50 protein-coding genes, 1 tRNA gene and 1 riboswitch (1 of these 52 only partly in view) are annotated in these 57671 nt (G+C 58.3%); of the genes, 34 read left to right on the top strand and 17 right to left on the bottom strand.

Translation table 11 applies throughout. The features are described from left to right. From proW to GZ092_RS12885, 9 genes are all read right to left on the bottom strand, one after another. Positions 1 to 559 carry the 5' portion of a glycine betaine/L-proline ABC transporter permease ProW gene (gene proW / locus GZ092_RS12925; protein ID WP_293636963.1) on the bottom strand. It extends 725 nt beyond the left edge of the window, so the window shows 559 of its 1284 coding nt (coding positions 1-559); the start codon lies at positions 557 to 559; its stop codon lies beyond the left edge, outside the window. Between the two features lie 16 nt (positions 560 to 575). After that, positions 576 to 1790, bottom strand: a complete 1215-nt coding sequence (gene proV, locus GZ092_RS12920) for a glycine betaine/L-proline ABC transporter ATP-binding protein ProV (RefSeq protein WP_293636962.1) — start codon at positions 1788 to 1790, stop codon at positions 576 to 578. A gap of 617 nt (positions 1791 to 2407) precedes the next feature. Next, positions 2408 to 2755: a Na+/H+ antiporter subunit G gene (locus GZ092_RS12915; protein ID WP_293636960.1), complete on the bottom strand. Its 348-nt coding sequence runs from the start codon at positions 2753 to 2755 to the stop codon at positions 2408 to 2410. Between the two features lie 16 nt (positions 2756 to 2771). Beyond that, positions 2772 to 3047 carry a K+/H+ antiporter subunit F gene (locus GZ092_RS12910; RefSeq protein ID WP_363254496.1) on the bottom strand — a complete coding sequence of 92 codons (276 nt, stop codon included), beginning with the start codon at positions 3045 to 3047 and terminating at the stop codon, positions 2772 to 2774. Between the two features lie 2 nt (positions 3048 to 3049). After that, on the bottom strand, positions 3050 to 3583 hold the full coding sequence (locus GZ092_RS12905) for a Na+/H+ antiporter subunit E (RefSeq protein WP_293636956.1): 534 nt from the start codon (positions 3581 to 3583) through the stop codon (positions 3050 to 3052). After that, positions 3580 to 5229 (bottom strand): monovalent cation/H+ antiporter subunit D, encoded by a 1650-nt coding sequence (locus GZ092_RS12900; protein ID WP_293636954.1) that lies wholly within the window; start codon positions 5227 to 5229, stop codon positions 3580 to 3582. Before GZ092_RS12900 ends, GZ092_RS12905 begins: the two co-directional genes overlap by 4 nt. Continuing rightward, positions 5226 to 5591: a Na+/H+ antiporter subunit C gene (locus GZ092_RS12895; protein WP_293636953.1), complete on the bottom strand. Its 366-nt coding sequence runs from the start codon at positions 5589 to 5591 to the stop codon at positions 5226 to 5228. The genes GZ092_RS12900 and GZ092_RS12895 overlap by 4 nt, the downstream gene beginning before the upstream one ends. Beyond that, positions 5588 to 8446: a monovalent cation/H+ antiporter subunit A gene (locus tag GZ092_RS12890; protein ID WP_293636951.1), complete on the bottom strand. Its 2859-nt coding sequence runs from the start codon at positions 8444 to 8446 to the stop codon at positions 5588 to 5590. The genes GZ092_RS12895 and GZ092_RS12890 overlap by 4 nt, the downstream gene beginning before the upstream one ends. 133 nt (positions 8447 to 8579) lie before the next feature. Next, entirely contained in the window at positions 8580 to 9668 is a 1089-nt protein-coding gene (locus tag GZ092_RS12885; RefSeq protein WP_293636949.1) for a calcium/sodium antiporter, read from the bottom strand. 268 nt (positions 9669 to 9936) lie between these two features. On the opposite strand from GZ092_RS12885, the gene acs reads away from it, so the two are divergent. Continuing rightward, the gene (gene acs / locus GZ092_RS12880) at positions 9937 to 11931 is read left to right on the top strand and encodes an acetate--CoA ligase (protein ID WP_293636947.1); all 1995 of its coding nucleotides are present in this window, start codon (positions 9937 to 9939) and stop codon (positions 11929 to 11931) included. A gap of 96 nt (positions 11932 to 12027) precedes the next feature. Here acs and GZ092_RS12875 read toward each other — a convergent pair whose 3' ends face one another. Then, on the bottom strand, positions 12028 to 12342 hold the full coding sequence (locus tag GZ092_RS12875; RefSeq protein WP_293636987.1) for a c-type cytochrome: 315 nt from the start codon (positions 12340 to 12342) through the stop codon (positions 12028 to 12030). 133 nt (positions 12343 to 12475) lie between these two features. Between GZ092_RS12875 and GZ092_RS12870 the strand changes: the two genes are divergently transcribed. Continuing rightward, positions 12476 to 12718 (top strand): TIGR04438 family Trp-rich protein, encoded by a 243-nt coding sequence (locus GZ092_RS12870; RefSeq protein ID WP_293636945.1) that lies wholly within the window; start codon positions 12476 to 12478, stop codon positions 12716 to 12718. A gap of 104 nt (positions 12719 to 12822) precedes the next feature. On the opposite strand, the gene ilvD is transcribed toward GZ092_RS12870, so the two are convergent. Then, the gene (gene ilvD / locus GZ092_RS12865) at positions 12823 to 14517 is read right to left on the bottom strand and encodes a dihydroxy-acid dehydratase (protein WP_293636943.1); all 1695 of its coding nucleotides are present in this window, start codon (positions 14515 to 14517) and stop codon (positions 12823 to 12825) included. A gap of 106 nt (positions 14518 to 14623) precedes the next feature. Here ilvD and GZ092_RS12860 point away from each other — a divergent pair, with 106 nt between their 5' ends. From GZ092_RS12860 to GZ092_RS12830, 7 genes are all read left to right on the top strand, one after another. Continuing rightward, on the top strand, positions 14624 to 15556 hold the full coding sequence (locus GZ092_RS12860) for a LysR family transcriptional regulator (protein WP_293636941.1): 933 nt from the start codon (positions 14624 to 14626) through the stop codon (positions 15554 to 15556). A 204-nt stretch (positions 15557 to 15760) separates the two neighbouring features. Continuing rightward, positions 15761 to 19225: a CHASE3 domain-containing protein gene (locus GZ092_RS12855; RefSeq protein WP_293636939.1), complete on the top strand. Its 3465-nt coding sequence runs from the start codon at positions 15761 to 15763 to the stop codon at positions 19223 to 19225. A gap of 49 nt (positions 19226 to 19274) precedes the next feature. Further along, a complete protein-coding gene (lgt, locus tag GZ092_RS12850; RefSeq protein WP_293636937.1) occupies positions 19275 to 20090 on the top strand; it encodes a prolipoprotein diacylglyceryl transferase in 816 nt (271 codons plus the stop codon). Between the two features lie 185 nt (positions 20091 to 20275). Next, a complete protein-coding gene (locus tag GZ092_RS12845; protein WP_293636935.1) occupies positions 20276 to 21745 on the top strand; it encodes a malonyl-CoA decarboxylase in 1470 nt (489 codons plus the stop codon). Positions 21746 to 21791: 46 nt separating this feature from the next. Next, entirely contained in the window at positions 21792 to 22787 is a 996-nt protein-coding gene (locus GZ092_RS12840) for a tripartite tricarboxylate transporter substrate binding protein (RefSeq protein ID WP_293636933.1), read from the top strand. Positions 22788 to 22933: 146 nt separating this feature from the next. Next, complete coding sequence (locus GZ092_RS12835; RefSeq protein WP_293636931.1) at positions 22934 to 23716, top strand: enoyl-CoA hydratase/isomerase family protein; 783 nt, start codon at positions 22934 to 22936, stop codon at positions 23714 to 23716. A gap of 36 nt (positions 23717 to 23752) precedes the next feature. Beyond that, positions 23753 to 25285, top strand: coding sequence for a malonyl-CoA synthase (locus GZ092_RS12830; RefSeq protein WP_293636929.1), 1533 nt, complete (start codon positions 23753 to 23755; stop codon positions 25283 to 25285). Positions 25286 to 25425: 140 nt separating this feature from the next. Here the strand turns inward: GZ092_RS12830 and GZ092_RS12825 are convergent, their stop codons facing one another. From GZ092_RS12825 to GZ092_RS12800, 6 genes are all read right to left on the bottom strand, one after another. After that, entirely contained in the window at positions 25426 to 26388 is a 963-nt protein-coding gene (locus GZ092_RS12825; protein ID WP_293636927.1) for a DMT family transporter, read from the bottom strand. A gap of 123 nt (positions 26389 to 26511) precedes the next feature. Then, a complete protein-coding gene (locus tag GZ092_RS12820) occupies positions 26512 to 27012 on the bottom strand; it encodes a GNAT family N-acetyltransferase (RefSeq protein ID WP_293636925.1) in 501 nt (166 codons plus the stop codon). A 199-nt stretch (positions 27013 to 27211) separates the two neighbouring features. Then, a complete protein-coding gene (locus GZ092_RS12815) occupies positions 27212 to 28786 on the bottom strand; it encodes a polysaccharide biosynthesis protein (RefSeq protein WP_293636923.1) in 1575 nt (524 codons plus the stop codon). Between the two features lie 112 nt (positions 28787 to 28898). Continuing rightward, positions 28899 to 30056 carry a molybdopterin-synthase adenylyltransferase MoeB gene (gene moeB, locus GZ092_RS12810; RefSeq protein ID WP_293636921.1) on the bottom strand — a complete coding sequence of 386 codons (1158 nt, stop codon included), beginning with the start codon at positions 30054 to 30056 and terminating at the stop codon, positions 28899 to 28901. Next, positions 30053 to 30322 (bottom strand): MoaD/ThiS family protein, encoded by a 270-nt coding sequence (locus tag GZ092_RS12805; RefSeq protein ID WP_293636920.1) that lies wholly within the window; start codon positions 30320 to 30322, stop codon positions 30053 to 30055. Before GZ092_RS12805 ends, moeB begins: the two co-directional genes overlap by 4 nt. A 149-nt stretch (positions 30323 to 30471) precedes the next feature. After that, positions 30472 to 30897 carry a hypothetical protein gene (locus tag GZ092_RS12800; protein ID WP_293636919.1) on the bottom strand — a complete coding sequence of 142 codons (426 nt, stop codon included), beginning with the start codon at positions 30895 to 30897 and terminating at the stop codon, positions 30472 to 30474. Between the two features lie 124 nt (positions 30898 to 31021). Here GZ092_RS12800 and GZ092_RS12795 point away from each other — a divergent pair, with 124 nt between their 5' ends. From GZ092_RS12795 to GZ092_RS12675, 25 genes are all read left to right on the top strand, one after another. Continuing rightward, positions 31022 to 31840, top strand: coding sequence for a gamma-glutamyl-gamma-aminobutyrate hydrolase family protein (locus GZ092_RS12795; RefSeq protein ID WP_293636918.1), 819 nt, complete (start codon positions 31022 to 31024; stop codon positions 31838 to 31840). A 53-nt stretch (positions 31841 to 31893) separates the two neighbouring features. Further along, positions 31894 to 33273 carry a glutamine synthetase family protein gene (locus tag GZ092_RS12790; RefSeq protein WP_293636917.1) on the top strand — a complete coding sequence of 460 codons (1380 nt, stop codon included), beginning with the start codon at positions 31894 to 31896 and terminating at the stop codon, positions 33271 to 33273. 51 nt (positions 33274 to 33324) lie between these two features. Beyond that, positions 33325 to 34722, top strand: a complete 1398-nt coding sequence (locus GZ092_RS12785) for an aspartate aminotransferase family protein (protein WP_293636915.1) — start codon at positions 33325 to 33327, stop codon at positions 34720 to 34722. Positions 34723 to 34852: 130 nt separating this feature from the next. Next, entirely contained in the window at positions 34853 to 36013 is a 1161-nt protein-coding gene (locus tag GZ092_RS12780) for an extracellular solute-binding protein (protein WP_293636913.1), read from the top strand. A 242-nt stretch (positions 36014 to 36255) separates the two neighbouring features. Beyond that, entirely contained in the window at positions 36256 to 37356 is a 1101-nt protein-coding gene (potA, locus tag GZ092_RS12775) for a polyamine ABC transporter ATP-binding protein (protein ID WP_293636912.1), read from the top strand. A gap of 16 nt (positions 37357 to 37372) precedes the next feature. Continuing rightward, entirely contained in the window at positions 37373 to 38290 is a 918-nt protein-coding gene (locus GZ092_RS12770; protein ID WP_293636910.1) for an ABC transporter permease, read from the top strand. Between the two features lie 7 nt (positions 38291 to 38297). Then, positions 38298 to 39158, top strand: coding sequence for an ABC transporter permease subunit (locus tag GZ092_RS12765; RefSeq protein ID WP_293636909.1), 861 nt, complete (start codon positions 38298 to 38300; stop codon positions 39156 to 39158). 285 nt (positions 39159 to 39443) lie between these two features. Continuing rightward, complete coding sequence (gene aceA, locus GZ092_RS12760) at positions 39444 to 40763, top strand: isocitrate lyase (RefSeq protein WP_293636907.1); 1320 nt, start codon at positions 39444 to 39446, stop codon at positions 40761 to 40763. Between the two features lie 98 nt (positions 40764 to 40861). After that, on the top strand, positions 40862 to 42769 hold the full coding sequence (thrS, locus tag GZ092_RS12755; protein ID WP_293636906.1) for a threonine--tRNA ligase: 1908 nt from the start codon (positions 40862 to 40864) through the stop codon (positions 42767 to 42769). 85 nt (positions 42770 to 42854) lie between these two features. After that, the gene (gene infC, locus GZ092_RS12750) at positions 42855 to 43442 is read left to right on the top strand and encodes a translation initiation factor IF-3 (RefSeq protein WP_293636986.1); all 588 of its coding nucleotides are present in this window, start codon (positions 42855 to 42857) and stop codon (positions 43440 to 43442) included. Positions 43443 to 43694: 252 nt separating this feature from the next. Continuing rightward, positions 43695 to 43898 carry a 50S ribosomal protein L35 gene (gene rpmI, locus GZ092_RS12745; RefSeq protein ID WP_011802230.1) on the top strand — a complete coding sequence of 68 codons (204 nt, stop codon included), beginning with the start codon at positions 43695 to 43697 and terminating at the stop codon, positions 43896 to 43898. Between the two features lie 25 nt (positions 43899 to 43923). Beyond that, complete coding sequence (gene rplT / locus GZ092_RS12740; protein WP_293636901.1) at positions 43924 to 44280, top strand: 50S ribosomal protein L20; 357 nt, start codon at positions 43924 to 43926, stop codon at positions 44278 to 44280. Between the two features lie 173 nt (positions 44281 to 44453). After that, a complete protein-coding gene (gene pheS, locus GZ092_RS12735; RefSeq protein ID WP_293636899.1) occupies positions 44454 to 45518 on the top strand; it encodes a phenylalanine--tRNA ligase subunit alpha in 1065 nt (354 codons plus the stop codon). 36 nt (positions 45519 to 45554) lie between these two features. Continuing rightward, positions 45555 to 47981: a phenylalanine--tRNA ligase subunit beta gene (gene pheT / locus GZ092_RS12730; protein WP_293636897.1), complete on the top strand. Its 2427-nt coding sequence runs from the start codon at positions 45555 to 45557 to the stop codon at positions 47979 to 47981. A 50-nt stretch (positions 47982 to 48031) separates the two neighbouring features. Next, positions 48032 to 48376, top strand: coding sequence for an integration host factor subunit alpha (locus GZ092_RS12725; protein WP_293636895.1), 345 nt, complete (start codon positions 48032 to 48034; stop codon positions 48374 to 48376). Between the two features lie 91 nt (positions 48377 to 48467). Beyond that, positions 48468 to 48965, top strand: a complete 498-nt coding sequence (locus GZ092_RS12720; RefSeq protein WP_293636893.1) for a MerR family transcriptional regulator — start codon at positions 48468 to 48470, stop codon at positions 48963 to 48965. 28 nt (positions 48966 to 48993) lie between these two features. After that, positions 48994 to 49070 (top strand) — tRNA-Pro (locus tag GZ092_RS12715). Between the two features lie 209 nt (positions 49071 to 49279). Then, the gene (locus tag GZ092_RS12710) at positions 49280 to 49597 is read left to right on the top strand and encodes a hypothetical protein (RefSeq protein WP_293636891.1); all 318 of its coding nucleotides are present in this window, start codon (positions 49280 to 49282) and stop codon (positions 49595 to 49597) included. Positions 49598 to 49762: 165 nt separating this feature from the next. Continuing rightward, positions 49763 to 51217 (top strand): N-6 DNA methylase, encoded by a 1455-nt coding sequence (locus tag GZ092_RS12705; RefSeq protein ID WP_293636889.1) that lies wholly within the window; start codon positions 49763 to 49765, stop codon positions 51215 to 51217. Further along, positions 51214 to 52359 carry a restriction endonuclease subunit S gene (locus GZ092_RS12700; protein WP_293636887.1) on the top strand — a complete coding sequence of 382 codons (1146 nt, stop codon included), beginning with the start codon at positions 51214 to 51216 and terminating at the stop codon, positions 52357 to 52359. Before GZ092_RS12705 ends, GZ092_RS12700 begins: the two co-directional genes overlap by 4 nt. A gap of 20 nt (positions 52360 to 52379) precedes the next feature. Further along, on the top strand, positions 52380 to 54767 hold the full coding sequence (gene hsdR / locus GZ092_RS12695) for an EcoAI/FtnUII family type I restriction enzme subunit R (RefSeq protein ID WP_293636886.1): 2388 nt from the start codon (positions 52380 to 52382) through the stop codon (positions 54765 to 54767). A gap of 48 nt (positions 54768 to 54815) precedes the next feature. Beyond that, the gene (locus GZ092_RS12690; protein ID WP_293636885.1) at positions 54816 to 55487 is read left to right on the top strand and encodes a hypothetical protein; all 672 of its coding nucleotides are present in this window, start codon (positions 54816 to 54818) and stop codon (positions 55485 to 55487) included. A 211-nt stretch (positions 55488 to 55698) separates the two neighbouring features. Continuing rightward, a complete protein-coding gene (locus GZ092_RS12685; RefSeq protein ID WP_293636884.1) occupies positions 55699 to 56163 on the top strand; it encodes a hypothetical protein in 465 nt (154 codons plus the stop codon). Between the two features lie 52 nt (positions 56164 to 56215). Continuing rightward, complete coding sequence (locus GZ092_RS12680) at positions 56216 to 56596, top strand: hypothetical protein (RefSeq protein ID WP_293636882.1); 381 nt, start codon at positions 56216 to 56218, stop codon at positions 56594 to 56596. A 12-nt stretch (positions 56597 to 56608) separates the two neighbouring features. Next, positions 56609 to 57373, top strand: a complete 765-nt coding sequence (locus GZ092_RS12675; RefSeq protein ID WP_293636881.1) for a lysozyme inhibitor LprI family protein — start codon at positions 56609 to 56611, stop codon at positions 57371 to 57373. 133 nt (positions 57374 to 57506) lie between these two features. After that, positions 57507 to 57613, top strand: a riboswitch (SAM-I-IV-variant riboswitch). Positions 57614 to 57671: the final 58 nt, after the last annotated feature.

Raw genomic sequence — 57671 nt, 5'->3', positions numbered from 1 at the left:
CCAGCATCGCCACCAGCAGCAGCGACACGACGGCGCCAATGGCCAGCGCGCGGCCGGTGAACTGCCAGGCCACCAGGCCGATGAAGGCAATCATCGCCAGCGACGGCACGCTTTGCAGCAAGCCTTCAACGCCGGTCAGGGTGCTGTCGATCGGCACGCGCACGGCCTGGAAAAAGGGACGGAAGTTGTCGACCACCCAGGCCAGGCCACTGTTGATCCAGCTCTCGACGGGCAGCGAGCCGTCCCACAGTTGCTGGATCTGAAAGCCGGTGACGGCGTCGGTGTCTATGGTCGGCGCATCAAGCCAGTCGGTGGCGCCGCTGACAGCGTCTGTCGGTTGCGTGGCGGTTTGCCACGCGTCTGCTGGGGGGCTAGCCGGGGCGCCTTCGATGGGCATGCCCCAGGCGTCAAGCTGGGCCGACGCGGCATTGGCGCTGTCAATGGCCGGAGCGGACTCTATCGGCATGCCCCAAGGATCGAGTTGCGGTGGTGCGGTTGCCGTCGCAGGCGTTGCACCATCGACGACGGCCAGGATGCTGGAGGTGTTGGTTTCGTTCATAAGCGTTCTTTCAGGATCACTGTGCCGGCACGGAAGGGGTGTCGCGGTCAAGGAATTTCAGCAGGGTGGTCTTGCTGATGGAGCCATAGAATTTGCCGTTACCGTCTGTCACTGGCACCGGGTAAGGGCACTGCGCCACCTGGCCATACAAGTCGTTGACTGAATCGTCAGCGGCAATTGGCAGCACATCCGGCAGGAATGCATGCGCCAGGCCCAGCGGTCCGACATGGCCGTGCAACGCCTTGCGCAGTGATTCCGCCGATACCACGCCAAGGTACTGCTCTTTAGGGCTGACCACATAGGCGTAGTCACGGTCCCGGTCTTCCAGCATCTTGAGTGCGGCACGCGAGCCGCTGCTGGCATGTTCGGCGACCACGACCTGGGACTTTCGGGCAATGTCGGTGGCCTTGAAGACCGCTGCGGCATCGACTCCATGGGTGAAGCTGCGCACATAGGCGTCAGCCGGGTTGCGCAAAATCTCGTCCGGCGTGCCGACCTGCACGATGTGGCCATCCTTCATGATGGCAATACGGTCGCCGATGCGCATGGCTTCGTCCAGATCGTGCGAGATGAAAACGATGGTGCGGCGCTTGACCTGCTGCAGACGCAGCAGCTCGGACTGCATTTCGGTGCGGATGATCGGGTCGAGTGCTGAAAACGCCTCGTCCATCAGCAAGATGGACGGGTCCGACGCCATCGCCCGGGCCAGGCCCACGCGCTGCTGCATGCCGCCTGACAGTTCGTCCGGATAGCTGGCACCCCAGCCGGCCAGGCCAACCTGTTCGAGTGCCTGCTCGGCTGCGGCGTGGCGCTCGGCGCTGCTCACGCCAGCCAGTTCCAGGCCCAGCGCGGTGTTGTCGCGCACCGTCATGTGCGGCATCAGCGCGAACGACTGGAACACCATGCTGATGTCCTTGCGGCGCAAGGCACGCAATTCTTTGTCCTTCAGTTGGCTGATGTCGGCGCCATCCACCAGGATGCGGCCCGCTGTGGGCTCGATCAGCAGGTTGAGGAGGCGCACCAGCGTGGATTTACCTGAGCCCGACAGGCCCATGACGACGAAAATCTCACCTGCTTCAATCGTCAGGCTGGCGTCGAAAACGCCGATGGTGGCGCCTGTTTGAGCCAGAATTTCTTCTTTGGTACAGCCTTGGCTGACGAGATCAAGTGCGGCTTGCGGGCTGTCCCCGAAAACCTTGAACACATGGTCGATGATGATTTGTTTGGCCATGCAGGCGTACTCTCTGTTATACGTTGAAAGGAATAATCAACTTGCCGGCACGAATGCCATGCAGGAAGCTCCGGAAATTTGTCCCGATCTGATAATTACGCCCGGGTGCAATACAAACGGGGCTGCAGAAAAGGCGCGGGCACATTGCTGTCACCCGTCGGCGTCCATGCCATGAAACGTGCTTCAGTAAAAAGGCCTGTACAGAACACTTTTTTAGGGCGCATGCGCTGTGCGATGCACGGCGCTAACTGTAAGAAAAAAGATTCAGTTGCCGAGACAGAATCCACAATACGCTGCTGGCATATGGCTTTGTAGGAATTTGACTACATGCTTGCCAGTAGTAAGGCGGATGCGAATTATAGCTATTAGCTATTTAAAAGTCAATAGTCATGGCTTTTGAGCCCGCCAGAAAGAGTTCGGGCGGTGTCCAGGTCAGAACTTTTCGTCTGTTCTTACTATCAAAAAAATAGCATCTTGCGCTTGTCTGGCATGCGCAAGGTGCTAAAAAGGCTTAAAAACCTGACTGCTTTAGCGACGGGACAGTGATCGCATCCGATTCAGACCGGGGGAAATGAAAAACACGCCTGGCTACCAGCAGGACATATGCTTTTGCAGGTTCAGGAAGTCTGGCGTTCGGGCACGGAATTTTTCGGCGGCGCTGCCTTGCCAGGCACCAGCAGGTGCAGCGCCGCCTGCGCCATCATGTTGGCCGAAACGGGGGCGGTCACAAACACGAACAGTGTGATCAGCAGTTCTGCAAAACCTGCGCGCCCCTGGTCGGTGGCCAGCAGCATGCTGGCCACCAACAGGCTGCCGATGCCCAGCGTGGAGGCCTTGGTTGGCGCATGCAGTCGCATGAAAAAGTCGGGCAAACGGGCCAGCCCGACGGCGCCCACCAGCAGGAAAAAAGATCCCACCAGCAGCAGGGCGGCCGCCAGCCCTTCAATAACAGCGTGAAAGTTCATGGTCATGCCTTCTGCTTCATTCGATGACGTCGCCGCGCGTCAGGTAGCGTGCCAGCGCCACGGTGGAGACGAATCCCAGCATCGCCATGATCAGGGCCGCTTCGAACAGCAGCGCAGTGTTCAGGCGAATGCCCAGCAACACCACCAGCGCCACGGCGTTGATGTAAAGCGTGTCGATGGCCAGCACGCGGTCGATGACGTGCGGACCGCGCACCAGGCGCCACGCGCACAGCACCAGGGCCAGCGACACCGCGCCCGTGGCGATGTCCAGCGCCAGCGCCAGGAGGTTGATGTTCATGGGCTTTCTCCTTTTGGCATGGTGGGTGGAAGGGACTCGAAAATGGCCTGCAGCGGGCGCTCGTAGCGCGCCTGGATGTCGGCCACCATCTGCGCGGGATCGGTGCAGTTCAGTGCATGAACCAGGATATGGTGGCCCTGCTCGTCGATGGTGCACGACACCGTTCCGGGTGTGGTGGTGATGATGCTGGCCAGCAGTGAAATGGCGGTGGGGTGGTTGAGCGCCAGCGGCACTGTGACCCAGGCGGGCTGCATTTTTGACATCGGCCCCAGCACCAGCCGGGCCACGGTGATGTTGGACGCCACGATGTCCCACAGCACGACTCCCAGCAGCCGCACCGCCGGCAACATGCGCATCGGCCCGGAAACCGGCAAAAAACCATGCAGCAGGCGCGGCACGACAAGGCCGATGAGGACGGCTGAAATCAGGTGAAAGGGTGCCAGTGTGTGTTGCAGCAGCAGCCAGCTGACCGCCAGCAGCAACGACAGCCAGGGGTGGCCGAACCAGCGTGACTTTTCTGTGTTGTTCATGGCTTGCCTTTGGGTGCCGGCAAGATCACTTCGCCTTCGCCGCCCCGGTAGGGCCGGGTGGTGTCGGCCGCCGCGCCGCCCACGGGGCCCAGCACCGCTTGCGCGTAAGCGGCACGGTCCGCCAGTTGCAGCGCCGCCGCATCGGTGTAGCGTTTGAGCGGCGAGGCCGCCACAGCCAGCAGCAGGCTCAAGGCCAGCAGGCCCAGCGTGGCACGTGTCAGGCGCAAACTGGTGCCCGCGCTAATCGACCGCCCGCTGGTTGGCCGTTCGGGCAGGACGTTCCAGAACAGGATCGAACCGGCGCGCGCCAGGCCGATCAGCGTCATGATGCTGGTCACCAATACCACGCCCCAGACCCAGGCATGGGCAGGCGTCAGCGCCGCGCTTTCAAGAATCATCAGCTTGCCGAGAAAGCCGGGCAGTGGCGGCAGGCCGGCGACCGAAGCCGCGCCCAGTAGCGTCATCATTCCGAGCAGGATGGGCTGGGCCACAGGCGCGGCAGGTTGCAGCCGGTCGCCTGAATCGCCCCGCTGTGAAGCCACCAGTTCGACCAGCATGAACAGCGCCGCTGCCACCAGCGTGCTGTGCATCGTGTAGTAAAGCGCCGCCGACAAAGCCTCCGGCGTGTAGAGGCCGACACCGGTCAGGACGGTGCCGACCGAGGCCACGGTCAGGTAAGCCACCAGCCGCGCCAGGCTGTGCGCGGCGAGTGCGCCCAGCACGCCCAGTGCAATGGTCAGCAGCGCCGCCGGCAGCAGCCAGGGTTGAGCCGCCAGCGCGGCATGACCCGCGCCATCGCCCAGCATCACGCCATGCACGCGGATGATGCTGTACACGCCAACCTTGGTCATGATGGCAAACATCGCGGCGACCGGCGCACTGGCAGCGGCGTAGGCGTTGGGCAGCCACAGATAGAGCGGCACGATGGCGGCCTTCAGGCCGAACACCACCAGCAGCACCATGGCGCCCGCCTTGAACAGCGCAGCCTGCTCGGGGCCGAGCCGGCCGACGCGCAGCGCCAGGTCCGCCATGTTCAGCGTGCCGGCCACGCCGTAAATGATCGCCAGGCCGACCAGAAAGAGCGCCGATGCCACCAGGTTGAGCACCACGTAATGCACGCCTGCCTTGAAGCGCTCCTGGCCCTGGCCATGCACCAGCAGCACATAGGAGGCGATCAGCAGCACCTCGAAAAACACGAACAGGTTGAACAGGTCGCCGGTCACGAAGGCGCCCGACAGGCCCATGAGCAGAAAGTGGAACATGGTGTGAAAGTGCCGTCCGCGCGCGTCCCATCCGCCAGCGGCATACCAGAGCACCGGCACCGCAATGGTCCAGGTAAGCGCCAGCATCATCGCGCTCAGGCGGTCCACCACCAGCACGATGCCAAAGGGCGCGGGCCAGCCGCCCAGGGGGTACACATTGAGCGAACCCAGGGCGGCTTCGGCCATCAGCCGCCAGGCCAGCACGGCGCCCAGCACCACCGACGAGAAGCTGAGCAGCCGCCGGCGTTGCAGCAGCCGCCCGCCGTGGTTGGCTTCGCCGCCCTCGTCGCCCATCAGCAACAGGGCGACGGCGGTGAACATCGGCAGCAGTACTGGCAGCACCGGCAGGTGCGTTTCAAAAAAGAGGCTCAGGAGTTCACTCATGCGGCGTCGTTCCGGGCAGGGCCGGTGCGGTGGCCGGGCTCATGGCCGTCCACATGGTCGCTGTTGGTTTCATGGCGGCTGCGCAGTGCCAGTTCCACCACGAAGCCGGTGGTGGCAAAGCCGATCACGATGGCCGTCAGCACCAGCGCCTGCGGCAGTGGGTCGGCCACGCGTCCGGTGGCGGAAAGAATCGGCGCCGCATCCTGCCAGAGCCGGCCCATGGCGAAGATGAACACGTTCACCGCATAACCCAGCAGGCTCATGCCCAGCACGACGGGCCAGGTGCGCCCGCGCAGGATCAGGTAGATGCCGGCGGCGGTGACAGCGCCAATGCCGCTGGCTACGAGGAATTCGAGGCTCATGGTTGAACTCCGCTGGAAGGGGTTGAGGGTGGGGCTGCAGCGCTTTCGCGGCTGACGTTGCCCAAACTGGACAGCGTCAGCAGCGTCGCGCCGACAACGGTGATGTACACGCCCAGGTCAAACAGCGCAGCGGTGGCCAGCGGCAACTCGCCCAGTAGTGGCACAGAAGGGTGGCCATGAGCGCTGGTCAGGAAAGGCTGGCCCAGCGCGAAGGCGCCGATGCCCGTGAGCCCGGCGATGCCCAGGCCCATGCCGATCCAGCGCACGAAGCGGCTGCCGCCATCGGCCCGCAGCAGCGCCTCGGCGCGCGACTGGCCCATGGCCATGTATTGCAGCACCAGCGCCACGGCGGTGATCAGCCCGGCAATGAAGCCGCCGCCGGGCTGGTTGTGGCCGCGCATGAAGATGTAGAGCGTTACCACCAGCGCCAGCGGCAGCAGCATGCGTGCGGCTACGCGCAGCATCAGCGGCTGCGTGGCAAAGGTCCACGCCAGGCCGCTGCTGTCCGCCGCCGGGCGGCGTGCGCGCATGCCGTCCATCAGCGCCAGCACGCCGACGGCGGCAATTGCCAGCACGGTGATTTCGCCGAAGGTGTCATAGCCCCGGAAGTCCACCAGGATCACGTTGACCACATTGGTGCCGCCGCCGGCCACGGCCGAGTTGTTCAGGAAATACCAGGCAATCGAGTCGTGGTCGCGCGTCAGCATCACCCAGGCCAGCCAGGCCATGCCCGAGCCGCCGGCCAGCGCCAGCACGCCATCGCGTAGCCGGCGTGTCAGGGTGGATTCGCGCGGCGTTTGCCGGGGCAGCAGCGCCAGGCCCATGAGCAGCAGCACGGTGGAAACGACTTCAACCGTGAGTTGCGTCAGCGCCAGGTCGGGTGCCGACAGGCTGACGAAGGTGAGGGCGGTGACCAGGCCAATCACCCCGGCCACGACGACTGACTGGAAGCGGTCGTGGTGGCGCAACACCAGCCATGCACACGCCATCAGCAGCACACCCCAGAGCACCAGCGCCGGCAGGGTGACGGGCAGCAGCGTGCGCGATCCGGTGCCCGGCGCATCGCCAAGCAACAAGGGCGTAGCCGCCACCACCAGGGTGGCGATCAGCATCCAGGCAATGTAGCGTTGCAGGGAATAGGTCTCCAGCAGCGCGGTGATGCGGCCTGCGCTGCCAAACAGGCGGTCGATGCCGCGCGTGAACAGCTTCAGTCCGGTCAGCAGGCCGAACCAGTTTTCAGAGTTCAGGCGGTGCAACCGGCCGCTGCGCGCCAGCGTGAAATACAGCGCTGCACCACCGGCCAGCGCCAGCACGCTCAACAACAGCGGCAGGTTGAATCCGTGCCAGATCGCCAGGTGGAATTCAGGCGGTGCGGTGCCGAGCATGGCGGTGGCGGCCGCCAGCACCATCGGCCCGAGCAGCAGCGACGGCAGGATGCCAACCGAAATGCAGACCAGCGCCAGCAGGATCACCGGCATTTTCATGCCCAGGGGCGGCTCATGCGGCTGTGACTTGGGCATGTCGCGCGGCGGTCCATTGAAGAAAATGTCGTGAACCAGCCGCACCGAATAAGCCACGCTGAGCAGCGCGGCCAGCGTGGCAACGGCCGGCACCCCCCAGCGCCAGCCGCCCGCCTGGGCGAAGGTCACGCTCTCGGTCAGGAACATTTCCTTGGACACAAAACCATTGAACAGCGGCACGCCCGCCATGGCCGCCGCCGCCACCATCGCCAGCGTTGCCGTCCAGGGCATGAGATGGCGCAGGCCGCCCAGCAGGCGCATGTCGCGCGTGCCGGTTTCATGGTCGATGATGCCGGCAATCATGAACAGCGAAGCCTTGAAGCTGGCATGGTTCAGGATGTGGAACAGCGCCGCCACCGCCGCCAGCGGCGAGCCCAGGCCGATCAAAAACGTGATCAGCCCCAGGTGGCTGATGGTTGAGTAGGCCAGCAAAGCCTTGAGGTCGTGCTTGAAAATCGCAATGAAGGCGGCAAACGCCATGGTCACCAGTCCGGTGGTGCTGACCAGGCCGGCAAACAGCTCGGTGCCGCCAATGACCGGCGTCAGGCGGGCCAGCAAAAAGATGCCGGCCTTGACCATGGTGGCCGAATGCAGGTAGGCCGACACCGGGGTCGGCGCCGCCATGGCTTGCGGCAGCCAGAAGTGAAACGGGAACTGCGCGCTTTTGGTGAAGCAGCCGAGCAGGATCAGCAGCAATGCGGCGGGATAAAGAGGATCGGCCTGGATGACCGCGCCCTGGCCCAGCATCTGGCTCAACTCATAGGTGCCGGCGATCTGGCCCAGCAGGATAAAGCCGCCCAGCATCGCCAGGCCGCCGCCGCCGGTGATGGCCAGCGCCATGCGCGCGCCGTCGCGCGCGTCGGCCCGGTGCTGCCAGTAGCCGACCAGCAAAAACGACGAGATGCTGGTGAGTTCCCAGAACACGATCAGCAGCAGCAGGTTGTCCGACAGCGCAATCCCCAGCATTGCCGCCATGAACAGCATCAGCGTGCTGTAGAACTTGCCGACCGGATCTTCCTTGCCAAGGTAGAAATGCGCGTACAGGATGATCAGCAGGCCGATGCCGGTGATCAACAGTGCGAACATCAGCGACAGTCCATCCAGCCGCAGGCCCAGGTTCAGCCCGATTTCCGGCACCCAGGGGATGAAGTCGTAGAGCACCTCGCCGCGCATGACCGAAGGCGTCTGCCAGAGCAGCAAGGCCAGACAGGAAGCAGTGATGGCCGCAGCCAGCCAGGCCGTGCGGGCGCGATAGCTGGCGCACCGTTGGGCGCCGGACCAGCCGGTTGCCAGGGTGCCCGCCAGCAGGGGCAGGAAGATGATCAGTAGTAACAAAGGCTGGCGTTTTCTCTGGTTGGCTGATGATTCATTTTGGCTGGAAATTTTTTGAGACTGATCGTTGGCCATCCAGGGATGACCTGGTTTTCAGGGCGCTGATGCCTTACACCAAGCCCGCATGCGGACTTGCTCAAGCCTTGGTGTCCGCGCGGGTGCCGCGCTTGATCAGCACCACGACCAGCGTGATGACCGTGATCGGAACCACGAAACTCATCATGGCTGTCGATAACAAGCCCAATGCCGCATGCTGCTGCGTAGCCAGAATCAGGTAGGTCACATAGGCCAGGTAGTAAAGCAGGAACACAGTGCCCTCCCAGCGTGCAATTTCGCGTCCGGTCATGAAGACCGGCAGGCAGGCGAGGGAAACGGCAATCATCACCCAGATGTCGAAATTCAGGATGGCCGCCGGCACGGCCAGGCCGAGGTCGCCCGACACGATTCCTGACAAGCCGAGGCAACCCAGGATATTGAAGCTGCTGCTGCCCACCACATTGCCAACTGCGATGTCGCGCTCGCCCTTGATGGCGGCCATGACCGAGGTGGCTACTTCGGGCATGGACGTTCCGGCGGCCACGATGGTCAGGCCAATCACCAGGTCGCTCACGCCCAGCGCCTTGGCAAAAATGGTCGATGCCGTGACCAGCCAGTCCGAACCGAGTACCAGCAGGCCGAGGCCTGCAAGGATCAGCAGCAGTTGGACCGGCAGTCTGGCGTCCCAGCCACCGGTCACGGCAGGCTTGACTTCTGCCGCATATTGCTCCTGCGCGCTTCGGGTTTCGGCGCGTGATTGAATGATCAGGAATATTGTGTAGGCCAGCAGCAGTGCGAACAAGATCGCGCCGTCGAAAAAACCGAGCCTGCCGTCCAGGCAAAGCGCCAGGAGGAGCAGGGATGCGCCAATCATGATCGGCACTTCCTGGCGGATCAGCTGGATATTGACCACCAGCGGGGTGATCATGGCCGACAAACCCAGGATGAACAGCACATTGAAGATGTTGCTGCCGACCACGTTGCCAATGGCGATGTCGGTCTGGCCGTTCAGCACCGCGCCCGTCGATACCGCCATTTCGGGCGCACTGGTGCCGAAAGCCACAATGGTGAGGCCCACCACCAGCGGCGAGATGCCGAACGACAGCGCCAGCTTCGAGGCGCCCCGCACCAGCAGCTCAGCCCCCAGAACCAGTCCGATCAGGCCACCTATAAAGAGCAGGACGGTCATGTGAAGTCTTCTGAAGGGTTTGGTGGAAACTCTGGCGGTGCGACATCATGCTCGGTTGCAGCAACTCCACCATCGGGCAGAAGGGCGTGGCGGCGTGAGTTTTGGTGGGTGGGTAGAGACATGGGGCAAACCGTTAGCAGAGGCTGGGAATTGTAGGGTGCACATAACTCCTGCCGAATCGCATGGATTAAGCGTGAAGCACGTCAGTGGCCTGTAAGTGCGAAGGCCGAAAGTACGCTCGATTCAATGACCCAAGGAGACATGATTAATGAGCACCCCTGACAATTCCATCCAGTCCACATTGGTTGAAAACCGCGTGTTTCCACCGAGTGATGCCACCGTGAAGGCTGCCCGCATTTCCGGCATGGAAGGCTACAACGCCCTGTGCACCGAAGCCGCCAATGATTTTGAAGGCTTCTGGGCCCGGCTGGCACGTGAGAACCTGAGCTGGAACAAGCCGTTCACCCAGGTGCTGGATGAATCCAATGCCCCGTTTTACCAGTGGTTTGCAGATGGCGAGTTGAATGCTTCCTACAACTGCCTGGACCGCCACCTGGGCACGCCGACCGAAAACAAGAAAGCCATCATTTTCGAGAGCGATGACGGCAAGGTCACCAACGTCACCTACAAGGAACTGCATGCCAGGGTCAGCCAGTTCGCCAGCGCGCTGAAGGAAATGGGCGTGCAAAAGGGCGACCGCGTCGTCATCTACATGCCCATGACGATTGAAGGCATCGTTGCCATGCAGGCCTGTGCCCGCATCGGCGCCACGCATTCCGTGGTGTTTGGCGGCTTCTCAGCCAAGAGCCTGCAGGAACGCATCCAGGATGCCGGCGCCGTCGCCGTCATCACCGCCAACTACCAGCTGCGCGGCGGCAAGGAACTGCCGCTCAAGGCCATCGTCGATGAAGGCATTGCGATGGGCGGCTGCGATTCGATCAAGAACGTGATCGTCTATCAGCGCACCCCAACGGCTTGCAACATGGTCGAAGGCCGCGATGTGCTGATGCATGAAGTCGCCGCCAGGGCCAACCCGGTGTGCGAGCCCGAGTTTGTCGGCGCCGAGCATCCGCTGTTCGTGCTGTACACCTCCGGCTCCACCGGCAAGCCCAAGGGCGTGCAGCACAGCACCGGCGGCTACCTGCTGTGGGCCAAGCTGACCATGGACTGGACGTTTGACCTGCAGCCGTCCGACGTTTTCTGGTGTACTGCCGACATTGGCTGGATCACCGGCCACACCTACATCACCTACGGCCCGCTGGCCGCTGGCGCCACACAGGTCGTCTTTGAGGGCATCCCGACCTACCCGAACGCTGGCCGCTTCTGGCAGATGATCGAAAAGCACAAGGTCACGATCTTCTACACCGCGCCCACTGCCATACGCTCGCTGATCAAGGCTGCCGATGCCGATGCCGCCGTGCATCCGGACCGCTCCGACCTGAGCAGCCTGCGCATCCTGGGCTCGGTCGGCGAGCCGATCAATCCCGAAGCCTGGATGTGGTACTACAAGAACATCGGCCATGAGCGCTGCCCGGTGGTCGACACCTTCTGGCAGACCGAAACCGGCGGCCACATGATCACGCCGCTGCCCGGCGCCACACCGCTGGTTCCCGGCAGCTGCACGTTGCCGCTGCCCGGCATCATGGCCGCCATCGTCGATGAAACCGGCAACGACGTGCCCAACGGTTCGGGCGGCATGCTGGTCGTGAAACGTCCCTGGCCTGCCATGATCCGGACCATCTGGAACGACCCGGAGCGTTTCAAGAAAAGCTATTTCCCCGAAGAAATGGGCGGCACGATCTACCTGGCTGGTGACGGCGCAGTGCGCAATATCGACAATGGCTATTTCCGCATCACCGGCCGTATTGACGATGTGCTGAACGTGTCGGGCCACCGCATGGGCACGATGGAAATCGAATCGGCGCTGGTGGCGCACCCACTGGTGGCAGAGGCCGCCGTGGTCGGCCGTCCCGACGACCTGACCGGCGAAGCCATCGTGGCATTTGTGGTGCTCAAGCGCTCACGCCCTGAAGGCGACGAAGGCAAGGCGATTGCCAAGGAACTGCGCGACTGGGTGGGCAAAGAGATTGGCCCGATTGCCAAGCCGAAAGACATCCGCTTTGGCGACAACCTGCCCAAGACGCGCAGCGGCAAGATCATGCGCCGCCTGTTGCGCGGCGTGGCCAAGGGCGAAGCCGTGACGCAAGACACCTCGACGCTTGAGAATCCGGCCATCCTGGAGCAGCTGCTGCAGAACCTGTAAGCCTTTTACAGGCCAGCCATTGAAAAAGCCCGTCAATTGACGGGCTTTTTTACGTGCTGCGCCCTGAGTCCAGTGCGCTTCAGTTGCTGCTCGAAGTTATTTTTGCGCCAGGATCCAGGCGACCAGTTGCTTGGCCTCGGCGGGCGTGACCTGCGCATTGGCCGGCATGGGCACGGGCCCCCAGACACCGGCCCCGCCCTTGAGGACCTTGGCCTCCAGTTTCGCCACGGCATCTGCCTGTCCTGCATATTTGGCCGCCACGTCCTTGTAGGAAGGTCCAACCAGTTTTTTGTCAACGGCGTGGCAGGCCATGCAGTTTTTGGCCGTCGCCAGTTGCAGGTCAGCCATGGCCGGAGCGCTGACGGTCCAGGTTGCCACCACGGAAGCAATTGTCAAAAGAATGCGTTGCAGTTTCATGGGTTGTCCTCATTCGTAAAGGGTGATGGATTCGGTTACAGTGATTTAACGCGATTGTAGGGGTGGCAGTTGACCCTGAGACTTTGCCAAAATCCGTAGATGGCTTGCCCGATTTGAGGAGTTCAGCATGTATTTGTTGTTGGTTGGCATTTTGGGCCTGGCCCTGAAATACCTGGAAATCGAACCGGTGGCCGGTTTGAGCTGGTGGCTGATTTTGTCGCCGTTTGCGCTGGCTGTCATCTGGTGGGCATGGGCTGACGCATCAGGCTATACCAAGCGCAGGGAAATTAAAAAAATGGATCAACGCAAGCAAAAACGCATTGACAGGCAGCGCGCGGCCATGAGCCTGACATCCAAAAAAAGGCCTTGAAATCGTCGCTTTGTTCCCGGAATGCGGCTGACTTGGAGAAAGTAAAAAGCCCGTGAAGTTTGTAACTCACGGGCTTTTTTTCAGCGCAGTTCAGCGTTCAAGTATCAATAGTCATCCAGCACGGCACCCTTGCTGGCGCTTGATGCATTGAACGCAAACTTGGCCTGCACGCCGCGTGTGTAGCGCGGGGCCGGGGCCGTCCAGCCGACCTTGCGGCTTTCAAGTTCGGCGTCGCTGATGTTGAGTTGCAGCAGCAGTTGTTTGGCATCAATCGTGATCGAATCGCCTTCGCGGATGAATGCAATGTTGCCGCCAGCCGCTGCTTCGGGCGCGACGTGGCCAACGACCATGCCCCAGGTGCCGCCCGAAAAACGCCCGTCAGTGATCAGTCCGACGCTTTCGCCCAGTCCGGCGCCAATCAGCGCGCCCGTGGGTGCCAGCATTTCAGGCATGCCGGGGCCGCCCTTGGGGCCGAGGTAGCGCAGCACCATCACATCGCCCGCCACGATCTTGCCGGCCAGAATCGCCTTCAGGCCGGACTGCTCGTCCTCGAACACCCGCGCCGGGCCGGTCATGACCGGATTCTTCAGGCCGGTGATCTTGGCCACGCAGCCTTCAGGCGAGAGGTTGCCTTTCAAAATTGCCAGGTGGCCGTGGGCATACATCGGCTTGTCGATCGGACGAATCACGTCCTGGTCGGCGCGCGGCGCATCGGGCACGTCCGCAAGCACTTCGGCAATGGTCTGGCCCGAAATGGTGAGGCAGTCGCCATGCAGCAGGCCAGCGACCAGCAGCATTTTCATGACCTGCGGAATGCCGCCGGCCTGGTGCAGATCGACCGCCAGGTATTCGCCTGAGGGTTTCAGGTTGCACAGCACCGGGGTTTTCTGGCGCACACGCTCGAAGTCGTCAATCGTCCATTCGACGCCGGCCGCATGGGCAATCGCCAGGAAATGCAGCACCGCATTGGTCGAGCCGCCGGTCGCCATGATGACGGCCACGGCGTTTTCAATGGATTTTCGGGTGACGATGTCGCGGGGCTTGATGTCTTTCCTGACCGCCTCGATCAGCACCCTGGCCGACTCTTTGGCCGAGTTCAGTTTTTCGTCATGCGGATTGGCCATGGTGCTGGAGTAGGGCAGCGAAATGCCCAAAGCCTCGAAGGCGCTGGACATGGTGTTGGCGGTGTACATGCCGCCGCAGCTGCCGGTGCCGGGAATGGCGCGGCGCTCGATCTGCAGCAGGTCTTCGTCGCTCAGGCGGCCGGCGGCGTTTTCCCCAACGGCTTCGAACACGCTGACGATGTTCAGGTCCTTGCCCTTGTAGTGGCCGGGCAGGATCGTGCCGCCATAGACATAAATCGCCGGCACGTTGGCGCGCAGCATGCCCATCAGGCCGCCAGGCATGTTCTTGTCGCAGCCGCCGACCACCAGCACGCCGTCCATCCACTGGCCCTGCACGCAGGTTTCGATGCAGTCCGAAATCACTTCGCGGCTGACCAGCGAATATTTCATGCCTTCGGTGCCCATGGCCATACCGTCCGAAATCGTCGGCGTGCCGAACACCTGCGCATTGCCGCCGGCTTCTTCAATGGCGGCAATGGCCGCATCGGCGAGCTTTTGCAGGCCGCTGTTGCACGGCGTGATGGTGCTGTGCCCGTTGGCCACGCCGATCATGGGTTTCTTGAAATCGCTTTCCTCGTAGCCCATGGCGTAGTACATGGAGCGGTTGGGGGCGCGCGACTTGCCCTCGGTGATGTTGGCCGAGCGGCGGTTGATGGCGATGACTTTGGTTTCCATGGGCTTGGCCTTGATGGGTTGTGGAACTGACGCGAAGCGCCAAGTATCCGCGCTTTGAATGATTCTTTCCAATCCATTATTCATGCTGTATTAATATCTGCTGCATATGAAAGAACAGCCATCGACGGACGCGCGCACGCCCCATTTGATCGAGCTTCGTCTGTGGCGACAGTTTCTTGCGGTGGCCGAAGAACTGCATTTCAGCCGGGCCGCGCAACGTTTGAACATGACCCAGCCGCCGCTGACCCAGGCTATTGCACAGCTGGAAGCGGCTCTGGGGCTCAGGCTGTTTGACCGCACCAAGCGCAGCGTGCAACTGACGGCGGCGGGCGCGGCATTGGTGCCCGAAGCGCGCGACCTGCTGGCACGCGCCAGTGCCTTGCCGGTTTTTGCACGCGCCAGCGCCGACGGCGAAGCAGGGCGCTTGCGGCTCGCTTTTGTCTCGACGGTCGGGTTTGATGTGCTGCCGCGCTGGGTTCGCGCCTTTCGGGAGCAGCATCCCAAGGTGCAGCTCGAACTGATTGAAGCGACGGGCGACGTGCAGCTCGAAGCCATCGGGCGCGGTGAAATTGACGCTGGCTTCATGCTGCATTCCCCCGGATTTGCACCGCCCGGCCTGGTTTCCCAGCTGATCGCCCGGGAGTCGCTGGTGGTCGCCGTGCCCGCGCAAAGCGCGCTGGCCGCCAGCGATAAGCTCACGCTGAAGGACTTGTTCGACCAGCCGCTGGTGATTTTTCCGCGCCGTATTCTGCCGTCGCTGTACGACGCCATTTTTGCGATGTACCACGCGGCTGGCTACCTGCCGCGCGTGGCGCAGGAAGCCATCCAGATGCAGACCATCGTCAACCTGGTGTCCGCTGGCATCGGGGTCGCCTGGGTGCCCGACAGCGTGCGGCAGTTTCAACGGCCGGGCGTCGTCTATCGCAAAGCCGGCGTCGCCAAAGGCCAGGCCGTGCCGGGGTGCGAGACCAGTCTGGTGCGGCGCCCTGGCGTTGCCAGTCCTGCGCTGCTGCGCTTCATGGCGTTTGCACCGGGCTGACCGTTTCGACGGACCGAAAGGAGCAATATACCTGTCTGGCGATGGCCGCAAGTTGACGTCTGCAAGATGCATGAAGGACAAAAGGCGTAACGTAGAGACCAGGCAGGGACAAAAAATTACGCTTGTTGCCTTGCGCACAATTTTCTCCCCGCCTTAAAGACCTCACCCCATGACGAACACTTTCCTTCTGGCCAGGATGCTGGCGTGACCGCGCAGGGTCCACCAATCGACAAGGCAATGCACGGCCCGGATCGTGCGGGCATTCCTGCCAGCTTGCCCGGTAACGCCAACAAACACCTGCTGGTCGAAGCCCTGCTGGTGTTTGTCCTTGGCTGCCTGGCGGGCGTGGGCTGGCTGGCGTATCAAAACATGCAGGCCGCAACCGATTCGGAACGCTTGGAAACGCACACCCGCGTGGTGATTCAGGAATTTGGTGAACTGCTGTCCAGCCTCAAGGATGCGGAAACCGGGCAGCGCGGCTTCATCATCACCGGGAACCAGGACTATCTGGCGCCATATCGCGCGGGCCTGGAGGCGGTGCCGGTCGTTTTGGCCGACCTGCGTCGCCTGACCGCGGACAACCCCCCTCAACAGCAACGGCTGGACGCACTTGAGCCGCTGATCGCGTCCAAGTTCGCTGTTCTCGCAAAGACCATCGCGCTAAGCGAAAGCCAGGGTTTCCCGGCCGCCCGCGCGGCGGTCATGGCGCAGTCGGGCAAGAAACACATGGACGACATCCGGGCGCTGGTGGGCCAGGCTCAGGCGCAGGAGGCGCAACTGCTGAAAGAGCGTAGCGCCATCCGTCAGGCGAACAGCCGCAGGACGATGCAATCGGTCCTGCTGGGAGGTGCGCTGGGCAGTCTCGCCTTGCTGCTGATGTTCATCTATCTGCGCTGGGAACGGGCCGCCCGCCGGCTGGCCGAGACGGCGCAGCAAGCAAGCGGTGCGCTCTTGCAGGTGGCCACCGACGCTGCCGAACTGGGCATCTGGACCTGGCAGTCCGACGGCGATCGCATCACCTGGGAAAACGAGCGGACCTATGAAATTGTGGGCCTGACCCAGGGCGACAGGCCGGTGACCGCCGCCCGCTTTGCGGCAGAATTTGTTCATGCCGACGATCTGGCGGCTTTCGAGCAGGCCATCATCAACACCGTGCAGACCGGGGCGCGATTCTTCTACCAGGGCCGCGTCCACCGCCCGAACGGCGAGTTGCGCTGGATCGAGTTCACGGGCCAGCCAGTGTCTGGGCTGGATGGGCTCCGGGTGATCGGAACGATGTGCAACATCACTGGGCGCAAGCAGGCCGAAGAGGCGCTCCGCAAAAGCCAGGAGACACTGGAGTTGGCGTTCGAAATCGGAAAGACCGGCATCTGGGACTGGGACCTGGTGGCCGACAAGCTGGTCTGGAGCGAGCGGCGCAAGGCGCTGTCCGGCCTGCCGCCTGACGCTGAAATGAGTTTCCCGCTTGCCATGGCCACGACCCATCCTGGCGACAGAGCCCGCTTTCTGGCGGCGCGAACGCTCGCGCTCGAAACCGGGACGGACGGCGAGGTGGAATTTCGCACTGTCTGGCCCAATGGCAGCGTGCGCTGGCTGCATTCGCGTTGGCGCGGTTTTTCTGATGCGAGCGGCCAGCCGGTCCGCATTACCGGCGTCGCGCAGGACATCACGGAGCAGCGGGCGTCGGAGGAAGCGCTGCGCCAAAGCGAAGCGTTCAGCCGCAGTATTCTCAAAAGCAGCGCTGATTGCGTCAAGGTTCTGAACCGCGACGGAAATTTGTTGTCGATGCTGAGCGGGCAGGAACTGCTGGGCATCGAAGATATCCGGCCGTTTTTGAACAAATCGTGGCTTGATTTTTGGATCAACCACGACGACAGGCAGGAGGCGCAAGCGGCGCTTGTGGCGGCGCTGGCTGGCGGGACGGGTGCCTTCGTCGGGTCTTTTCGAACGCTGCGCGGCGAAGCCAAGTGGTGGGACGTGTTGATTTCGCCAATCCTTGATGACGGTGGCAAGCCTGCGCGCCTGCTTGTCGTCTCCCGCGACGTGACCGCGCGCAAACACGCCGAAGTCGCGCTGCGCGAAAGCGAAGAGCGCTTGCGGCTCGCCGCCGAGGCGGCCCATTTCGGCACGTTCGACCGCGACCTGCAGGGTGGCTATTTCCATGTCTCGACGCAGATCAAGAAAATGCTGGGCTACGAGCCCGATGCGCAGCTGGATCGTCCGCAGATCATGTCGCACTTCCACCCGGATGACCGCCTGGCGGGCATCGCTGCGTTCCGGCATGCCTGCGACCCGGCAGGCGACGGACAACTCGCGATCGACCAGCGCATCGTGCTGCGCGATGGCACCGTGCGCTGGATCGCGAGCGTGGGGCGCGTGCATTTTGAGGGTGGCGTGCCCAAGCGCATAGTCGGTTTCTGGTTCGACGTCACCGAGCGCAGCCGCCTAGAGCGGCAGACGCAGGCGCAGGCACAGGCCCTGGTCGATCTGCACCGCCGCAAGGATGAATTCCTGGCGATGCTCAGCCATGAGCTGCGCAACCCGCTGGCACCGTTGACCAGCGCGGCGGAACTGCTTCGGTTGCAGGAAAACCAGGGCCCGGTGTACCGGCAGGCTTGCGACGTCATCGAGCGGCAGGTCGGCCAGATGAAGCACCTGATCGATGACCTGCTGGACGTCTCCCGCATCACCAGCGGCAATGTGCGGCTTCGCAAGGCGCCGGTCTGCGTGGGTGATATCGTTGAAAGGGCGCTGGAAACAACCCGGCCGTTGATTGCCAGGCGCCGGCAACAGCTCACGCTGTCGCTGCCGCCGCATCCGGTCTGGCTTGATGCCGATGCCACCCGGCTGGAGCAGGTACTGGTCAACCTGCTCAACAATGCCGCCAAATACACCGAAGAGGGCGGCCGCCTGTGGCTCAGCGTCGTGCAGGAAGGCGATGCCGGGTCAGCGGCTGGCGCGGCAGTGGCGGTGATCAAGGTGCGCGATACCGGCATGGGCATTGCCGCCGAACTGCTGCCCCACATCTTTGACCTGTTCACGCAAGCCGAACGCAGCATTGACCGCTCGCAAGGCGGCATGGGCATCGGCTTGAGCCTGGTCCGGCAACTGCTCGAACTGCACGGTGGCAGCGTCGCGGTGAACAGCGTCCTGGGGCAGGGCAGCGAATTCGTCGTTCGTCTGCCGGTCATGCAGGCGGTCGAGCCACCGCTGCCCTTGCCGCCGCCTGTGGAAGCGCCGGCCCGGCCTGCTGGCAGGCGCTGCCGGGTGCTGGCCGTCGATGACAGCGTGGACGCGGTGGAGTTCCTGGCCAGGCTGCTCAGGCTGTCCGGGCATGAGGTCGAAGTCGCCTATGACGGTCCCAGTGCCGTGCAAGCCGCCCTGGCCATGCGCCCCGACGTGGTGGTGCTCGATATCGGCCTGCCTGGACTCACGGGTTACGAGGTGGCAAGGCGGCTGCGCCAGGAAGCCACGCTGAAAGATACCGTGCTGGTCGCCCTGACGGGCTATGGACGCGAGTCAGACCGGCAACGCTCCAAGCATGCCGGTTTTTCCTACCACCTGGTCAAGCCGGCCGGAGTGCGCGAGGTCGAGGAAATACTCTCGAGCGTTGGCGAAAAACTCGCGTTGCAGGCCAGTCCGGCGCAAGCCGTGGTGCCTGAAGTCTGAAGGTGGCGACCGGCGCTGACGGTCTGGCTTGCATGCACAATGGCACCCCATGCTCATCCATCCCGAAATCAATCCTGTTGCGCTGCAACTCGGCCCGCTGGCCATTCACTGGTATGGCCTGACCTACCTCGCCGCCTTTGGCCTGTTCTTTTTCCTCGCCAGCCTGCGTCTGCGCCATGAACCCTATGCATCCATCACCGGGCCCGGTGCCTGGTCGCGCCGGGACATCGAGGACATTCTTTTTCTAGGCGTGATGGGCGTGGTGATTGGCGGGCGGCTGGGTTATTGCCTGTTCTACAAGCCGGGCTACTACCTCTCGCATCCGCTGGAGATCTTTTTCGTCTGGCAGGGTGGCATGAGCTTTCACGGCGGCATGCTCGGCGTGCTGGCATCGCAACTCTGGTTTGCGCGCTCGCGCCACCGTCCGTGGCTGCAGGTGATGGACTTCATCGCGCCTTGCGTGCCGACCGGACTTGCGGCCGGGCGCGTCGGCAACTTCATCAACGGCGAACTGTGGGGCCGCTTCAGTTCGCCTGATTTGCCGTGGGGCATGGTGTTTCCGCACAGCGGCTCGATGCTGCCGCGCCACCCGTCGCAGGTCTACCAGTTCCTGATGGAAGGCCTGCTGCTGTTCGTGCTGTTGTGGCTGTACGCCAGAGGCCCTCGCAAGATGGGCCAGGTCTCGGGTGCCTTTCTGGTCGGCTACGGCGTGTTCCGTTTCATCGCCGAGTTTTTCCGCGAGCCCGATGATTTCCTCGGCATCCTGGCGCTGGGCATGAGCATGGGCCAGTGGCTGTGCGTTCCCATGATCGGCGCCGGTGTCTGGCTCTGGGTTTGGGCCTCAAACCGGCCTTTGCGCACATAGCACGGTCATCAGGCGCTATTTATTTCATAGTCATTCGGCGGCCTGTCTTTTTTGGGGTTCGGGCGGTGGCGATGAATTTCACCCTTTCAAGGAGTTCATTCCATGGTTCTTGCCTGGAATTCATTGCCGCCCCAGGCGCTTGATGCGCACGCAACTGCCTCTGCAACCCGCAGCGGCTCGCGAGCATGAGCAGCACCAACTGGCTTGGCCGCAGTGTCTCGCGCCTGCTGCCTGCCGCCTCGCCCAAACCGCAAGCTGAGGCGCAGGATGCGAGCGGAACCTCCGCAACACCGCCGGCCAAAGAAAGCCAGCTCGCCCGCTCCATTGCCGAGCGCCTCGAAGCCACGCTGCGCCAGGAGGGCGAGGCGCTGTCGCCGCGCCTGCTGCGCCGGGCCTTCGAGGAGCTCCAGTCCATCATCGACCCGCGCGTGAGCGAGGTCGAAGGCGGGCGCCGCGCCATGGACGTGGCCGCCTGGCACGCTGGTGCCCCGCTGGCGCAGCGCCGCGACCTGTGGCTGCTGATGAGCGAGATGTTTGTCGCCGATGCGCAAAAAACGAAGGAAGCCCAGGCACGGTTTGCCGCCGCCGTCGGCACGCCCGACGAAGCCGTGGCCGAGGTGCATTACCGCCGCGCCACCGTGTCGCCGCGCCGCCGCCTGCTCCAGCGCTTCAGCGTGTACCCGCAGGGCGTTCAGTTCCTGGTCGAGCTGCGTGCCGAAATACTGCCTTTCCTCAAGGCCGACAAGCGGCTGATGGCGCTGGATGTGGAAATGGAGTACATGTTCTCGACCTGGTTCGACGTGGGCTTTCTGGACCTGCGCCGCATCAGCTGGGATTCGCCGGCTTCCTTGATTGAAAAACTGATCCAGTACGAAGCGGTGCATGACATCAAGAGCTGGGCCGATGTGAAGAACCGCCTGGACAGCGACCGCCGCTGCTATGGGTTTTTTCACCCGCGCCTGCCCGGCGTGCCCTTGATTTTTGTCGAGGTTGCGCTGGTCGATGAAATGGCCGAGGGCATCATGCCGCTGCTCGATGAACAGGCGGCTGCAGCGGATCTGGACAAGGCGACAACCGCCATTTTCTATTCGATCAGCAACACCCAGCCCGGCTTGCGCGGCGTGAGTTTCGGCGACTCGCTGATCAAGCGCGTGGTGGAAACGCTCAAGGACGAATTTCCCAAGCTCAAGGTGTTTGCGACGCTGTCGCCGATTCCGGGTTTGCGGAGCTGGCTTGGCAAGCATGCCGCATCGCTGCTCGACAAAATGGCCGACAAGGAACGCGCGGCGCTGGGCCAGGCGCTCGGCAACGGCGCGCCCACGCAGGGCAGCTTTCTGGCAGCGATTGAACATCCGCTGGACTTGCCGGAAAAGTCGCCCGTGCGCCAGGTGCTGCTGCAATGCGCTGCGCATTACCTCGGGCAGGGGGTGAAGGACGGCCAGCCGCTCGACCCGGTGGCGCGGTTCCACCTGGGCAACGGTGCCCGGGTCGAGCGGCTCAACTGGGCCGCCGACCCGTCGCCCAAAGGTCTCAGGCAATCGTACGGACTGATGGTGAACTACCTGTATGACCTCAAGCGCCTGGACAAGCACCGGGCGATGCTGGCGCAGGGGAAAGTCCCGGTATCCACCGGGATTCATGATTTGTATATTTGACGGCTTGCCCGAAAAACACCAAAACAGAAATAAAAAGGAGACTCGCATGACATTTCACTTCGAGCACAGCGTCACCCGCCGCAGCATCTTGCGTGGCGCCACAGCCGGCATGGCCGCGCTGTCCTTGACCAGCCACGCCCAGTCGGCCTGGCCGGTCAAGCCGGTCACCGTCATCGTGCCGTTTCCGGCCGGCGGCGGCACCGACGCCTTTGCCCGCCCGCTGTCGGCGCAGTTTGCCAAGCTGACCGGCAAGCAGCTCATCATCGACAACCGGGGCGGTGCCGGCGGCACCTTGGGCGCCGGCATTGCGGCGCGTGCGCAGCCCGACGGCTACACCCTGTTCATGGGCGCGGTGCACCATGCGATTGCGCCGTCGATGTACCCCAAGCTCGACTACGACATTGAAAAAGACTTCGTGCCGCTGGCGCTGATGGCCAACGTGCCGCAGGTGCTGGTCGTCAACCCGAAGAACATTCCGGGCGACTTCAAGGCTTTTTTGACGCAGGTGCGCGGCAAGCCGGGCGGTTTCAACTATGGCTCGGCCGGCGCGGGCACGTCGCACCACCTGGCGGGCGAACTGTTCAAGCAGCAGACGCAGACTTTCATCACGCACATTCCCTACCGGGGCGCGGGGCCGGCGCTGCAGGATTTGATCTCGGGCAACGTGGACATGATGTTCGACGGCCTGGGTTCATCGGCGGCGCACATCAAGGGGGGCCGCATCAAGGCGCTGATGGTCTCGGGCGCCAAACGCAACCCGGCTTTCCCCAATGTGCCGTGCGCCACCGAACTCGGCCTGCCCGACTACACCGTCACCACCTGGTATGGCATGTGGGCGCCCAAGGGTACGCCGCCCGATGTGCAGGCGCGCATCGTCGAAGACCTGCGCAAGGTCGCTGCCACTGACGAGCTGAAAACCATCTGGGCCAGCAACGGCGCCGAGTTCGGCAACCTGACGCCGGCGCAGTTCGGCGCGTTTGTCAGCGCCGAAGTCAAACGCTGGGCGGCCGTGGTCAAGGCCTCCGGCGCCAAGCTGGACTAGGGTGTTGCCCCCACGCTCCCCGCTTCGCGTGGTTCGCTGCCCCCCGAGGGGGCCGCTGCGCCTGCGGCCCGGCAAAGCCGGTTCCGCGGCCCTGGCTGGAAAGGAATCGTTCCCAAGCCTTCCCTTTGTTACTGGAAATTGATTCGATGAGTAGCGCTGTTCTTTTTGAGGTTTCTGGTTTCCTGGCGACGGTCACGCTGTCGCATCCCGGCAAATTCAACGCCATGTCGCGGCTGATGTGGCGCGAATTGCGCGCTGCTTTTGCAGCGATCCAGCAGCGAAGCGATGTGCGCTGTGTGCTGGTTCGTGGGGAAGGCGGCAACTTTTGCGCGGGCGGCGACATTTCCGAATACGCCGGTTTCCGCTTCGACCCGGCCAGCCTTCGCGACTTTCATGAAAACGACGTCTGGGGCGGGCTGCAGGCCATGCTCGACTGCGACGTGCCCATCGTCGCGCAGATCAAGGGCAACTGCATGGGCGCCGGCGTGGAGATTGCCAGCTGCTGCGACATTCGGCTGGCTGCCGGCAGCGCGCGTTTTGGCGCGCCGATTGCGAAGCTCGGCTTTCCTATGGCGCCGCGCGAGGCGGCGCTGGTGATGCGCGCCGTGGGCGAGCTGACGGCGCGCGAAATGCTGCTGTCGGCCGCAGTGCTGGACGCGGCCGAGATGAAGCAGCGCGGCTTTTTGAACCAGGTGCTGGCAGCCGATGCGCTGGACGATGCAGTGCAGGAACGGCTCCGGCGCATCTTGCAACTGGCGCCCCAGGCCGCACGCCTGAATAAAGCATCATTTCGGGCGCTTGCGCACGTCCCACCTGCACAGGCAGCTATAAATACAATAGCGACTGCCTATGACTATGCGGCCTCTGGCGAACACCGTGAAGGCATCACCGCCTTCATGGAAAAGCGTCCGCCGGCGTTCAGCGCCTGAACGGCTGCATCCTTCATTTTTGACATCTTTCATCCCATGAACAACCACAACCTGTTTGCCGCGCTGCGTGCCGCCTTTCCCGCCGACCTGGACGAAGTCGCCATTGAAACCGGCAGCGGCCTGCTGTATTCATGGCGCGACCTGGAGCATGGCAGCGCCATGATGGCCAATCTGCTGCAGTCCCTGGGCCTGCCAGAAGGCGCCCGGATTGCCGTGCAGGTCGAGAAATCGGTCGAGGCGATGGTCCTGTACCTGGCCACGCTGCGTGCCGGCTTTGTGTTTTTGCCTTTGAATACCGCTTACCAGAGCGCCGAGATCGAGTATTTCATCGGCAATGCCGAGCCGGCCGTGGTGGCCTGCAGCAGTGCCAATTTTGGCTGGGTCAGCAAGATCGCCTTCAAGGCCGGCACGCAGAACGTCTTCACGCTCGATGACGACCGCAGCGGCTCTCTCTTGGCGCGCGCCGCGCATTGCAGCGACCGGCATGAAGTGGCTGTCAAGCAACCGGACGACATGGCGGCGATCCTGTACACCAGCGGCACGACCGGGCGCAGCAAGGGCGCGATGCTGTCGCATGGCAACCTGCTGAGCAATGCGCGCGTGCTGAAAGACTACTGGGGCTGGCGGACACGGGAAGAGGGCGGCGACGTGCTGATCCATGCCTTGCCGATTTTTCATGTCCACGGCCTGTTCGTCGCCATTCACGGCGCGCTGATCAACGGCAGCAAGATGATCTGGCTGTCGAAATTCGATCCGAAAAAGGTCATTGAAAAGCTGCCCGAAGCGACCGTGTTCATGGGCGTGCCGACGCTGTATGTGCGGCTGCTGGCCGAGCCTGGCTTGACGCTGGACGCCTGCCGCAACATGCGTTTGTTTATTGCGGGATCGGCGCCGCTGCTGATCGAGACCTTTCGCGAATGGCAGGCGCGCACCGGCCAGACCATTCTGGAGCGCTACGGCATGTCCGAAACCGCGATGCTGACGTCCAACCCTTACCAAAATGGCGAGCGGCGCGGCGGCACGGTCGGCTTTGCGCTGCCTGGTGTCAGTCTGCGGGTGCAGGGCGATGAGGGCCAGCCGCTGCCGGTGGACGAAATCGGCAATATCCAGGTGCAAGGGCCGAATGTCTTTTCGGGCTACTGGCGCATGCCCGAGAAAACCGCCGAAGAGTTTACCGCTGACGGTTATTTCAAGACCGGCGATGTCGGAAAAATTGATGCTGACGGCTACATCACCATCGTCGGGCGCAGCAAGGACCTGATCATCAGCGGCGGCTACAACGTCTATCCGGCCGAGATCGAAGGCTTTATCAACGAGCTGCCGGGCGTGGCTGAAAGCGCCGTGGTCGGCGTGCCGCACCCCGACTTTGGCGAAGTCGGCGTGGCCGTGGTGATTGCGAAGCCAGGAGCCGTGCTCGACAGCGCACAGATCATGGCCGAAATGAAGTCAAAAATGGCCAACTTCAAGGTGCCCAAGCAATGCTTCGTGGTCAGCGAGTTGCCTCGCAACACCATGGGCAAGGTGCAGAAGAATGTCTTGCGCGAGCAGTACAAGGCGCTGTTCGCCTGACGTGCGGTGAGCCGTCCGTTCGGCGACCAGCCCGTTTTTTGAGCTGTCCCCGGTAAACACGCTGTCATCCCCGGCCTGACCCGGGATCGATTCGTGCAGAGTTCAAGGCGTCACGCAACTGCCGCCGCATTGAAGCGGCCTCAAGGCGATGACGTGTCTGCATTCGGCTTGCGCTGCCTGCGCTGGGGCAGCGTCGCCAGTACCACACCCACCAGCGCAATCGCAAAGGCGCCGACCTGCGTGCCGTTCAGGCTTTCGCCGAGCACGCCGACGCCCACCGCCGCCGCGCTGACCGGCAGCATCACGGTGAACACGCCGGCCTGGTTGGCGGGCACGGTTTTCAGGCCGGTCATCCACAGCCACACCGTCCAGACGCTCGCGGCCAATGCATAAAACACCAGCAGCACCCAGCTGGCCGGCGCGACGGTGGCAAAGTCGAAGCCCCAGGCCATCCACAGCCCGAAAGGCGTGACCAGGGCAAAGCCCCACAGGTTGATCAGTGCCGTGATGCGCTTGGGGCTGAGCACGCCGGTCAGCTTCTTGCCGATCACCGCATAAGACGCCTCGCACAGCACCGCGCCCACCAGCAGCAGATTGCCCAACCAGGCGTTTTTTAATGCCAAATCGGCCTCTTGCGCAGTACCCATCTGTGCAGGCAGCTCACTTTTTGAGAGCGACACCAGGGCAATGCCGAGCACCGCGCAGGCCACGGCGGCCCAGACACGGCCGCTGATCCGCTCGCGCAAAAAGGCCCAGCTGAGAAGCGCCACCGTGGCCGGAATGGCCGCCATGATGACCCCGGCGGCCACCGCGCTGGTCAGGCTCACGCCGAACAACATGCAGATCGAGAACAGAAAATTGCCCAGGAAGGACTCCAGGAAAACCAGCCGGCGGGTTTGCGGGCTCATCGGCGTTTCACCGGCCGGCTTTTTCAGCCAGTGCGCCATCGCCAGCCCGCCAATGCCAAACCGCAGCCAGGCCAGCAAAAACACCGGCAACGCGGCCACCAGCGGCTTGGACAGGGCGACATAACTGCCGACCAGCGACATGCTCAGTGCAAGGCAGGCATAGGCAATCCAGGGGGAAGCGGGGCGGTGCGGCACGATGAAAACTCCAGAACAGGATCAGGAAAAAGGCTTGGAAAAAAGTGGCTTTCTGCAGTGGCAATAAAGCCGAACCGGCGCTGGCAGCGCGCCTACTACGCTCGTATTGACATGAAAACGGAATCAAAACGCTGCGGCGTTCGCCTTCAACTGTTCGGGTCCGAAGCGGTGAATGGTCATGGCGTCCACGGCGGTGGCGCCCAGGCTTTTGTAGAACCCGATGGTGGGCTCGTTCCAGTCCAGGCATCCCCATTCCAGCCGCTGGCATCCCCGGTCGAGTGCAAGTTTGGACATGAAGGCCATCATGGTTTTGCCCAGTCCCCGGGCGCGCATGGCGTCGTCGATCAGGAAAGCGTCGATATACAGCCCTGACTGCCCGGTGAAGGCAGACGAGGTCTGGCAAAAATAAACGAAACCGACCGGCTGGCTGTCATACAGGCCAAACACCGCTTCGCCCTTTTTGTCGGCCAGCAACTGGCGTATGCCTTCGGCCGTGGCGGTGATCTTGTCGGCCATCTTTTGGTAGGCGCCCAGTTTTTTCATGAAATCCACCACAAGGGCCGCGTCGTCAGGCGCGGCCAGGCGCAGTAAAAATCGCGGGTCTTTTGTCAGGATGATGTTCATTTGCCTTGCCTTGCGGATGCGCGGCCGTCATGGCCCGTGGCGTCACAGGCCGTCACGTCAGCCGCTTGAAACAAAGTATCGTATCAAGGCATGCCCTGGTTTTCTGGCCCGGCCTGTATGCGTCCGGCATTCACTGGCAAAACGGGCTGCCCTGGGTTGACGGCAAGGCACGCGGTGTGCCGGGGAGTCAGCCGATGGACTAATTCATCGACACCGTCGCGCCCGAGCTTTCAAGCAAGCGCCCCAGGCTTCCGGATTGGTCTGCAAGGCCGGGAATTCGTGTAAGGGTCTGCCTCACCTCTTCCAGCTTTTGCCGGTTTGCCATCGACATCGGCGCGTTGGCCTGGCGCAGCTTGGCGATCACCGTGTCGGCCAGCAAATGGATGACGGCCTCGAAGCGACTGGCCTCGGCGCTTGAAGTCCCGGCCCAGGCCGGGGCTGCACCCCACCAGAGCACGTCAATGAGGAGGGGCAGGTCTGCTGCGGCAAAGATGGACCGGGCCAGGCCGCACACCGCATGCACCAGCGCCGCCTTGACGGCCAGGACGTCGAGTGTGTGGTCGTCCAGCGCTTTTTTGAGCATGTCCAATTCAGTGGCCAGCGCGTCTTCGCTGAAAGGCAGCACACGCGCACCGACCATGGTGCCGCTGCGGTCGTCAAAGCCGCCGTGCGCTTCAAGCGCATTGACGAGCGGGTGATAGGTGGTTTCACCACTCCAGCAGAACTGGCCCCGGAAGAAGACTTCGTCATAGCCCTTGGGAACGCCCAGAAAATGCAAGGCCACCGGTTTGCCGCTGCGCTGGACAAGGTAGAGGGCGAGTTCCAGCGTGTTCACCGGCCAGCCCAGATCGACCGCTGCCCAGAAACCATCGGCAGGTGTCTGCTCGGCCAGCGCCAGGGCATTGACCAGAAGGTGGCCCGCCTGCCGCAAGTTCTGGACGTTGAAATAGCGGTCCGGGCCGTGCAGGCCGACCAGCCCCTTGGCAATGCCGTCCAGGATGTCCTGTGTCACCACGCCGTTTTCCATGACATGCGTGAAACGCGTAAAGCGAAACCGCGTCGAGTGGCTGCGGCGCGCGACGGCGACCCACTGCGCCTCGGCCAGTTTTTTACTGCCGGTGTAAACGTGATCGGACACGTAGGCAAAACACTTGCCGGTGGAGGAATAAATGGCATCCCCCACGCCATGGCGCAGGCAGGCGCTGATCACATTGCGCGTACCGAACACATTGGTTTCAATGGCCTCGCGCACCACCGCCTCGGCCCGCCCGGGCTCGCGGATGCTGGCCAGGTGGAAAACAATGTGTGGCCTGACCTGGGAAAACACGGCATCGAGCGCAGCGGCATCGCGGATATCGACGTGGCAGTGCTTCAGTTGTCCGGCGGGCCAACTCGCACCGGCTGCGTCCCTGGCAATGCTGCCGGTCTCGACGGCAATATCTGCAATGGCAATTTCCATCGCACCCAAATCGAAGAGCAAGGGGATCAGGTGCGAGCCGACGCAGCCGGCACCGCCGGTGACCAGCACGCGCTGCCCCCTGAGCCTATTTTCGGCAGCTTCGCGGTGCAGGTCCACCGTGCGCTCCATCGCCAGTGTCATGGGGCTCTGTTCGAGCTTTCCTTCGGCCCTGGCAAGCGCCATCAGGGCTTCGGTCGCTGCCTGGAGTTGTTCGGCAATAGCCGGCGTGATGGGGGTTCCGGTCGGCGCAAGGGTGGCGATCCGGCGAATCAGGTCGTCGCTGGTGGCCATGCGGCAGGCTGCATCCATGGGCATGAAGAACCATCCTTTCAAAAAATCCGTTGCGGCTGGATGCCACTGCTGGCTGCGCCGCGTGTGGATGGTTGTTCAGCAACACTGGCGCCGGGGCAGGGTTGCAGCCCCTATGTCAGACAAGCTGAACATCCCCCGGCCATGCCGCCATGCCTTGCTCGAGGTTGTACAGCCGCAACGGGTCATAGCCTGCCGCGACCAGCAGTTGGATGACGCTGTTGCTGCGCATGCCGCTCTGGCAAACCAGCACGATGTCGCGATCCCTGGGCAGCGGCGCGGCACCCGGCTCCTGCAGCGCGCGTTCAAGTTCGGGCTTGGGCCACCCCATGGCACCCGGAATCCGGCCCGGCAGCCATTCGGCCGGATTGCGCACATCGACGATGACCAGGTCGTCCTGCGCCTGCAGCCTGGCCTGGAGTCCGCCAGGCGAGATGGACCGGCCGGCCGGCGCAGCACAAACCATGACGGTCTCCCTGAGCACGATGTCCTGCGGAGCGTGGCTGCAGACCGGGCAATCGGGGTCCTTGGCAATCTGGACCGTGTTGAAGCTCAAGTCCAGCCCGTCATAGATCAGCATGCGGCCGATCAAGGGAGAGCCAATGCCGCTCAGCAGCTTGAGGGCCTCGGTCGCCTGCAGCGATCCGATCACGCCGGGCAGCACGCCCAGCACGCCGGCTTCAGCGCAATTGGGTGCGAACTCCTGCGGCGGCGGCTCGGGAAACAGGCAGCGGTAGCACGGGCCGGTGCGCGCATCGAAGACGCTGAGCTGACCGTCAAAACGCAGCACACCGCCATAGACATCAGGTTTGCCGAGCTTCACGCAGGCATCATTGACCAGGTAGCGGGTCGGGAAATTGTCCGAGCCGTCAATGATCACGTCGTAGCGGGAAATGATTTCCAGCGCGTTGTCGATGCCCAGGCGCACATCGTGACGTTCGATCTGGACGTGCGGGTTGAGGTCCAGCATGCGTGCTTCAGCGCTTTCGTTTTTCAGGCGTCCGAGCGAAGAGTGGCCATGCACGATCTGGCGCTGGAGATTGGTTTCTTCGACCACATCGGCGTCCACCAGGCCGATTCGCCCGACGCCTGCAGCCGCCAGGTAGAGCGACGCCGGGCTGCCCAGGCCACCCAGGCCAACCAGCAGCACACTGCCTGCCTTGAGTAGCCGCTGTGCCTCAATGCCGAATTCGGGCAGGATGATCTGGCGGTTGAAACGCCTGAGCTCGCTGCTGGTGAGTTCTGGCAGCGTGGCAGGCTGCAACAGCGCGTTCATCCGCCCGCCACGCTCGCAATGATCTGGACTTCATCGTCATCGTTCACCAAAGTTTGCAATCCATCGAGAAGCCGGATGTCCTGGCCGTTTTTGCACACCACGATGAACTTGCGCAAGGCCTGACCGCTGAACAGGTGATTTCGAAGCTCGCTGGACTCTTCTGAAAAACGCCTGAGCGCCTCCTCGACGGAGCTGACCGAAAGCCTGATACGGCTTTGTTGGTGGGTGTACCGGCGCAGCGAACTGGGTACCATTAAAACTGCCATGTCAAACGTCCTGATGGGGTAATGCTCAGTTTCAAGGCGAAGCCTTATAACATATAAGCCGAGACCTTGAAAATAAACCTGATAAAACAAATGTTAATTTGATAGTTTTGCTGTCGCAACCCCCCAAACGGACCAATCTCATGAGGTCCTTATCGATGGTAAAAACCCTTGAAATCTGTTACGAGGCACGCTTGAATCACACTGGGTGTTTCAATTTTTCGACTGACAGGCTTGAACCGGACACGAAAACCGCATCCTTTAAAATCGTTTTTTATATAAAAAAGATAGCAGCTTGTGCCCATCCATAAAGCGGAAAAGGCTGATTTGGCTTGAAAATTAGACTTTCCTGTACGGAAATTTTTTCTGAATGGCCCGCACCACCCGACGCGGCATTGCCGGCTTCCATTGGCTGGCACCATGAGTTCGCCATTGACAGCCACCGGATGCAGTCGCAAGACGCCGGCTGCCAGTGCCTTGACGGCGCTCCGGCAGGCCGGGTCTTGCATCCACACCGGGTCGCCATGGCCTGCCAGCCACTCCATGCGCAGGGCAATCGACAGCTGTGTGCCGGCCATGAGGATGAAGCGGCGGGCATCCTGTTGTGCACCGTGAAGCACCCGCAGCTACGCCACCCTGGCGCGGCGCAGCTTCGTGAGGGGCTGGTTACACTGGCTGGAACTCCTTAACACCCACCACTCCATGCGGCAAACCCCGTCGATTTCTTCGCAGCACCTTCACCTGCCGCTGGTGTGGCTGCCGGCCGACCACCGGCTTCTGGGTGAGGAAGGGCACCAGTTCCCGTTCCTGGTACTGGGCGAGAAATATGCCCGCGCCGTCAGGCAATGCGCCGGCGCCCAGCCGGTGATGTTCCCCCTGGCCGATGTGGCCCAGTTACCGGCGCTCCTGGGGCTGGTCGATGGCGTCATGCTGACCGGCTCGCCGTCGAATGTTCATCCATCCCATTTCGGCCAGGACGTGCTCGATGCCGGCCTGCCGCTGGACCCGCAGCGCGATGCGCTCACGCTGGCGCTGGTGCGGGCGTGCCGGGACGCCGGTGTGCCGCTGCTGGGCATTTGCCGCGGTTTCCAGGAAATCAATGTGGCGCTGGGCGGCTCGCTGGAGCAGAGCGTGCATGCGCGGGAAGGGCGCTTTGATCATCGCGATCCCGCAGGCGTCAGCCTTGAAGAAGCCTACGGACCTGCGCATGAGGTCCGTTTCGTGCCCGGCTGCGCATTTGCGCAATGGGCCGGCAGCGACACGGCCCAGGTCAATTCGCTGCATGGCCAGGGCATTGGCCGGCTGGCTGACGGACTGCGCGCGCTGGGGCATTCTTCCGACGGCCTGGTCGAGGCCTTCGAGATCGAGGGCGCCGCCGAGTTTGCCTGTGCGGTGCAATGGCATCCCGAGTGGAACTGCCAGGAAAATCCTTTTTACCAAGCCATCTTTGCGGCCTTTGGCCAGGCCTGCGAGCGCCGCCATGCCAGCCGCACACGGGAAAGGGCCAGCGCCGGCCACTGAATCCAGGTTATTCCAATCCACCGACATGCGTCGAAAAAAAACAGGAGTGCGCGATGAGTCTGAACATGAGCATGAGCAAGGCAACAACCTTCACGGAACTTGAAAACTGGCTGAATGAACGCAGGATCACCGAGGTCGAATGCCTGGTGCCCGACCTGACCGGCGTGGCCCGGGGCAAGATCCTGCCGCGCGGCAAGTTCACCGAAGACCGGGGCATGCGCCTGCCCGAAGCGGTGGTGGCCATGGGCGTGACCGGCGAGTTTCCCGAGAGCGGCCCTTATTACGATGTGATCAGCCCGACCGACAAGGACATGCACCTGCGCCCCGACCCGTCCACGGCGCGGATTGTTCCGTGGGCGTCGAGCCCGACGGCGCAGGTCATCCACGACTGTTTTGATCCGGCCGGCAAGCTGGTGCCGTTTGCGCCCAGAAGCGTGCTGCGCCGGGTGTGCGAACTGTATGAAGCCGAGGGCCTGGTGCCGGTGGTGGCGCCCGAACTGGAGTTTTACCTGGTGGCCCGCAACACCGACCCCAACACCCTGCTGCGCCCGCCGATTGGCCGCAGCGGCCGGGCCGAAACCTCGCGTCAGGCCTACAGCATCGACGCGGTGAACGAGTTTGACCCGCTGTTCGAGGACATCTACGACTACTGCGAAAAGATGGAACTCAACGTCGATACGCTGATTCATGAAGTCGGCGCGGGGCAGATGGAAATCAATTTTTTCCATGCCCATCCGCTGGGGCTGGCCGACGAGGTGTTCCTGTTCAAGCGCACGGTGCGTGAAGCGGCGCTGCGCCACAACATGTATGCAACCTTCATGGCCAAGCCGATTGCGGCCGAGCCCGGCAGCGCCATGCATGTGCACCAGAGTATCTTGAACAAGCAAACCGGTCTGAACATCTTCAGCAACAAGGATGGCAGCGAGTCGGAGGCTTTCTTTCATTACATCGGCGGGCTGCAGCGCTACATTCCGGCCGCCATGGCGCTGGTCGCGCCCTATGTCAACAGCTACCGGCGGCTCTCGCGGGACACGGCCGCGCCGATCAACATCGCCTGGGGGCATGACAACCGCACGGTGGGCATTCGCTCGCCGATTGCCACGCCGCAGGCCCGCCGGGTGGAAAACCGCGTCATCGGCGCCGATGCCAATCCGTACATCGCTTTGGCCATGACGCTGGCCTGCGGCTACCTGGGCATCAAGAACAAGATCAAGCCCAAGCCCGAAATGAAGGGCGATGCCTACCTGTCGCCGTATTCGCTGCCGCGCAGCCTGGGCGAGGCGCTGGACTGGCTGCGCCGCGAGTCGGACCTGCATGAAGTGCTGGGCCGTGATTTCGTCACGGTGTATTCCGAAATCAAGGAAATGGAGTTCGCCGAGTTCATGAAGGTGATCTCTCCGTGGGAGCGTGAACACCTGCTGCTGCTGGTGTAAGCCCCCAACCCCACCCATTCACCGATTCACCGCAACCGAGAGCCGCCCACCATGAACACCCCTGTCGATACCGCCCTGATCCAGTCACTGGATCGTGAGCATTTCCTGCATCCCTTCACCGACTTCAAGGACATGGAGGCACGCGGCGCACGGGTCATCACCCGGGCCGAGAACATCTATGTCTGGGATTCCGAAGGCCACAAGATCCTCGACGCGATGAGCGGCCTGTGGTGCGTCAATGTGGGCTATGGCCGTGAGGAACTGGCCAGCGCCGCCTACCGGCAGATGATGACGCTGCCTTACTACAACAGCTTTTTCCAGACCACCAACGTGCCGGCGGTGCAACTGGCGACCCGCCTCGCAGCACTGGCGCCCGAGGTGGGCGGCCGCAGCTTCAAGCATGTGTTTTATTCCAGCAGCGGCTCCGAGAGCAACGACTCAAACGTGCGCATGGTGCGCCGCTACTGGGACCTGCTGGGCCAGCCGGAGCGCAAGGTCATCATCGGCCGCATCAATGGCTACCACGGCAGCACCATGGCCGGCGCCTCGCTGGGTGGCATGTCCGGCATGCATGCGCAGGGCGACTTGCCGATACCCAACATCACCCACATCGGGCAGCCGTATTTTTACGAACTCGGCCAGCCGGGCGAGACCAGCGCCGAATTCGGCCTGCGCGCTGCCGGCTGGCTGGAAGAAAAAATCCTGGAGTTAGGCGCGGACAAGGTGGCAGCGTTCATCGCCGAGCCGGTGCAGGGCGCCGGCGGCGTGATCATTCCACCCGACAGCTACTGGCCCGAGATCCAGCGCATCGTCGACAAGTACGGCATCTTGCTGATCAGCGACGAGGTGATCTGCGCCTTTGGCCGGGTGGGCCACTGGTTTGCCTATGAAAAATTCGGCTACCGGCCCGACCTGGTGACCTTTGCAAAGGGCGTGACCAGCGGCTACATCCCGCTGGGCGGCGTGATGGTGGGCAACCGGGTGGCCGAGGTGCTGATCGAGCAGGGCGGCGAGTTCAACCATGGCTACACCTACAGCGGCCATCCGGTGGCCTGTGCCGTGGCACTGGCCAACCTGGACCTGATGGAAAAGGAAAACCTGCCCGGGCGTGTCAAGGACGACATTGGCCCTTATCTGGCCGAACGCTTTGCCGAACTGGGCGAACATCCGCTGGTGGGGCTGGCCGAGACCTGCGGCTTCATGGCCGGGCTGGTGCTGACCAAAAACAAGGCAACGCACGAAGCCTTCGACCCCGAACTGGGCGTCGGCATGCTGTGCCGTGGCCACTGCTTCCGGCTGGGGCTGATCATGCGCGCCGTGGGCGACCGCATGATCATTGCGCCGCCGCTGGTCATGACCCATGCGCAGATCGATGAAATGATCGCGCTGATCCGCAGTTGCCTGGACGCCACCCTGGCCGATTTACAGGCTGCCCGTCAGATGGATTGAATAGAATATTTGTTGCAATGCGTCGGACTCTGGCTGGTCCGGATATTGCATCGCCCACGGGGCGCATGGCAGCCATTTTCTGGCGTTGCGTCGCGTTCGTTTTTTACCTTTCTCCGGAGTCATTTCCAACATGAAAAAACTTGTACTGGTGACGGCCGTGTCGGCTCTCTTGCTGTCGGCCTGCGGCAAAAAAGAGGAGCCGGTCGCGGTTGCCCCTGCGCCAGCGCCGGTGGCTTCGGCCCCTGCGCTGCCGGTCAATGCCGAGGAGAAGGTGCTCAACATCTACAACTGGCCCGATTACATTCCCGAAGGCATGACCGCCGCCTTTGAAAAGGAAACCGGCATCAAGGTCAACTACGACACCTTCGAGACCAACGAGGCGCTGCATGCCAAGCTGGTGGCCGGCAACACCGGTTACGACATCGTGGTGCCCGGCACGGTGTTTGCCAAGTCGCAGATCGAAGGCGGGCTGCTGCAGCCGCTGGACAAGACCAGGATTCCCAACCTGGCCAATCTGGAGCCGGCCATCATGAACACCCTGACCAAGGCCGACCCGGGCAACAAGTACCTGGTGCCCTGGGCCTGGGGCTTCACCACCGTGGGCATCAACAAGACCAAGGTTGACAAGGCGCTGGCCGGCATGCCCATGCCGGAAAACGCCTGGGACCTGGTGTTTGATCCGAAATACACCGCCAGGCTCAAGTCCTGCGGCATTGCCTACCTGGATTCGCCCACCGAAATCATGCCGGTGGCGCTGCATTACATCGGCAAGGATGCCTATTCGAACAATCCGGCCGACTTCAAGGCAGCCGCCGAAATGCTGTTCAAGGTACGCAAGGATGTACGCCTGTTCAGCGCCACCATGATCGATGACGTGGCCGGCGGCAAGGCCTGTGCGGTCATCGGCTGGTCGGGCGACATCAACATCGCCGCCAACCGCGCCAGGGAAAACGGCTCGAAGGACGTTATCGAAGCCCTGCTGCCAAGCACTGGCGCGCTGCTTTTCGCCGACACCATGGCGCTGACCAAGGACGCCAAGCATCCGAACAATGCCCAGGCCTTCATCGATTTCTACCTGCGGCCTGAAAACGCCGCGTCGGTGACCAACACGATGAACTATCCCACGGCCAACAAGGCGGCCATTGCGCAGATCAAGCCGGAAATTTCAGGCAACAAGACCATCTTTGTCGAGCCCGCGTATTTCAGCAAGATGATCGCGCCCAGCAGTTTCACCAATGAAGCCCGCGAAGCCCTGGCCAACGCCTACAACAGCGTCAAAAAAGGCAGGTGACGTTCATTTCCGGGGTCTGGCCCCGGAATTTGCAGCCAGGATGGCAGCCCCTGCTGCGTGCGCCCACCCTGGATTTCGGTCATGGCATGGCATGCGGCCAGTGATGCTGTGCTACTGAATCAATAGCTGACTGGGCACACTGGTCGTGCGGTAAAGGCTTTTTTGATGCCGAAAATCGGTTTTTCGGCCAGTGGGATTGCGCTGTGGTTTCCCCAAATACGAACAAACGCAGGGATGGATGCATGGCAGAAAACGATGGAAAAGCAGGCTATCTGGTCACCGAGAAACTGATCAAGCGCTTTGACGAAGCGGTGGCGGTGGACGAGGTGTCGCTGTCGGTGAACCGGGGCGAGATTTTTGCCCTGCTGGGCAGTTCGGGCTGCGGCAAGTCCACCCTGCTTCGCATGCTGGCGGGCTTCGAAAAGCCCAGTTCCGGCCGGATCCTGCTGGGTGGCGAGGACGTGGCCGGCCTGCAGCCCTATGAGCGCCCGATCAACATGATGTTCCAGTCGTACGCGCTGTTTCCGCACCTCGACATCTGGGAGAACGTTGCCTTTGGCCTGAAGCGTGAAGGCCTGCCCAAGGCCCAGATCCAGCAGCGCGTGGGCGAAATGCTCGACCTGGTGCAACTGGGCCCCTACGCCAAACGCAAGCCGCACCAGCTCTCCGGCGGCCAGCAGCAGCGCGTCGCCCTGGCCCGCAGCCTGGCCAAGCGGCCCAAGCTGCTGCTGCTCGATGAACCGCTGGGGGCGCTCGACAAGAAACTGCGCGAGCAGACCCAGTTCGAACTCGTCAACATCATCGAGAAAGTCGGCGTGACCTGCGTGATGGTGACCCACGACCAGGAAGAAGCCATGACCATGGCCGGCCGTATCGCCGTGATGAGCAAGGGCAGGGTGTTGCAGGTGGGCACGCCCGAAGAGGTGTATGAGCATCCGGCCAACCGCTTTGTCGCGGACTTCATCGGCAACGTCAACATGTTCGAAGGCCGGCTCAGCGTGGACGAACCCGACCGCTGCGCTGCGGTGACCGGCATCGGTGAAATCCAGGTCGGCCACGGGGTGAGCGGCACGCTGAACATGCCGCTGGCCATTGCCGTGAGGCCCGAGAAAATCGGGATCAGCAAGCAGCGCCCGGCGGCGGACCGCAATGTCTTCACCGGCAAGGTCCAGGAAATTGCCTACTTTGGCTCCTACAACACCTACATCGTGTTGGCCAGCGACGGCTCCCGGGTGCGCATCACCGAGGCCAATACCTCGCGTCAGGACGTGAGCAACATCACCTGGGAAGACAGTGTGTTTTTCTGGTGGGACGACCGCGCCGGCATTGTGCTGCGTGATTAAAGGAAAAACCAGCGCCATGGCTGCATCCACCTTTCCCATGCCGGGCAAACGCTTCGTGATTGGCGTGCCTTATCTGTGGCTGATCATTTTTTTCTTCCTGCCCTTCCTGATCCTGCTGTACATCAGCTTTGTCGACATAGGCAACGACATCAATCCCTTCAAGCCGATCTGGGATGCGCAAACCGGCCTGCTCAAGCTCAAGTACGAGAACTACGGTTCGATTTTTCGCAGCAGCGAAGGCGGCGCGCTGTTCCAGACGATTTACATCGAGGCCTATCTGCGCTCGCTGTGGTATGCGCTGTGCACCGCCGTGCTGTGCCTGGCGGTTGGCTATCCGTTCGCCTATTTCATTGCGCGCTCACCATTGAGCGTGCGGCCTGCGCTGTTGATGATGGTGATGCTGCCTTTCTGGACCTCGTTCCTGCTGCGTGTCTATGCCTGGAAGGGCATCCTGGCCGACCAGGGCGTGCTCAACCAGGCGCTCATGGCGCTTGGATTCACGGCTGAACCCTTCCAGCTCCTGTACACCGATGTGTCCATGCTGGTGGGCATGACCTATGTCTATCTGCCTTTCATGGTGCTGCCGCTCTACGCCAACCTGGTGAAGATGGATTTTCGCCTGCTGGAAGCGGCCTATGACCTGGGCGCCTCGCCCCTCGAAGCCTTCTGGCTGGTCACGGTGCCGCTGTCGCGGGCCGGCATCATCGCCGGCTTCATGCTTGTGTTCATTCCCTGCGTCGGTGAATTTGTGATTCCTTCACTGCTGGGCGGTCCTGAAAACATCATGATCGGACGCGTGGTCTGGGACGAGATGTTCACCAGCAACAACTGGCCCCGGGCAACAGCGCTGGCGGTGGTCATGATCGGGCTGATCGTCGTGCCCTTGGCGATTTATTACCACTACACCGGCGATGCGGCCGAGCCAGGAAAGTAGCCCGACCATGAAACATTTTCTGGAAAAGCATTTCGGCAAGCTGTGGCTGGCGCTGGTCTACCTGTTCTTGTACCTGCCGCTGATTTTCATGATCGTCTTTTCGTTCAACAGCACCCGCCAGGATGCGGTATTCACCGGTTTTTCGCTGCGCTGGTATGAGGCATTAACGCGCGACACCAAGATCGTGGACGGCTTCTGGCTGTCGCTGAAAATCGCCATGGTGTCCGGCCTGCTGTCTGCCACGCTGGGCACGTTTTGCGCCTTTGTGCTGGTGCGCTACCGCCGTTTTCCAGGCCGTACCGCTTTCTCCGGCATGGTCAACGCGCCGCTGGTTATGCCCGAAGTCGTCATTGGCCTGTCGCTGCTCCTGTTGATGGTCGGTGCGCAAAATTTCCTGGGCTGGCCTCAGCGCGGCATGCTCACCATCATCCTGGGCCATACGCTGCTGGGCATGGCGTATGCCATGGTGGTCGTCCAGTCAAGGCTGCTGGAAGTGGATCGCTCGATTGAAGAGGCCGCCATGGACCTGGGTGCGCGGCCACACCAGGTGTTTTTTCTGATCACACTGCCCAACATCTTCCAGGCCATCCTGGCGGCTTTCCTGCTGTCTTTCACCCTGTCATTCGATGATGTGGTGATTGCCGAATTTTTGTCCGGGCCTGGTGTCAACACGCTGCCGCAGGTGATTTTTGGCTATGCGCGGCGCGGCATCAACCCGACCATCTACGCGGCCGCGACCTTGCTCATCGCCACCGTGACGATGGTCATCGTTGGCTACAGCGTCTGGGTGGCACGCAAAATCCGGCAGCGTGAACGCGAGATTTCAGCGGCCACCCGGGCCGAACTGACGGCGCTCAGTGCCGCATGAGCCGTGGCGTCCTGTGATCAAGTGGCGAGGCCGTGGCATGCAGGGCATCACGGGCTGCTTGGAGTTTCACAAGTCAGAAATTTTTACCACGATATGAAATAACCATGAAAATAAAACCAAGGTCAATCATCGCAATGAGGAAATATTTTCCGCATTACGAAATAGTCTTCTAAGTATTTGATTTTTATGGAAATATTTAGTCTTATATAAGACATAAGAGATGAGTTAAGTCTTGTAGAAGACTTAAAATAAAGCCACTTTCTTTTTCAACTAACGGAGTTCAACATGCCACAAAGCCTTACCGAGCAACTCAGCCGCGACCAGCAAATCGAAGCCCTCGAAAAAGACTGGGCCACCAACCCACGCTGGAAAGGCATCAAGCGCGGCTACAGCGCCGCCGATGTGGTTCGCCTGCGCGGCTCCTTCCCCATCGAGCACACGCTGGCTCGCCGTGGCGCTGAAAAGCTCTGGGGCCTGGTGAATAACGAGCCTTACGTCAACTGCCTCGGCGCGCTGACAGGCGGCCAGGCGATGCAGCAGGTGAAAGCCGGCGTCAAGGCCATTTACCTGTCGGGCTGGCAAGTCGCCGCCGACAACAACGGTTACGCCGCCATGTACCCCGACCAGTCGCTGTACCCGGTGGACTCGGTGCCAAAAGTCGTCGAGCGCATCAACAACACCTTCCGCCGTGCCGACGAAATCCAGCACTCCAAGGGCATTGATGCTGGCGACGCGGGCTACATCGACAACTTCGCGCCTATCGTGGCCGATGCCGAAGCCGGTTTTGGCGGCGTGCTGAACGCGTTTGAACTGATGAAGGCCATGATCAATTCCGGCGCCGCCGGCGTTCACTTTGAAGACCAGCTGGCTTCCGTCAAGAAATGCGGCCACATGGGCGGCAAAGTGCTGGTGCCCACCGCCGAGGCCTGCCAGAAACTCATCGCTGCCCGCATGGCGGCCGACGTTTGCGGCGTGCCTACCCTGGTGATTGCCCGTACCGATGCCGAAGCCGCCGACTTGCTGACCAGCGACTATGACGAAAACGACAAGCCATTCATCACCGGTGAACGCACCGCCGAAGGTTTCTACAAGACCCGCAAGGGCATGGACCAAGCCATCTCGCGCGCCGTGGCCTACGCCCATTACGCCGACCTGGTGTGGTGCGAAACCGGCACGCCTGACCTCGAATTCGCCAAGAAATTCGCCGATGCCGTGCATGCGGTTCACCCCGGCAAGATGCTGGCTTACAACTGCTCGCCATCGTTCAACTGGAAGAAGAACCTGGACGACGCGACCATTGCCAAGTTCCAGAAAGAACTCGGCGCCATGGGTTACAAGTACCAGTTCATCACGCTGGCCGGCATCCACTCCATGTGGTACAACATGTTCGACTTGGCGCAGGACTATGTCGCTCGCGGCATGACGGCTTACATCGAGAAGGTGCAAGAGCCCGAATTCGCAGCCCGTGGCCGTGGCTACACCTTTGTGTCGCATCAGCAGGAAGTTGGCACCGGTTACTTCGACGAAGTGACCACCGTGATCCAGGGCGGCAAGTCCAGCGTGACCGCGCTGACCGGCTCGACCGAAGAAGAGCAGTTCCACTGACCTGAAGTCCCATCCGGGGCGGCGTAAAATCGCGCCATCCCGGCTTTAAGCTTTCAAGCGCGGCTCGTCCGCGCTTTTTCATTTTTGTTTTCGACACCATGATCCAAATCACGCTCCCTGACAGTTCCAAACGCGACTACCCTCAAGCCGTTACCGTGGCTGAAGTTGCCGCGTCCATCGGCACCGGACTGGCCAAGGCAGCCCTGGGCGGCAAGGTCGACGGCAAGCTGGTCGATACCAGCTATCTCATCAGTCAGGACAGTGCGGTTTCCATCATCACGGCCAAGGATGCTGACGGCCTGGAACTGATTCGCCACAGCGTGGCCCACTTGCTGGCGTATGCGGTCAAGGAGCTGTTTCCCGAAGCGCAGGTCACCATCGGGCCGGTGATTGAGAATGGATTTTTCTACGATTTTTCCTACAAGCGCCCGTTCACGCCAGAAGATCTGGTCGCCATCGAAAAGCGCATGACCGAACTCGTCGCCAAGGATGAGCCTGTCACCCGCCGGGTGTTGCCCCGCGATGAAGCCGTGGCGCATTTTAAAAGCATGGGCGAGCATTACAAGGCTGAAATCATCGCCAGCATTCCGGCCAATGAAGATGTCTCGCTCTACCGCGAGGGCGCGTTTGAGGATTTGTGCCGCGGCCCGCACGTTCCGAGCACCGGCAAACTGAAATTCTTCAAGCTCATGAAGGTGGCCGGCGCTTACTGGCGCGGCGATCACCGCAACGAGATGCTGCAGCGCATTTACGGCACGGCTTGGGCCTCCAAGGACGAGCTGCAACAGTATCTGACGATGCTCGAAGAAGCCGACAAGCGCGACCACCGCAAGCTGGGCAAGGAACTTGATCTGTTCCATATTGACGACCATGCGCCGGGTCTGGTGTTCTGGCACCCCAAGGGCTGGACGGTCTGGCAGGGCGTTGAGCAGTACATGCGCAAGGTCTACCAGGACAACGGTTACCAGGAAGTCAAGGGCCCGCAACTCCTGGACAAGACGTTGTGGGAAAAAACAGGCCACTGGGACAAATACCGCGACAACATGTTCACGACCGAGAGCGAAAAGCGCGATTTCGCCCTCAAGCCGATGAACTGCCCTGGCCATATCCTCATATTCAAGCAGGGCATCAAGAGCTACCGCGATTTGCCATTGCGCTACGGCGAGTTCGGCCAGTGCCACCGGAATGAGCCTACCGGCGGCCTGCACGGCATCATGCGCGTGCGCGGCTTTACGCAAGACGACGGCCACATTTTTTGTACCGAAGAACAGATTCTTAAAGAGTGCGTTGATTACACGACGCTGCTGCAAAAAGTCTATACCGACTTCGGCTTCAAAAACATCATCTACAAAGTCGCCACCCGACCCGATGCCCGTATCGGCTCCGACGAAAGCTGGGACAAGGCCGAGGCCGCGCTGATTGAAAGCCTGCGCGCTTCAGGCTGCGACTTTGAAATTTCGCCGGGCGAGGGTGCCTTTTACGGCCCGAAAATCGAATACACGCTAAAAGATGCGATTGGCCGGCAGTGGCAGTGCGGCACGATCCAGGTCGATTTCTCGATGCCAGAGCGGCTGGATGCGGAGTATGTCGGCGAAGACGGCGCCCGCCATCGCCCTGTCATGCTGCACCGGGCGATTGTCGGCAGCCTCGAACGGTTCATTGGAATTTTGATTGAGGAGCACGCCGGCGCACTGCCGACCTGGCTGGCGCCGGAACAAGTTTCCCTGCTGACCATTACAGATTCACAAGCTGATTACGCTAAATGCGTTGCTAAAACGCTGCAAAATCAAGGCCTTAGGGTCAACCTTGACTTACGCAACGAAAAAATTACGTATAAAATACGAGAGCACGCATTGCAAAAGCAGCCTTACATCCTTGTTGTAGGCGACAAGGAAATGGCCGCAGGCGCAGTTTCAGTGCGTGCCCGGGGTAATAAAGACCTTGGCGTAATGTCCATTGAAGCGTTTTCCGAGCGAATTGCTTCCGACATTGCACAAAAAGCCTGATTTTTATAAATTTTAAATGAATCAAGTTTAATGTCCTCGCTGGACGGGCGTAAGCAGCTATAGCTTTTATAGCAGATATTGAAGGATTCGCACCATCGCTACAGAATTTCGTGACCGCCGTCACCGTGAAGAACGCAAGCACCGCTTGAACCGTGAAATCATGGCCCCTGAAGTACGCCTTACCGGGCCAGACAACGAACCTTTAGGCGTTGTCAGTCTGATGGAAGCGTTGCGCTTGGCTGGTGAAGCGGATGTGGACTTGGTTGAGATTTCGCCAACGGCCATGCCGCCTGTTTGCCGATTGATGGATTACGGCAAATTCAAGTATGCCGAACAGAAAAAAGCTGCAGAGGCGAAGTCCAAGCAAAAGGTGATCGAGGTCAAGGAAGTCAAGTTCCGTCCCGGTACCGACGACGGCGACTACAACATCAAACTACGCAACATCAAGCGTTTTCTGGAAGATGGCGACAAGTGCAAGATTACGTTGCGCTTCCGTGGCCGGGAAATTACGCATCAAGAGCTGGGCTTGGCCTTGCTGGCGCGGATTCGTGACGAATTGGCAGATTTGATTTTGGTGGAACAGTTTCCAAAGCTTGAAGGTCGGCAGATGGTCATGATGATCGCACCTGGTCGCAAGAAAGTTGCTTCGAAAGTATCGGCAGAGGTTGCGTAAGGTTTGCCTGCCGAGGTTGGGCCATCTGACCTCCTTAGAATGATTTGAGGATTCTGTCAATCAAGTAATAAAGGTGCATCTAAACGATGTTCCTGCGACTTCTAGCGTTAAGCCAGACGTCCGAAAGTAACGGCATGAAAGCCGTTGCGCCAATGGCAAGTGTTAAATCCTGTCATGACAAGTGGCTCGGGGCCATCAAGTTTGCGAAAGTTTCGCAGCGCCTCACGAGCACAAACGAAAAGGAGCATATATATGCCCAAAATGAAGACCAAAAGCGGCGCCAAAAAGCGTTTTCGCGTTCGTCCAGGTGGCACGGTAAAACGTGGTCAAGCCTTCAAACGTCACATCTTGACCAAGAAGACCACCAAAAACAAACGCCAACTGCGTGGATCAGTAGCTGTTCATGAGACCAATATGGGTCACATGGCGCAGATGCTGCCAGGCCGTGGCATTTAATTTAACGACGAACAAGGAGTAATACATGCCTCGCGTCAAACGTGGTGTAACGGCTCCCCGCCACAAAAAAGTCCTGGCCCTTGCAAAAGGTTTTCGCGGTCGCCGCGGTAATGTCTTCCGGATCGCCAAAGAAGCGGTAATGAAGGCTGGGCAATACGCCTACCGTGACCGTCGTAACAAAAAGCGTGTGTTCCGCCGTCTGTGGATCGCCCGTATCAATGCCGCAAGCCGTTCATTTGGCCTGACCTATAGCCAGTTTGCCAATGGCCTGAAAAAAGCTGGTATCGAGATTGACCGCAAGGTTCTGTCCGATATGGCGATTCACGACAGCGCTGCCTTTGGCGCTATCGTCGAGCAGGCCAAAGCCAAGCTGGCTGCCTGATTTTCAGGACAGTACGCTATTAAATAAATAGCTGCTTGCATAGGAAAATAGAGGGCTGGAGCTTGAAAAGGCTCTGGCCCTTTTTCATGGCCTTCCGTGTAGCGTCCTTGTCATGATCGCGTGACCGAAAGTAGCGCTGCTGTGTTTCTTCCTGCACCCGTACTAGAGATCTTATGAACGACGCCGATACCCTCAATGAACTCATAGCTACTGCCAAAGCCAACTTTGCGCAGACTGTAACGCCCGCAGATCTGGAAAATGCAAAAGCACAATTTCTTGGTAAATCGGGCCGTATTACCGAATTCATGAAGGGTATGTCGCAGCTTTCGGTGGAAGAGAAAAAATCCCGCGGTGCTGCCGTCAATCTGGCCAAACAGGCGATCGAAACCGCGTTGAGCGAGCGTCGCCAGGCACTTGCGAATGCCGAACTTGAAAAGCAGTTAAAAGCCGAGGCGCTCGACGTGACCCTTCCTGGCCGCCAGCGTTCCAGGGGCGGCCTGCATCCCGTGTCACTCACTTTGGAGCGGATTGAAGCCATTTTCGGCTCCATGGGTTTTGATGTGGCGCAGGGACCGGAAATTGAGACCGACTGGTTTAACTTTACTGCTCTCAATACACCCGAAGACCATCCGGCGCGGTCCATGCACGACACTTTTTATGTCGAGGGTGGTACGGAAAATGCACCCAACTTGCTGCGCACCCATACCAGCCCAATGCAGATCCGCTATGCCGTCCAGCATGTCAAAAAGCATCGCGCACTGATTGATGCCGGGGGCCGTATGCCCGAAATTCGCGTGATTGCCCCGGGCCGTACTTACCGCGTTGACAGCGATGCGACACATTCGCCGATGTTTCACCAGTGCGAAGGGCTGTGGATTGGCGAAAACGTGAGTTTCAAGGATCTGAAGTTTGTATTCACCGATTTTTGCCGTACTTTTTTTGAGAGCAATGATCTGGTGCTTCGCTTTCGCCCCAGTTTCTTCCCGTTCACCGAGCCAAGTGCCGAAATCGATATTCAGTTCCAGTCGGGGCCGTTGTCGGGCCGCTGGCTTGAAGTGGCAGGTTCGGGGCAGGTCCACCCGAATGTGGTGCGCAACATGGGACTCGATCCTGAAAAGTACATCGGTTTCGCTTTTGGCATGGGGCCGGACAGGTTGACCATGCTGCGCTACGGCGTCAATGACCTGCGCTTGTTCTTTGATGGCGACATCCGCTTCCTGTCCCAGTTTCAGTCATAACAACAAGAACAGCAAACGAAAGAACAAGGCCACACCATGCAATTTCCAGAATCCTGGTTGCGCGAATTTTGCAATCCACCGATCAGCACCGAGCAACTCGCTGAAACCCTGACCATGGCCGGACTTGAGGTTGAAGAACTCAAGCCGTTCGCACCGCCGTTCAACCTCATAGTGGTCGGTGAAATCATGGAAGCCCTGCAGCATCCCAACGCCGACCGGCTGCGCGTGTGCCAGGTTGACGTGGGACAAGGCAAGTTCCTCACCATCGTCTGTGGGGCGCCCAATGCCCGAGTTGGCATCAAGGTGCCTTGCGCACTGGTGGGGGCCGAACTGCCCCCCGGCGAAGATGGCAAGCCCTTCCTGATCAAGGTGGGCAAACTGCGCGGAGTCGAGAGTGAAGGCATGCTGTGCTCGGCGCGGGAGCTCAAGCTTTCGGAGGACCATGGCGGCCTTTTGGAACTGGCACCTGACGCGCCGGTGGGGCAGGATATCCGCGCTCATCTCAAACTGGATGACACATTGTTCACGCTCAAGCTCACGCCTAATCTGGCGCACTGCCTGAGCGTCTACGGTGTGGCACGCGAGCTTGCGGCGCTGACCGGTTCGCCCTTGAATACGCCGTCTTTCCCATCGGTACGGGTCGGCAACCAGGACAAGCTCGCTGTCAAGGTGAGCGCGCCCGACCTATGCGGCCGCTTTTCGGGCCGTATCGTGCGCAACGTGAATCCGCAAGCGGCAACGCCGTCATGGATGGCCGATCGCCTGGCGCGCTGCGGTCAGCGCAGCGTGGCGGCGCTGGTGGATATTTCCAACTACGTGATGTTCGAGCTGGGCCGCCCCAGCCATATCTTCGACCTCGACAAGATCCAGGGTGGGCTGGATATTCGCTGGGGCAAGCCTGGGGAGACACTCAAGCTGCTGAACGGCAATACCGTCGTAGTTGATGAACGGGTCGGCGTGATCGCTGACGACCAGCAGGTTGAATCGCTTGCCGGCATCATGGGGGGCGATGCCACGGCCGTGTCTGACGATACGAAAAATATCTATGTTGAAGCTGCTTTCTGGTGGCCCAAGGCCATCGCAGGCCGGTCACGCCGCTACAACTTTTCCACCGATGCCGGCCACCGTTTTGAGCGTGGGGTTGACGCTGGACAGACCGTGGAGCATATCGAACGCATCACTCAACTCATCATCGACATTTGCGGAACACCAGAAACGATCTGTGGGCCGGTTGACGACCTTCAGGTCAACCTTCCAAAGGCAGTGCCAGTGACCTTGCGCGTGGCGCGTGCAGCCAAGATCATCGGCATGCCGCTGACGCAGGCGCAATGCCAGGATGCACTTGTTCGCCTGGGCCTGGATGTCAAGACGGGCGAGGGCCTGTTGACAGTTACGCCACCAAGCTACCGTTTTGACTTGCAAATAGAGGAAGACCTGATTGAAGAAGTGGTGCGTATTGTGGGTTATGACCAGTTGCCGGAAACACCGCCACTTGCCCCCATCACTGCCCGAATCCGCCCTGAAGCCGAACGCAGTCCGTTTGCCGTGCGTCGTGCTCTTGCGTCGCTGGGTTACCAGGAAACCATCAATTTCAGTTTTGTCGAAGCGCGCTGGGAAAACGAACTGGCTGGCAATCCTGATCCCATCAAACTGCTGAACCCGATTGCCAGCCAGATGAGCGTCATGCGTTCCTCGCTGCTGGGCTCATTGCTGCAGGTGCTGAAGTTCAACCTGGACCGCAAAGCTTCGCGTGTGAATGTCTTTGAGTTGGGCCGGGTTTTTCTGCGCGACCCACAAAGCCAGGATACTGATACAACCGTTGCCGGCTTCAACCAGCCCATGCGGGTCGCGGGGCTGGCCTATGGCCCACGCGCTGCGTTGTATTGGGGCCAGTCTGACAAGGGCGTCGATTTTTTCGATGTCAGGGGAGATGTTGAAGCCTTGCTGGCACCGCTTCAAGCTGTTTTCGCACCAGCAACGCATCCTGCCATGCATCCGGGACGGTGCGCCAGCGTGTCTGTAGACGGAAAGCCGATCGGCTTTGTGGGTGAACTGCATCCGCAGTGGCGACAAGGCTACGAACTGACTCAGGCGCCCCTGCTCTTTGAACTCGAACTCGATGCCGTTCTGCAGCGTCAAGTGCCGGTTTTCAAGACCGTCAGCAAGTTCCAGCCTGTTGAGCGCGATATTGCAGTGATCGTGCAGGAAAGTGTTAGCCATGCAGCGCTCATGTCTGCCATTAATGATGCCAATACGCAAGGCTTGCTCAAGAAGGCGACCTTGTTCGATGTGTACCGAGCGCAGCATGCCAGCCTGAATATCCAACTGGGTGAAAAAAGTCTGGCGGTGCGTCTGGTCCTTTCCAGCGATACGGCCACTTTGACTGATGAGTCGATTGATGCAGTGGTTCAGGAAATCGTGGCAATGCTGCAAGTCCGGCTTCAGGCCAGGTTGCGCGCTTAAGCGTTCGATACAGACCATTGAAAAAACAAGCAACAATCAGAAAGATGCCCATGGAATTTTCTTTTGAAAGTCTTGAGACACCAGCGCTTACCAAAGCGCATCTGGCTGACTTGTTGTTTGAGCAGATAGGGCTCAACAAACGCGAATCCAAGGAAATGATCGATGCATTTTTTGAACTCATTTCCGAATGTTTGATTGAAGGGAAAGATGTCAAGATATCTGGATTTGGCAATTTTCAGATACGCACCAAGGCGCCCCGGCCAGGACGGAATCCCCGAACCGGTGAATCTATTCCAATTGGATCCAGGCGGGTGGTAACCTTTCACGCCAGCCACAAGCTAAAGGATCAGATCCAGGGAATACCCATCGGTGAACCCGAAATAGAAGCTATTTAACAACGGGCAATACGGCATGATCGGACTCCCTTTGCGATGCTGAGGAAGTTGGAGTAAATTCAAAACTTCTTTTCGAAGGGCATTGATTTAATTGGAGAATTCCTTTCCTCCTATTCCAGCAAAACGCTACTTCACCATCAGCGAAGTCAGCAAGCTGTGCGGTGTAAAACCTCATGTTCTTCGCTATTGGGAGCAGGAATTCACTCAATTAAGCCCCATGAAAAGACGCGGCAATCGCCGCTATTACCAGCTTCATGAGGTGAAATTGATTCGTCAAATTCGCCAACTTTTGTATGAGCAGAAATTCACAATTGTTGGTGCCCAGAATAAGCTTCAGGAAGCTTTACCTAGCGCATCTGGCGAGGCTTCTGACAGTGATCCAATGCTTATGCAAATGAAGTCACAAGCGCAGCAGAATGGAAACTCCTTTTCCCTTGTGCAGGGCTCTTCGGCGAATAGAGCCACGCCTCAAAATAGGGCGATTGATGACGAAATTGTTTCAGATCCAGCAGCTGTCCAGCCACTTCTCGCCATCCTACGTCACGAGTTGATGAACATCCGTGATCTGCTTGGATCTATCGACAGATAGTGATTTTCATCGGGTTATAATAGCTTGTCGGTGTGTGGCGCAGCCTGGTAGCGCACTTGCATGGGGTGCAAGGGGTCGAAGGTTCGAATCCTTTCACACCGACCATATGAATCAAGGACTTAGCTTCGAAAGGAGCTAAGTCCTTTCTTCTTTTCTGGGTGGAACATGAAAGTTGCCCCCACTATTGCCCCCACTGCGGCAATTGCTGGATGAGCTTCGATACTGCATTAGCGTTCGGTCTTGCCTATTTTTCTGTGTAGATTGATCATGTCACGGTTGTCTAACCCGACAAATTCCAGAATTGAACCATAACCATGGTCGTTTCCACAAACCTGATCCCAAAAAGCTTCTCCGCCTGTTGCCTGTGGCCGTTCATCTTTGTGCGACCAGAACAAAGCAGCAACAACGCCCTGATCGAACACGAATTGGTTCACTACAGGGAACAAGCGTGGATCACGCCGGTATGGGTGATCTTGTATTTCGTATCCCGAAAGTTCCGCCTTGCAGCCGAGGTTCGAGCCTACACACGGCAAATTGAATTCGGTGGCGTTACACAGGAACAGGCTGCCCATGCGCTGCTGAGCTATCGCCTTGGCATCACTTACGAGAAAGCCATGCAAGCCTTGGCTTGAAAGTGCTGCGAGTACGTCACCAAACTTGACGTTGCCACACTTACCATGTTAAGGATCAAACAAGCTGTCTGAAGGGAAAAGCAGCCAATATCGCTGCTACTATGTTGATAAAAGTTACCTGAGTAACCCCAACATACAACCCCTTAGCAATCGACAGGAACCCGCGTGTTTGAGCAAGCCTTTAAAAATATCGACAACATTCTGCACAGGGATGCGGGTTGCGGCTCTGAGTTGGACTACATCGAACAGACCTCATGGATTCTGTTCCTGAAGTACCTTGAGGACTTGGAGCGGGACAAGCAAACAGCCGCTCAACTAGCAGGCAAGCCCTACCAGCCCATCATTGCTGAAGACTTCACATGGAAGGTCTGGGCCATCCCCAAAGGCACGGATGGCAAGCTCGACCACCACAAAGCCTTGACAGGCGATGACCTCAAGGATTTCGTTGAACACAAGCTGTTCCCGTACCTCAAAAAATTCAAATCTGATGCGGTCAGCCCCAACACCATCGAATACAAGATCGGTGAGATTTTTTCCGAACTGAAAAACCGCATTCACAGCGGGTACAACCTGCGTGAAATTCTGAACATCATCGATGGCCTTCGGTTCAGAAGCAGGGAAGAAAAGCATGAGATGTCCCACTTGTACGAAGCCAAGATTGCCAACATGGGCAATGCAGGTCGTAATGGTGGTGAATATTACTCGCCGCGCCCCCTCATCAAGACCATCATCAAGGTCATTGCCCCTAAGATCGGTGACAAGGTTTATGACGGTGCTGTCGGTTCGGCTGGTTTTCTGGTGGAAGCGTTTGAGTACCTGAAAGCCAGCAAGACCCTAACCACCAAGGATGCGGAAACCCTGCAAAAGTCCACCTTTTACGGCAAGGAAAAAAAGGGGCTGGCGTACATCATTGGCGTGATGAACATGATCCTGCATGGAATTGAAGCGCCCAACATTGTTCACACCAACACGCTGGCAGAGAACCTTGCCGACATTCAGGAAAAGGATCGCTTCGATGTGGTAGCTGCCAATCCACCGTTTGGCAGCAAGGAACGCGCCGAAGTGCAGCAAAATTTTCCTATTAAAACGGGTGAAACCTCATTTCTGTTTTTGCAGCACTTCATCAAGATTTTGAAGGTGAATGGCAAAGCAGGCATCATCATCAAGAACACATTCCTGAGCAATACCGACAATGCGTCGGTGAGTCTGCGCAAGCTCTTGCTGGAATCTTGCAACCTGCATACCGTTCTCGACATGCCCGGTGGCACCTTCACAGGGGCTGGTGTGAAGACGGTGGTGCTGTTCTTTGAGAAGGGCACTCCCACCAAAAAAGTCTGGTTCTATCAACTGAACCTTGAACGCAATCTTGGCAAGACCAATCCCCTGAATGAATCTGATCTGGCTGAGTTTTTGGAACTTCAGAAAACTAAGGCTAATTCTGCAAATTCATGGTCGATAGATATAGCTGGAATTGACAAGTCAACGTATGACCTATCAGTGAAAAACCCGAATCGCAATGAAGAGATTCAACACCGTAGTCCACAGGAAATTATTGAAGAAATTGCCTTGCTTGATATTGAAAGTGCAGCGATTCTGGAAAGCATCAAGGCTTTGCTATGAAGGCAGGATGGCGTACTGTACCGATGGGCGAACTTTGCACCATTAAGAACGGAAAGTCTGACACGCAGGATGCTGTTGATGACGGTGAATTTGCATTCTTTGACAGATCAAAAAAAATCAAACGTAGCAGTCAATATTTGTTTGATTGCGAAGCACTCATTATTCCCGGTGAAGGTACAGAATTCCTGCCAAGGCATTTTTCAGGGAAGTTTGACCTTCACCAAAGAGCCTACGCACTGTTTGAACCAATAGACAAGCTAGATATTCGATATCTTTATCACTATCTGCACTACAGGAGTGACTATTTTCCCACCGTGGCGGTAGGAGCTACAGTGAAATCATTGCGAATGAGGCATTTCGAAAAATTACCTGTTCAATTGACAAACCTACAAGAACAACAACGTATAGTCGCCATTCTTGATGAAGCATGTGAAGGTTTAGCTACTGCTGCGAAAAATGTTGAAAAGAACCTGAGTAATGCTCGTGAGCTTTTTGAGTGTCACCTTCAAATTATCTTCGTTCAGCAAGATGCAAGTTGGGTTTACAAGCGATTGGGTGATTTGGCCTCATTCAGAAATGGGATAAATTTCACAAAATCCAGCAAAGGTGAGGCAATAGAAATTGTCGGTGTAAGAAATTTCAAAAATCACTTTCACGCACAAGTAGAAAACTTAGACAGCGTAATTACGGAAGGTAGCTTACCTGATTCAGACTTACTGAAAAAAAATGACGTTTTGTTTGTGCGATCCAATGGAAATTTGGAACTGATAGGACGTTGCATCCTGATTGGTGAACTTGAACGTAAGACGACATTTTCTGGATTCACAATTAGGGCAAGACTTGAAGGCGATAGTGTTACTCCTGAATATCTATGTCATTTTTTGAAATCAAAAACCGCCAGAAAAACAATGATTGACGGTGGCAACGGTGTGAATATAAAGAGCTTAAATCAGACCACCTTGTCTAATCTCGTGATTCCATATCCTCCATCCGTCAAAGATCAAAAAGCTGTGGTCGATAAACTCGAAGACTTGTTTAGCTACGTACAAAGTTTGGAATCTGTCTACCAGCAAAAATTCAATGCTCTTGCTGAACTGAAAAAATCTATTCTGCATCAGGCTTTCACTGGTCAATTGCAATAGTCGATAACAAGAATTAAATCATGAATGAAGCAGAAACCAGAGCCGAACTTATTGACCCCAAACTGCAAGCTGCCGGATGGGGGGTAATAGAAGGCTCCAAGGTACTGCGTGAATTCCATATCACTGCGGGAAAAATCCTGCTTGGTGGTACCAAAGGCAAACCCCTTATTGCCGATTACGTGCTGGTGTACAAGAACCGAAAACTTGCCACCATTGAAGCCAAATCGGATGAACTTGAAGTCGGTGAAGGGGTAGCGCAAGCCAAGAACTATGCCCAAAAGCTGCAACTCGATTTCACGTATGCCAGCAACGGCAAGAAGATTTACCGAATTGGCATGAAGTCGGGAGCAGAAGGGCTGATCGATGCCTTTCCATCCCCGGATGAGTTGTGGCACCTGATCTTCAGTGATCAGAACGACTGGAAAGACAAACTCGATGCGGTGCCGTTTGAAAGCATGGGCGGCACCAAAGGGGTCAGGTACTACCAAGAACTCGCCGTGACTCGTACCCTCAATGCCATCGCTGAAGAACGCCAGCGCATCCTGCTGACCCTTGCAACAGGTACAGGTAAAACCTTCATCGCCTTTCAGATTGCATGGAAGCTGTTTGAAACCCGGTGGAACCTCAAGCGTGATGGTTCGCGCCGCCCCCGCATCCTGTTTTTGGCAGATCGCAACATACTTGCGAATCAAGCCTTCAATGCGTTTTCAGCCTTTCCAGAAGACGCGTTGGTCAGAATCAGCCCCAAGGAAATTGCAAAAAAAGGTGGTGTGCCTACCAATGGCAGCATCTTTTTCACGATCTTCCGGACGTTCATGTCAGGGCCAAACGACACCCCGTATTTTGGTGACTACCCACCTGACTACTTTGACGCCATCTTCATTGACGAATGCCATCGTGGTGGAGCCAATGATGAAAGCAATTGGCGGGGCATTCTTGAGTATTTTTTACCCGCAGTTCAGATCGGGCTGACCGCTACACCCAAGCGCAAAGACAACGTAGACACCTACAAGTATTTTGGTGAGCCGGTCTTTACGTACAGCCTCAAGGAAGGCATCAATGATGGCTTCCTGACCCCGTTTAAGGTCAAGAGGATACAAACCACCATCGATGACTATATCTACGTCTCAGACGACACCGTGGTGGAAGGTGAAATTGAAGGCGGCAAAGTCTACGAGGAAAAGGACTTCAACCGAATCATTCACATCAAGGAACGGGAAGCAAAGCGGATCAAAGTTTTTCTGGATGATGCAAACCCGAACGAAAAAACCATCGTGTTTTGCGCCAGTCAAGCCCATGCAGCGGTGGTGCGTGACCTGATCAACCAAATTGCAAAAAGTAGCGACCCGTTTTACTGCGTCAGGGTCACGGCGAAAGATGGCGAATTGGGTGAACAATTCCTGCGGGAATTTCAGGACAACGAAAAATCAATTCCAACCATCCTGACCACCTCGCAAAAGCTCAGTACAGGTGTTGACGCCCGTAATGTGCGCAACATCGTTCTGATGCGCCCGGTCAACAGCATGATCGAGTTCAAGCAGATCGTTGGTCGCGGCACCCGCTTGTTCGATGGCAAAACCTATTTCACCATCTACGATTTCGTCAATGCGTTTCACCACTTTGCCGACCCTGAGTGGGACGGTGAGCCGATAGAGCCAGAGGTTTGCCAGAAGTGCGACAGCGACCCCTGCACCTGTGAAAAGTCACCTACCGCGCCGTGTACTGGCTGTGGCAATCAGCCTTGCATCTGCCAGAAAGACCCGCCTGAACCGTGTGAGGTTTGTCTGCAAAGCCCCTGCATCTGTAAAAAGATGGCGGTGGTGAAGTTGAAGGATGGCAAGGAATTCAAGATTCAACACATGATCGCTACTTCCTTTTGGGGCGATGACGGTAAGCCCATCAGTGTTGAAGAGTTCATCAATAATCTCTATGGTGTGTTGCCTTCCTACTTCAAGACGGAACAGGAACTGCGGCAAATCTGGTCAGCCCCAGCCACCCGTAAAGCATTGCTCGATCAGCTTGACGAGGCTGGCTATGGTCAGGATGAGTTGTCTGAACTCCAGAAACTGGTCGATGCTGAAAAATCTGACTTATTTGATGTGCTGGAATACCTAGCCTTCAGTATCGATCCAATCACCCGCCAGCACCGCGTTTCTCAAGCCAAGGTTCAAATACTTAATGGATTGAGTTTGAAGCAAAAGGAGTTCATTGAATTTGTTTTGTTCAAATACATCGATTCAGGTGTTGGAGAACTTGATCAATCCAAGTTGCCAGAACTTATCGAACTCAAGTATCAAAGCATTGCTGATGCAACTGAGGTCTTAGGCGGAGTTGATGAAATTAAGAATTTATTTATTGGGTTTCAAAAGCACCTTTACCATCAATACAAAGCAGTTTTAATTTCATAATGTGATTGTGTGCGCTAAAGCAAACAGCGTTATATTTAAAGAGGAAGTATGTCTGAACCAAAGATAAGCCTAAATAAGCTCGGTGAATACTTAGATGCTACGCCTGCAAGAAGGCGTCGGATTGTTCAAGATCAAATTGATCCAAAAACATTCATTGCGGCCAGATACTCAGATGCACGAGAAGAAATTTCAGTATATCTAGCCACAAACAAATTGAATGATGAACAACTCATCAATGCCGCTATTAATTTAAGAAATCAACAGCACGAAAGTAAGTTCATAGCTCAAGACAAATCACTATCTGCGGATGCAATAGATGATTTCTTGGAGATAGCTGATCAAGTTGGTGCAGAAGGGTATAAATTAGAAAAAGGCAGTGCTACTGATCAAGTATCCATGAATATATCTGGAGTCAATATCTCAGTTAGGCCAGATGTGTATGTAAAAAATGATAACAATGAAGTTGTTGGCGCTATAAAATTACATTTTTCTAAATCAAATCGACTTAATGAAAAATCCTCTGAATATATAGCAACATGTCTGCGGGTTTATTTAGAAGGAAAATATGATGCAAGTAAAATTGATTACAAACTATGCACGGTAGTTGATATCCCATCTGGATCAGTGGTAAACGCCCCGAAAGCAACTAAAAAAAGAATGCAAGATATTACTGCTGCATGTGAAGAAATTGAAGCTCGATGGAAAAACACTAAAACCTAACTGTGCATTCCAGCCGCTGCTAAATGCAGTTGATAAAGTCATTCGTTAAATGATTGTTATTGAGAAGCACAAATTTTCAGAATGGGTTTTATGAATTATTTACTAGCGAAAGTATTTTAAGTCTTAATGCATAACATCACTTATTAACTTTCAAAAGCAGCTCTAGCAACAACAACCATCTCTATCACACTTATATTACATAAATAAATTTATGATTAAACCCACTCAAATTATCTTAGCACTTTCCATTTTTGGTATTACATCTTTCGCTATGGCCGATTGTGAAAAAGGAAGTAAAACAGTTTTTTCTTGTGTTACAGCAAAAGACAAAGTAATCGAAGTTTGCGACTCGGGAAAAACGATTGATTATTCTTATGGAAAAAACAAGTTAAAACCAGAAATCGTTGTCCGTGCTCCAAGAAAGGAAGCATCCACAACACAATGGCAGGGCTTTGGAAAGCATATGTCAAACTCAGTAGAGATTCCAAATGGGAATACCATTTATAGCGTTTTTAAAGGTGTTGATAAGATGATGGAGGGGGATAAAAAAGAACCACAAGTTGAAGCAGGAGTTTCTGTTGAAATCAATAAAAAGCATATAACTACAGTTAAATGTGATAACAAAAAATCAATAATTGAAAATATTGAAGGGATCAACCTGAAGTCCACTGAGTAAATACCATACACCTACACAAAATGGCTTAGTTAAATTTAAAAAAGTTAAATATATGTTCAAAATTTTTTCATTGCTTGTCGGTCTGTTCTTGACTAATTATTGTTATTCTGCCTCCACCGAAATTCCAAGTCAGTTTCATGGATTCTGGGCAACTAAGGAGGGATGTCGTCAAATGAATAAAGAAGGAATTGATGCGCCTTCTGTAGAAATAAAAAAATCAGAAATAAACATGCCATTTAATTCATGCAAAGTCAAGTCTGTAAAAAAATCTGATGCACAGTTATTTGCAGGGCAATTTAACTGTCGTGGTGAAGAAGGTGAAATGAGTAAAAGCAATATAGAAATATTGTTGAGTGATGCGTCAAGCTTGAGTGTAAAAAACAACGATGAGTTGAAAAACTTATCGATTTGCAAACTGAATAATAGAAAATAATATAAACAAACTGTGCTAAAAATAAAAACCTGTATTTATACAGTATTTATATTATTAAATATAAATACTGTATATGCTGTTAGCTTTGATTGCAGTAAAGCATCGAGAGCATCTGAAAAAGCAATATGTTCTAACGTAGAACTGTCTGCACTTGATGACGAATTAAGCACAGCATATAAAAAAGCTTTATTGATAAGCCCAGAAATAAAGTCGAGCCAACGTGAGTGGATTCAATCAACCCGATTATGCGAAAGTAATACGGCGACTTTAAATTCGTGCATCAAAAGTGCATATAGCAATCGAATCTCGATTCTTACCAATAGAACAATACCTGCTAATGTCGCTAGGGTCGAGCCTTTAGTCAAAGGAGCAGAAACCAAGAGAAATGACTCAGTAGCAGTGAATAATGTGCCTGTGAAGTCAGTACAGCCCTCGATTGGGCAGACAGCGCAACCTGTACAGCAGACGATCACTACACTTAGAGTCTCAGCGTCTCTCGCTGAGCAGGAGGTTAGAAAGTTGATAGCTGCTGAATGCAAGGCTGATAAGGTTATGCTGAAGAAAAATCTATCTGTAATAGAAGCAAAAGCTACTATGGATGAATTTGAGAAAGCGGGAGAAGAGATGAAAAAAAGAATACAAAAATTAAGCCAAGACCAAAAGGATGAGTTTTTAATATTTTTCAAAGTGGTTAGAGATCAACCAGAGAAATGTGAAAATCCAGTATTCGACAGGAGTATTCTGGAGGTGGGAAAGATGTATCTACGGAATAATTAATAACCTATATTTATTTTGAAAGTTCGCTTTTCGCTTGGCACAGTAAGGCGGTTGTCTTTTAACGACAGTCATCGAAATTTGTGCTGGATATGGCTGCCAACCTTTCGCTATGCGTCACTTGCTGTTACAATAGTATTTACATTAAGAGTCGGGTTGACGCCCGTGCCAACCTGCTTTTCCGAGCAAGGTGGCCAGCCTTCAAGGCGATGTGGCTTGTAGTGAGCAACTAATCGGCACAGCGTCAACCCTCCAGTCATTCGGAGGGTTTTTTTTCGTCTGATGATTCTTAGAGACATGG

The organism is Polaromonas sp. (assembly GCF_010365105.1).
In the GTDB taxonomy this organism is placed as follows: domain Bacteria; phylum Pseudomonadota; class Gammaproteobacteria; order Burkholderiales; family Burkholderiaceae_C; genus Polaromonas.
The sequence above is the reverse complement of the archived record's forward strand: the minus strand, read 5'-3'. Positions and strand labels throughout refer to the sequence as shown.

What these genes read in the sequence shown, in the direction of transcription:
- proV (WP_293636962.1), bottom strand. Translation starts at nt 1,790, where the DNA reads ATGGCCAAACAAATCATCATCGACCATGTGTTCAAGGTTTTCGGGGAC.
- GZ092_RS12915 (WP_293636960.1), bottom strand. Translation starts at nt 2,755, where the DNA reads ATGAACTTTCACGCTGTTATTGAAGGGCTGGCGGCCGCCCTGCTGCTG.
- GZ092_RS12905 (WP_293636956.1), bottom strand. Translation starts at nt 3,583, where the DNA reads ATGAACAACACAGAAAAGTCACGCTGGTTCGGCCACCCCTGGCTGTCG.
- GZ092_RS12900 (WP_293636954.1), bottom strand. Translation starts at nt 5,229, where the DNA reads ATGAGTGAACTCCTGAGCCTCTTTTTTGAAACGCACCTGCCGGTGCTG.
- GZ092_RS12895 (WP_293636953.1), bottom strand. Translation starts at nt 5,591, where the DNA reads ATGAGCCTCGAATTCCTCGTAGCCAGCGGCATTGGCGCTGTCACCGCC.
- GZ092_RS12885 (WP_293636949.1), bottom strand. Translation starts at nt 9,668, where the DNA reads ATGACCGTCCTGCTCTTTATAGGTGGCCTGATCGGACTGGTTCTGGGG.
- acs (WP_293636947.1), top strand. Translation starts at nt 9,937, where the DNA reads ATGAGCACCCCTGACAATTCCATCCAGTCCACATTGGTTGAAAACCGC.
- GZ092_RS12870 (WP_293636945.1), top strand. Translation starts at nt 12,476, where the DNA reads ATGTATTTGTTGTTGGTTGGCATTTTGGGCCTGGCCCTGAAATACCTG.
- ilvD (WP_293636943.1), bottom strand. Translation starts at nt 14,517, where the DNA reads ATGGAAACCAAAGTCATCGCCATCAACCGCCGCTCGGCCAACATCACC.
- GZ092_RS12860 (WP_293636941.1), top strand. Translation starts at nt 14,624, where the DNA reads ATGAAAGAACAGCCATCGACGGACGCGCGCACGCCCCATTTGATCGAG.
- lgt (WP_293636937.1), top strand. Translation starts at nt 19,275, where the DNA reads ATGCTCATCCATCCCGAAATCAATCCTGTTGCGCTGCAACTCGGCCCG.
- GZ092_RS12845 (WP_293636935.1), top strand. Translation starts at nt 20,276, where the DNA reads ATGAGCAGCACCAACTGGCTTGGCCGCAGTGTCTCGCGCCTGCTGCCT.
- GZ092_RS12840 (WP_293636933.1), top strand. Translation starts at nt 21,792, where the DNA reads ATGACATTTCACTTCGAGCACAGCGTCACCCGCCGCAGCATCTTGCGT.
- GZ092_RS12835 (WP_293636931.1), top strand. Translation starts at nt 22,934, where the DNA reads ATGAGTAGCGCTGTTCTTTTTGAGGTTTCTGGTTTCCTGGCGACGGTC.
- GZ092_RS12830 (WP_293636929.1), top strand. Translation starts at nt 23,753, where the DNA reads ATGAACAACCACAACCTGTTTGCCGCGCTGCGTGCCGCCTTTCCCGCC.
- GZ092_RS12820 (WP_293636925.1), bottom strand. Translation starts at nt 27,012, where the DNA reads ATGAACATCATCCTGACAAAAGACCCGCGATTTTTACTGCGCCTGGCC.
- GZ092_RS12815 (WP_293636923.1), bottom strand. Translation starts at nt 28,786, where the DNA reads ATGCCCATGGATGCAGCCTGCCGCATGGCCACCAGCGACGACCTGATT.
- moeB (WP_293636921.1), bottom strand. Translation starts at nt 30,056, where the DNA reads ATGAACGCGCTGTTGCAGCCTGCCACGCTGCCAGAACTCACCAGCAGC.
- GZ092_RS12805 (WP_293636920.1), bottom strand. Translation starts at nt 30,322, where the DNA reads ATGGCAGTTTTAATGGTACCCAGTTCGCTGCGCCGGTACACCCACCAA.
- GZ092_RS12800 (WP_293636919.1), bottom strand. Translation starts at nt 30,897, where the DNA reads ATGGCCGGCACACAGCTGTCGATTGCCCTGCGCATGGAGTGGCTGGCA.
- GZ092_RS12795 (WP_293636918.1), top strand. Translation starts at nt 31,022, where the DNA reads ATGCGGCAAACCCCGTCGATTTCTTCGCAGCACCTTCACCTGCCGCTG.
- GZ092_RS12790 (WP_293636917.1), top strand. Translation starts at nt 31,894, where the DNA reads ATGAGTCTGAACATGAGCATGAGCAAGGCAACAACCTTCACGGAACTT.
- GZ092_RS12785 (WP_293636915.1), top strand. Translation starts at nt 33,325, where the DNA reads ATGAACACCCCTGTCGATACCGCCCTGATCCAGTCACTGGATCGTGAG.
- GZ092_RS12780 (WP_293636913.1), top strand. Translation starts at nt 34,853, where the DNA reads ATGAAAAAACTTGTACTGGTGACGGCCGTGTCGGCTCTCTTGCTGTCG.
- potA (WP_293636912.1), top strand. Translation starts at nt 36,256, where the DNA reads ATGGCAGAAAACGATGGAAAAGCAGGCTATCTGGTCACCGAGAAACTG.
- GZ092_RS12770 (WP_293636910.1), top strand. Translation starts at nt 37,373, where the DNA reads ATGGCTGCATCCACCTTTCCCATGCCGGGCAAACGCTTCGTGATTGGC.
- GZ092_RS12765 (WP_293636909.1), top strand. Translation starts at nt 38,298, where the DNA reads ATGAAACATTTTCTGGAAAAGCATTTCGGCAAGCTGTGGCTGGCGCTG.
- aceA (WP_293636907.1), top strand. Translation starts at nt 39,444, where the DNA reads ATGCCACAAAGCCTTACCGAGCAACTCAGCCGCGACCAGCAAATCGAA.
- thrS (WP_293636906.1), top strand. Translation starts at nt 40,862, where the DNA reads ATGATCCAAATCACGCTCCCTGACAGTTCCAAACGCGACTACCCTCAA.
- rpmI (WP_011802230.1), top strand. Translation starts at nt 43,695, where the DNA reads ATGCCCAAAATGAAGACCAAAAGCGGCGCCAAAAAGCGTTTTCGCGTT.
- rplT (WP_293636901.1), top strand. Translation starts at nt 43,924, where the DNA reads ATGCCTCGCGTCAAACGTGGTGTAACGGCTCCCCGCCACAAAAAAGTC.
- pheS (WP_293636899.1), top strand. Translation starts at nt 44,454, where the DNA reads ATGAACGACGCCGATACCCTCAATGAACTCATAGCTACTGCCAAAGCC.
- pheT (WP_293636897.1), top strand. Translation starts at nt 45,555, where the DNA reads ATGCAATTTCCAGAATCCTGGTTGCGCGAATTTTGCAATCCACCGATC.
- GZ092_RS12725 (WP_293636895.1), top strand. Translation starts at nt 48,032, where the DNA reads ATGGAATTTTCTTTTGAAAGTCTTGAGACACCAGCGCTTACCAAAGCG.
- GZ092_RS12710 (WP_293636891.1), top strand. Translation starts at nt 49,280, where the DNA reads ATGGTCGTTTCCACAAACCTGATCCCAAAAAGCTTCTCCGCCTGTTGC.
- GZ092_RS12700 (WP_293636887.1), top strand. Translation starts at nt 51,214, where the DNA reads ATGAAGGCAGGATGGCGTACTGTACCGATGGGCGAACTTTGCACCATT.
- hsdR (WP_293636886.1), top strand. Translation starts at nt 52,380, where the DNA reads ATGAATGAAGCAGAAACCAGAGCCGAACTTATTGACCCCAAACTGCAA.
- GZ092_RS12690 (WP_293636885.1), top strand. Translation starts at nt 54,816, where the DNA reads ATGTCTGAACCAAAGATAAGCCTAAATAAGCTCGGTGAATACTTAGAT.
- GZ092_RS12685 (WP_293636884.1), top strand. Translation starts at nt 55,699, where the DNA reads ATGATTAAACCCACTCAAATTATCTTAGCACTTTCCATTTTTGGTATT.
- GZ092_RS12680 (WP_293636882.1), top strand. Translation starts at nt 56,216, where the DNA reads ATGTTCAAAATTTTTTCATTGCTTGTCGGTCTGTTCTTGACTAATTAT.